Source organism: Streptomyces sp. NPDC029152 (genome assembly GCF_055564355.1).
In genome coordinates, this window is record NZ_JBVHWR010000003.1 from 431,512 (window position 1) to 486,840 (window position 55,329).

A 55,329-nucleotide genomic window follows, 5' to 3' on the forward strand; every position below is an offset into this window, starting at 1 on the left:
TGTGGTGAGCATCGGGAGCACAGGGGGGGTGTCTTTCTGGTAGGTGGTCCTGCTTCCAATATTCCCCAGACCCCCCCCCCGTGAAAAAAAAACCCCCCCCCCCCCCCCCCCCCCCGCTTCTGTCATGCGGGCACCGACGCCTTGAGCGTCTCCACCGCCCGGACCAGCGGAGCCAGGTCGGGGTTCTTGGACGCCTCGTCGAGGGCCTCGCGCAGGGCGGCGTCGTTGGTGGGCCGCGCCGCGTCCAGCAGCTTCAGGCCCTCGGCGGTGACGTTGGTGTAGATGCCGCGACGGTCGGTGGGGCACAGATAGCGCTCGAGCAGCCCGCGGTCCTCGAGTCGGGTGACCAGGCGGGTGGTGGCGCTCTGGCTGAGGACGACGGCGTCGGCGACCTGCTTCATCTGCAGATGGCCTCCGTCACCGTCGTGCTGCCGGCTGAGCACGTCCAGCAGGGAGTACTCGCGCACGCTCAGGTCGTGCCCGGCCTGCAGGGCGCGCTCGATGTGAGCCTCGATCCTCCCGTGCAGCAGGGAGAGGGCGCACCAGGCCTGGGAGAGGGCGGTGAGCGCGGGGTCCGTCGCTGTCATGTGGTTCCTCCGTCCCGGAGCGGCTGAGACAAGGGTAGACCAGAGCCGCAATTTAAGGCGTTTGCACTTAGCCCGCGCATGCAACTATTGTGAACGCACGCAAAGCGCTCCTGCAATCTCCTGGGAAGGTGTACCCCCATGCCTCTCGCGCTTCTGGCCCTGGCGATCGGGGCCTTCGGGATCGGAACGACCGAATTCGTGATCATGGGATTGCTGCCCGAGGTCGCGAGCGACTACGGAGTCTCCATCCCCACCGCCGGCTTCCTGGTGACCGGCTACGCGCTCGGCGTGATGTTCGGCGCCCCGCTGATGACCGTGCTCGGCACCAAGGTTCCGCGCAAGCGGATGCTGATGCTGCTGATGGGCCTGTTCATCATCGGCAACCTGCTCTCCGCCCTGGCCCCCGCGTTCTCCGTCATGCTGATCGGGCGCGTGGTCGCCTCCCTCGCCCACGGCGCCTTCTTCGGCATCGGCTCGGTCGTCGCGGCCGACCTGGTCGCTCCGCACAAGAGGGCCGGGGCGATCGCGATGATGTTCACCGGACTGACCGTCGCCAATGTCGTGGGAGTCCCCCTGGGCACGCTGGTCGGGCAGTCGGTCGGCTGGCGCGTCACCTTCGCCCTCGTCGCCGCGCTCGGTGTCGTCGGCCTGGCCGGCGTCGCCAAGCTGGTACCCGACATGCCCAAGCCGGAGGGCGTGCGGCTGCGGCACGAGCTCGCCGCCTTCAAGAACGCCCAGGTCCTCCTCGCGATGGCGATGACCGTCCTCGGTTTCGGCGGCGTCTTCGCGGCCATCACCTACATCGCGCCGATGATGACGCACGTCGCGGGCTTCGCCGACGGCTCGGTCACCTGGCTGCTGGTCCTCTTCGGACTGGGCATGGTCGGTGGCAACCTCGTCGGCGGCCGGTTCGCCGACCGCGCCCTGATGCCCATGCTGTACGTCTCGCTGGGTTCCCTGGCCGTCGTTCTCGCCCTCTTCACGCTCACCGCGCACAACAAGATCACGGCGGCGGCGACGATCGTCCTGATCGGCGCTCTGGGCTTCGCCACCGTTCCCCCGCTGCAGAAGCGCGTCCTCGACCATGCGCACGGTGCCCCGACGCTGGCCTCGGCCGTGAACATCGGCGCCTTCAATCTCGGCAACGCGCTGTCCGCCTGGCTCGGCGGTGTCGTCATCGCCGCGGGCTTCGGCTACACCGCGCCCAACTGGGTCGGCGCCGGCCTCGCCGCCGCGGCCCTGGTCCTCGCCTTCGTCTCGGCCGTGCTCGAACGGCGCGACGGCACGTCCGGCGCGGTCGTCGCGGGCTCCGTGCCCACCGAGCAGCGGACCGCCGTCACCCACTGAGCCGCCCGGGCGCGGGGACAGGGCCGTCCCCGTGGCCGAAGGGCCCGCCCCACCTCGTTCCGACCGAGTTTCAGCACCACTGGTGCACCGCCGGTGCACCAGCAACGATCAGGAGAACCCCATGAGCACCACCACCACCAGCACCGCCGTCGTCCCGCTGTCCATCCGGGACGCCGAAAGCCTCGTCGCAGCGGCCCACCGCGCCGCAGAGGCCGCCGGGGTCACCGTCAGCGTCACCGTCCTCGACGCCGGCGGTCATCTGCTCGCCTTCCGGCGGGACGACCGCGCCGTGCTGATCTCCGGTGAGACCAGCACCCGCAAGGCCTACACGGCGCTCCAGCTGGACGCCCCCACCGCCGAACTCGTCGACGCCGTACAGCCCGGAGGCCTCTTCCACACCCTGCCCACCGCGCTCGACCGGCCGCTGCTGTTCATCGCGGGCGGCGTGCCGGTGCGCCGGGACGGCCGGCTGATCGGAGCGATCGGGGTCGGCGGCGGAGCACCGGAGCAGGACCACGCCTTCGCCACGGCCGCAGTGGACGCCCTCGCCTGACGGCCCACGCCGCGGCCCGGCGCAGACGTCAGCCCGCCGCCACGGTCAGGGGAGCGAACCGCCGGGTCCGGTCCCCTGGCAGCTCCGTGATCCCGTACGTCATGACCGCGTTCATGGAGAACGGGGCGAGGCCGCGCTCCTTCACCCACGCCAGCAGCTCCTCGTGCCGTACGTCGATGTCGGTGCGCAGCGGCCGCTCGGTCCGGGCGGCGAGAGAGGCGACGAGCGCCTTGGCCGTCTCGGTGTCACGGGCGATCAGCGGGCCCACGACGTGGGTGTCCATGTTGGGCCAGGCGGCGGCGTATCCGATGAGCCGGCCCGCCTCCTCGGCCACGCGCAGCTGGTCGGCGAAGGCGGGCAGGCGCGTGATGACGTGGGTGCGGTCGGCGCCGAAGACCTCTTCGTCGAGCCGGAGGATGGCGGGCAGGTCCTCCGCGGTGGCCGCCCGTGTGGCGATCCGCGGCTCGGGCCCGCCCGGGGTGAACCGCCCGCGCACCGACTCCACCCGGCCCGTGCACGTGAACCCGAGTTCCTCGTAGAGCGGCCGGCCGTTCGGGGTCGCGTGCAGCGTCAGGGGGGTGGTGGTGCCCTGCGCCGAGACGATGTGGCGCATCAGCCTGCGTCCGACGCCCTGGCGGGCGTGTCGTCCGGCGACCAGCACCATGCCGATGGCCGCCAGGGACGGCCGCTCGACGGGCCCGTACGCGGTGACGGTGCAGGCACTGACGAGGCCGCCCCCGGGGTCGTCGATGCCGTAGCCCTTCCCGGCGGTGAGGAGGAAGCCCCACTTGTGTTCCTCACGCGGCCACCCCCGGTCCTCGGACAAGTCGGCGCAGGCGGCGAGGTCGCGGAGCGTCAGACGGCGGATCGGCAAAGAGGAGAGGGAAGGAGTCACCACGCAGGTCAGGCTGGCCGACAGGAGCCGTCCGCGTCCACCTCTTTGCGACGGGACGTGTGATCTTTTGGCCACGTCGTGGCAGTGCGTACGGTGATCCGGCGGCTGGTGGCCGTCCCGTCCCGGTGATCCGGTGCCGTCGGTGTCAGCCGAGGTCGGGGGCGTGCATCGCGCGCACGCCCTCGATGTTGCCGTCCAGGTAATGCCGCAGCGACAGCGGCACGAGGTGGACGGAGGCGATTCCCACCCGGGTGAACGGCACCCGGACGATCTCGTACTCGCCGGCGGGCTCGTCGATCTCGGGACCGTGCCGCAGCGCCGGGTCCATGGACTCCAGACGGCAGACGAAGAAGTGCTGCACCTTCACACCGGTCGCGCCACCGTCCTCGCCGATGTGCTCCACGGTGTCCACGAAGCAGGGAACCACATCGGTGATCTTGGCGCCCAGTTCCTCGTGCACCTCGCGGTGCAGGGCGTCGACGACAGTCGTGTCCTCCGGTTCGACCCCGCCTCCGGGAGTGACCCAGTAGGGATCGACGCCGGGCTTGGTGCGCTTGATCAGGACCAGATCGTCGCCGTCCAGGAGGACGGCGCGGGCGGTGCGCTTGACCACGGGTCGGACGGTCATGGGAGAAATGTGGCCCGGCTGGTTCCACGTGAAACATCGCCTCGCGCCCGCCTCAGCTCCAGTCCCCCGCCGCACGCAGCAGCCACTCGTGGGCCCGGGCGATGTGCGGCATCGCCAGTGTGCCGGTGCGCACCACCAGGAAGTACGTCCGCAGCGGCGGCACCGCGGGGTCGTGCAGGGCGACGACGTCCCCGCGTGCCAGAGCGTCGGCGCACAGGTAGCGGGGCAGCACGGCGAGCCCGGCGCCCGCGATCACGCAGGTGAGCACCGCGCGCAGGTCGGGGACGACGACGGCCCCCGGGGCGGCGGGGCAGGTGTCGAAGACGGATGCCCAGTACCGGGTGACGAAGGGCAGCGACTCGTGCACCTCGACCACGGGCACATGCGCCAGGTCCGCGGCCGAAGTGCTGCGGGGGTCCCCGGCGCCGGTCTGCGCGGCCCACCGGGGAGCGGCGACCAGGACGTGCTCCTCGTCGCAGAGCGGAGCCGCCGTGAGCAGGGCGCCGCGCGGCCGGGCGGTGCCGATGGCCAGATCATGATGTCCGGCGGCCAGCCCCTCCAGTGCCTCCTCGGCGTTCCCGAAGGTGGCGCGCAGCGCGAAGCCCTGCCCGTCCTTGCCGGTGAGCTCGGTGAGCGCGGGCAGCGCCCGCTCTGCGGTGAACTCGGGTGGCCCGGCGAGATGCAGGGTCCGTACCGGGGAGTCGTCGTCGGCCCCGGCCTCGGCGATCTCCACGAGGGCGTCGAGGTGCGGTGCGGCCTTGTGGGCGAGTTCGTCGCCGATGGTCGTCGGGGTCACGCCACGGGCCTGCCGCAGGAACAGGGGCCGGCCGAGCTGCCTCTCCAGGGTGCGGATCTGTGAGGTGACGGCAGGCTGGGAGAGGCCGAGCAGGGCGGCGGCGCGGGTGAAGGAACCGGCCCGGTGCACGGTCACGAACGTGCGCAGCAAGGCCAGATCCACGGAAGACCCCCCCTTATCCGCCGTTCCCGGTGCCGTTCCCGACCCGAGGCCGCGCTCAACTATAAATATGTCGATAGGTCGCTGTCGCTACCGTGATTGGACACTGACACAGAGTCAACTAGCCTTGGTCGCGCGGTTCTTCGCGCGCGGAACCGAAAGGACGGTCCGAGCCACGAGGGGGGAGGCTCGGACCGTTCGCCGTGTCCGGCCGGACACCGGTCGCCGACCGCGCGGAGGAGCTCAGTCCGCCGACCGCTCCAGCGCGCGCAGCAGGTCCGCCACCAGGTCCTCGGGGTCCTCCGCACCGACCGAGAGGCGGATGAAGCCCTCCGGGACCGCGTCGCCGCCCCAGCGCCCGCGCCGCTCGGCCGTGGACCGCACCCCGCCGAAGCTCGTCGCGTCGTCCACGAGTCGCAGGGCCTCGAGGAAACGGTCGGCACGCGTGCGCGAGGGCAGCGTGAAGGAGACGACGCTCCCGTAGCGCCGCATCTGCCGAGAGGCGACCTGGTGCGAGGGGTCGTCGCGCAGGCCCGGGTACCGCAGTCCCGTCACCTCGGGTCGCTCCCGAAGGGCTTCGGCCACCTTCAGCGCGGTGGCGTTCTGCCGGTCGACGCGCAGCTGGAGGGTGGCGATCGAACGGTGCGCGAGCCAGGCCTCCATGGGCCCGGGGACGGCGCCGACGATCTTGCGCCAGCGTCGTACGGCGGTCATGGCCTCGGCGTCGCGACCGGTGACGTATCCCAGCAGGATGTCGCCGTGGCCGGTCAGCTGCTTGGTCCCACTGGCCACGGAGAAGTCGGCGCCGAGCTCCAACGGGCGCTGCCCGAGCGGTGTGGCGAGTGTGTTGTCGACGGCGACCAGGGCACCGCGCGCGTGTGCCGCCTCGACGAGCCGCCTGACGTCGCACACGTCGAGGCCGGGGTTCGAGGGCGTCTCGATCCACAGCAGCTTCGCCCCGTCCAGGTGGCCGAGCTGGGCGTCCCCGCCGGTCGGCGCGGTGCGCACCTCGATGCCGTACGTCTCCAACTGGGCCCGGACCAGCGGCAGCGCCTGGTAGCCGTCGTCGGGCAGCACGGCCACGTCCCCGGCGCGCAGCTGGGAGAAGAGCACCGAGGAGATCGCGGCCATGCCCGAGGCGAACACGAGTGTCTCGGCGTCGTCCCGCCCGGGAGCCTCCAGCTCGCCGATGGCACGCTCGAGGTGGGTCCAGGTGGGGTTCTCGTCGCGGCCGTAGGTGTACGGGCCGGTGGGGTCGCCCGGCAGGTGGAAGTGCGCGGCGAACACGGGGCCGGGCAGGGTCGGCTCGTGCTTGACCGGTTCGGGCAGTCCGGCCCGCACCGCGCGCGTGCCGTCACCGGCGGAGCCGTCCGTGCCCGGCGCTCCCCCATTGTCAGCGGAATCGTTCATGCCGCCCGTCCCTCCATGTGTTCGCGTACCGCGGCGAGCAGTCCGTCGCTCGCCGCCTCCACCATCTCAAGGCATTCCTCGAAGCCGTCCACGCCCCCGTAGTAGGGGTCCGGTACGTCGAGGTCCCCGCTGTCGGCGGCGGGATCGTACGACCGCAGCAGCCGTACCTTGGCCGCGTCCTGCTCCGTGGGCGCGAGCCGCCGCAGTGTCCTGAGGTGGCCCGCGTCGAGGGCGACGACGAGGTCGAGGCGCGCGAACCAGGACGGCTGGAATCGGCGGGCCGTGTGGTCGAGGACGTATCCGTTCTCCTCCAGGACGGCGAGGGTGCGCGGGTCGGCGCCCTCGCCCTCGTGCCATCCGTCGGTGCCGGCGCTGTCGGCCTCGACGAGGCCCTCGAGGCCGGCCTCCGCCACGCGCGCGTGGAAGACGGACTCGGCCATCGGGGAGCGGCAGATGTTCCCCGTGCACACGAAACAGACGCGGTAGGTCATGGGGCTCAGTCCTTGTCGGGCAGGAAGGCGTTGAGGGCCCAGGACACGACCGAGACGATCAGGCCGCCCAGGACCGCGGTCCAGAAGCCTTCGACGTGGAAGCTCAGGTCGAGCTTGTCGGCCAGCCACGACGTGAGCAACAGCATGAGCGCGTTGACCACCAGCGTGAACAGGCCGAGCGTGAGGATGAACAGCGGAAAGGTCAGCACCTGCACGATCGGCTTCACCAGCATGTTCACCAGCCCGAACACCAGGGCGACCACGATCAGCGTGGCGGCCTTCTCGCCGGTGCTGCCACCGGTCAGGGTGATCTTGTCGAGCAGCCACACGGCGACCGCCAGGGCGCCCGCGTTGGCGACCGTCTTGACTAGGAAATTCTTCATGTGTCTGATCGTGGCAGACGTGATCGGAAACGAACGGCGAGGCAGAGGCGGACGAGGCGATGAAGGCATTCCGGCTGGACGAACTGGAGGCGGAGCGCGCCGCCAACGACGGTGCCTACCTGCAGTTCCTGCGCGAGCGGAACATGTCGGTCGGACTGTACGCGCTCGACGCGGGCACGGCCGATCCGCAGAAACCGCACGAGCAGGACGAGGTGTACTTCGTGGTCAGTGGCCGCGCCTCGATCACCGTGGGCCTGGAGACCACCCAGGTCGCCCGCGGCAGCGTGGTCTACGTGCCGGCCGGAGTCGCCCACAAGTTCCACCACATCAGCGAGGACCTGAGGGTGCTCGTGGTGTTCTCTCCGCCCGAGAGCTGAGCAGCGTCCCCCGGGTTCCCTAGGGGACCGGTCAGGGGGAGACAAGGGGTACGAGGGCCCTGCCGGGGCCCTCGCGGCCCTAGCATCGAGTGCAGGACATCAGGAGATTCCCAGCGGGGTTCCGGGCCACCCGAGGACCCGGCACTCGGACGGGCGGAGAGGTAAGGACGAGGGCGATGCGAGAGATCTTCACGGGACTGCCGTGGTGGGTGAAGTGGATCGCGGTGCCGGTCATCGCCCTGGTCGTGTTCGGCGGGCTGATCGCCAGTGTGGTCGGCTTCGTGATCGGACTGCTGTTCAAGCTGCTGGTCTTCGTGGCCCTCGTCGGCGGGCTGATCTACGTCGTCCGGAAGTTCATGTCGAGCTCCTCGTCACGCAGCGACTGGTGAGAGCCGCGGGACACCGGTGGCGGTAACAGGAACCACCGGTTCCCTCGCGCGAGGGAAGTTTTCCGGACGGGCCGTCGGTACGCGGTGACCGACGGTTAGAGTCCGGAACTCCACGCGGGGGCGACCCCGCGGGCGGCGTACGCCCCACCCGTGTTTCCCGCACGGGCTGCCCCCTCGCGTTCCGGGAGTGATCCTTGGCCACGGCCGACACCGCATTCGTACCGCCGCACGCACTGCCCGTGCAGCCCCGTCCGGCGTCCCGGACGCCCCCCACCCCCGCCGGGCCGCCGCCCGCGGGCCCGCCCGCGGTGACCCTCATCGGCTCGGTGCAGCGTGCGATGCGCCTTCTGGAGTGTGTCGCGCAGCACCGGTACGGAGCACCCGCCAAGCAGCTGGCCCGTGAGGCGCGGCTGGCGCTGCCCACGGCGTACCACCTGCTGCGCACCCTCGTGCACGAGGGATACCTGCGCCGCGACAAGGGCCTGTTCTTCCTCGGGGAGGCGGCCGAGCGGCTGAGCAGCAGCGGGGCCGAGCAGAAACGTCGCAGCACGGTCGTCGACGTGCTGGCGCGCTGGCGCGATGCGATCGGCGCTCCCGTCTACTACGCCATGTACCGCGACGGCGAGATCGAGATCATGTGCGTCTCCGACACCCCGGGCAACCCCGCGGTGGAGGAATGGGCGGACTTCCGCGAGACCGGGCACGCGCACGCCGTCGGACAGTGCCTGCTGTCGCAGCTGGACGCGGACGCCCGCCGTGATCACCTCGACCGGTATCCGGTGAGCCCCGTGACGCCGTACACGGTGCGTGACGAGAACAGCCTGACGAGGCGGTTGGAACGCACACGGCGGACGGCTCCGGTGACCGAGCGCCAGGAGTACGCCCTGGGAACGGTCTGTGCGGCGATCCCGATCACCGTCGGCACCACGGTCGCGACGGCGGCCCTCTCCCTGCCCGCCCACCAGGCCGACCGGCTGCTGCCCGCCGCGCAGCGACTGCAGCACGAAATGGGGCGGCTTCTAGGGTCACTCGCGATCTCTATCAGTATCTGAAAACTCACTCCTTGTGATCTGGTGTGTACGTTGAGCAAGATGCCACCAGTGTAAGAGGTTTGATTCCCGGCCAGTCGACGGCGAATGACGGGGTAGGCGATGGGTGAGTCCGTACAGGCAGAGGTCATGATGAGCTTTCTCGTGTCCGAGGAGCTCTCTTTCCGCATCCCGGTGGAACTGCGTTACCAGACGTGTGATCCCTATGCGGTGCGGCTGACCTTCCACCTGCCTGGCGATGCCCCGGTGACCTGGGCCTTCGGCCGGGAGTTGCTGGTCGACGGGGTGGGCACGCCGTGCGGTGACGGTGACGTGCGCATCGCGCCCGTCGATCCCGGGCCGCTGGCCGAGGTGCTGATCCGGCTTCAGGTCGGCAGCGACCAGGCGCTGTTCCGTTCCTCGGCGGCGCCGCTCGTGGCGTTCCTCGACCGGACCGACAAGCTGGTGCCGCTGGGGCAGGAGGGCGCCCTCGCGGACTTCGACGCACACCTCGACGAGGCACTGGACCGCATCCTGGCGGAGGAGCAGAGCGCGGGCTGAACCGCCGTTACGGCCAAGGGCGGTGGCGTGTCGCCGTCGCCGGGTTGCCCACTTTGCAGGAACGCTTCTTCAGAGGAGCGAGGTCCCGGGAGTGTTCCGTTCGCCGGTGATTCAGCGCTTGCGGCGGCGGCCCCGTCCGCCACGTGCCGGCGCCGGTCCGGAACCCGCCGCCGCGGCTCCCTGCGCGGCCGTGCGCACTGCCGGACGGTCGGCCGAGACGACCAGGGCCGCGAGGGCGGTGGTGACCGGCACGGACGCCACCAGGCCGATCGAGCCCACCAGCGTGCGCACGATCTCCTCCGCGACCAACTCGCTGTTGGCGACCGTCCCCACGCTGCTCTGCGCGATCGAGAACAACAGCAGCAGCGGCAGCGCGGCGCCCGCGTACGCGAGGACGAGCGTGTTGACGACGGAGGCGATGTGGTCGCGTCCGATGCGGATGCCCGCGCGGTACAGGCCGCGCCAGCCCATCGCCGGGTTGGCCTCGTGCAACTCCCACACCGCGGAGGTCTGGGTGACCGTCACGTCGTCGAGGACACCGAGCGAACCGATGATGACCCCGGCGAGCAGCAGGCCGCTCATGTCGATCGACGGGTACAGCCCGTGGATCAGGCCGGTGTTGTCGTCGGTGTTGCCGGTGAGCGCGGCCCAGCCGATGAACAGCGATCCCAGGACACCGATCAACAGCAGCGAGACCAGGGTGCCGAGCACCGCGACGGAGGTCCGCGCCGACAGCCCGTGGCACAGGTACAGCGCGATCAGCATGATGGCGCTGGAGCCGATCACCGCGACGAGCAGGGGATTCGAGCCCTGAAGGATGGCGGGCAGGATGAAGAAGTTCAGCAGCAGGAAGCTGATGGCCAGCGAGACCAGGGCCATGAGACCGCGCAGCCGGCCGACGACCACGACGGCCAGCGCGAAGATGCCGGCGAGCAGGGCCATCGGGAAACCGCGGTCGATGTCGGTCACCGAGTACTGCAGGTCCTTCGGCGCGGAGGGCTCGTAGGCGACCACCACCTTCTGGCCCTCGTGCAACTGGCGTGTCTGGTCCGGCTGCACGATCTCGTCGAAGGTGCGGCCCTTGTCCTTGCCGGTGTCGACGCGGATCGTCGCCCGCTTGCAGTCGCCGGTGTCCTGCTGCACCGCGGAGGAGCCCTCGGCGGTGGAGGTGTCACCGGTGGGCGGGACGCCGGAGGCGTTGACGGACTTGCAGCTCAGCCTCTCCACCTCGGTGACCGTGGCCTGCTGGGTCTGCCGGTCGAAGCCGACCCCGGTGCGCTCGTGCGGCGGCGCGCCGCCCGGCCAGAGCACGGCGAGCCCGACCACCACCGCCGCGGCGAACGGGATGAGGACCGCCGCGATGACCTTCCGAAGATGCCGCGACACCGGTGCCGCCGGCCCGTGGCCGTGCGAATGCCCGTGCCCACCGCCGCCCCCGTGCCCGCCGCTGCCGGTGTGCTCGCCACCGCCACCGTGTCCTGCCTCGTCACCGGGCCCGTGACCGAAGTGATGGCCGTCGGCAGGAGCGCCGTGCCCGTGACCCGCTTCGGGTCTCCCACCCGCACCGTACGAGCCGCCGGGGACGTGGCCTTCCGCAGGCCCGTCGCCGGCCGGGACGCCCGGACCGCGGCGAGGTTCGTGCGGTGGGTAGGGAGGGTGCTGGGTCGTGGTCACCGCCCGATCATCGCAAGAACGAGAGGGGCCCCCTGGTCACCGCGCCCGAATTGACGCTAGCGTGGGGGCACCTTTGTACACGCGGGAGCTCGGAGCACCGGGCTGAGAGGGCGCTGACCTCCGTCCCAGCGATGTTTCACGGGAAACATCACCGAAGTCGAGTGATGTTGCCCACGGGGCGTCGTTCGACGGAATCCGCTGCGTCGACCGCTGAACCTGTTACCGGGTAATGCCGGCGTAGGGAGTAGGTCTCATGACCATCAAGGACGCACGCACGCCTGCCTCCACCCACACCTCCGTCGAGGCGGAGACCGCGGAGGCCGGGAAGTCCATCGGCTGGCACAAGGCGTACGTCGAGGGCTCGCGCCCCGACCTGCGGGTGCCGGTCCGTCAGGTGCATCTCACCAACGGGCAGTCGGTCACGCTCTACGACACCTCGGGCCCGTACACCGATCCGCTCGTCGACACCGACGTCCGCAGGGGGCTGTCGCCACTGCGGGAGAACTGGATCATCGGCCGCGGCGACACGGAGGAGTACGCGGGCCGTCCCGTCCGTCCCGAGGACGACGGGATCAAGCACACCTCACCGCGCGGTGGTCTGCGCAATCTGGACGCGGTCTTCCCCGGACGTCCGCGTCAGCCGCGCCGGGGCCGGAACGGCACGGCGGTGACGCAGCTCGCGTACGCGCGCCGGGGCGAGATCACCCCCGAGATGGAGTACGTCGCCATCCGGGAGAACGTCTCGCCGGAGGTGGTCCGCGAGGAGATCGCCGCCGGCCGTGCCGTGCTGCCCGCCAACGTCAATCACCCGGAGATCGAGCCGATGATCATCGGCAAGCGGTTCCTGGTGAAGGTGAACGCCAACATCGGCAACTCGGCGGTGACCTCCTCCATCGAGGAGGAGGTCGAGAAGATGACCTGGGCGACCCGGTGGGGCGCCGACACGGTCATGGACCTGTCCACGGGCCGCAACATCCACACCACCCGCGAGTGGGTGCTCCGCAACTCCCCCGTCCCCATCGGCACCGTGCCGCTCTACCAGGCCCTGGAGAAGGTCGACGGCAAGGCGGAGGAGCTGACCTGGGAGATCTACAAGGACACGGTCATCGAGCAGGCCGAGCAGGGCGTGGACTACATGACCGTCCACGCGGGCGTGCGCCTGGCGTACGTGCCCCTCACCGCCAACCGCAAGACGGGCATCGTCTCGCGCGGCGGATCCATCATGGCCGCGTGGTGCCTGGCCCACCACAAGGAGTCGTTCCTGTACGAGAACTTCGAGGAGCTCTGCGAGATCCTCGCCGCCTACGACGTCACCTACTCCCTCGGTGACGGCCTGCGGCCCGGGTCGATCGCGGACGCCAACGACGAGGCGCAGTTCGCGGAGCTGCGCACGCTCGGGGAACTCAACACGATCGCCAAGCGTCACCACGTACAGACCATGATCGAGGGCCCGGGACACGTCCCGATGCACAAGATCAAGGAGAACATCGACCTTCAGCAGGAGATCTGCGATGAGGCTCCGTTCTATACGCTCGGCCCGCTGACCACCGACATCGCGCCCGCCTACGACCACATCACCTCCGGCATCGGCGCCGCGATGATCGCCTGGTGGGGCACGGCCATGCTCTGTTACGTCACGCCCAAGGAGCACCTGGGCCTGCCCAACCGCGACGACGTCAAGACGGGTGTCATCACCTACAAGATCGCCGCCCATGCCGCCGACCTCGCCAAGGGGCATCCGGGCGCACAGGAGTGGGACGACGCGCTGTCGGACGCACGGTTCGAGTTCCGGTGGGAGGACCAGTTCAACCTGGCTCTCGACCCGGACACGGCACGGGAGTTCCACGACGAGACGCTGCCGGCCGAGCCCGCCAAGACGGCCCACTTCTGCTCGATGTGCGGACCGAAGTTCTGCTCGATGAAGATCAGCCAGGACATCAACGAGCGGTTCGGCGGTGCGGTCGCCGAGGGGGCGTCTCCCGAGGAGGTCGCCGAGGGCATGCTGCAGAAGTCCAAGGAGTTCGCCGCCGGCGGAAACCGGGTCTACCTGCCGCTGGCCGACTGAGGCCCGCTCCCCGCTCGACGCCGGGCGATCCCTCCGCCTGGACCGCCCGGCGTCAGCCGGACGCCGGGGCCGTCCCGGGCGGAGCCGCCACTCCGAACGGGTTGTCGATCGCGTAGCGCCAGCATCCGTCCGGTCCTCGGCGGGCCACGTCCGTCGCGGTGCCCTCGATGCGCACACGGCCGCCGTGGGCGGCGACGCCGTCGATGACGAAGTCGACGATCAGCAGAGCCAGGTCGCCGACGACGTAGGTGTGCCGGGGCGTGACCCGGATCGGGACGCGCAGCCGGAGGAACTCGTCGTTGGCCCGTGTCCGGCCCGGCCCGGTCACCAGCCGGCCGGGCTCGGGAACGAAGCCGGCACCGGGCTCGTAGACCTGTTCCAGCACCTGCGGGTCGAAGGTGTTGAAGGCTCGCGCGAAGACGTACGGATGCTCGGCCGCGCTGGTGGCCAGCGGCACACTGGGGGGATGCGTCATGGGGCAAGCGAACCGTCCGCCGGTACAGGTCACCAAACGGAAAGCCACGACTGGGACGAGGAGTTGGTGCCCGATGCGCGGGGCCGCACCCGTCGTCCCGAAGCCGACTGTCCCGTGGAGGCCGCCCTCGCGGCGGTCTCCGGCCGGTGGACCACCCTGGTGCTCCGCGAACTGATGGGCGGGCCCCGCGGCTTCACGGAGCTGCGGACGCTGCTGCCCGGACTGTCGCCGAAGGTGCTCAGCGAGCGCCTCACGACGCTGCGGGAGAGGGGACTGGTGACAGCCGAACGGCTGCGGGGCTTTCCCGCACGGACCCGCTACGACCTGACGGAGGCGGGCCGGTCCCTGCGTCCGCTGCTGGTCGCGTTGTACGCGACCGGTGCCGAGCTGCAGCGCCTGACGTCCGGCGAAAGCCCGGGGGAACGGGAGGAGGGACGGAGCACCGGGTCCGCCCTCTCCCCCCGAGGTCCCCGCCTCGGCAGGCTGGGCCCATGACAGCCACATCCCTGAGCAAGGGCGCCAATCTCGCCGTCGACTCCCCCGCGGTGCGTGTCGCACTCAGCTGGTCCACCGGGCCGGGTGTGCCCGGGGTCGACGTCTCGGCGCTGCTGCTCACCTCGGCCGGACGCGTACGGGACGACGGCGACTTCGTCTTCTACAACCAGCCCCGGCACGCGTCCGGCGCGGTGCGGCACCTGGGGAAGGAGAACGGCCCGGGGTCCGCTCCCGGTGTCACGACCGACACCGTCGAGGTGGACCTGCACGCGCTGGAAGCCGCCGTCGAGCGCATCGTCCTGTGCGCCTCGTCCGACGGCGGGACGTTCGGGCAGGTGCCGGGACTGTCCCTGCGGTTGCTGGACGCGGCCACCCGGGCCGAGCTGGCCCGCTTCGACATGACGGCCGGCACCGAGACCGCGCTGGTCGGTGGCGAACTGTACCTGCGCCAGGGGAAGTGGAAGTTCCGGGCAGTGGGGCAGGGCTACGCCACCGGACTCGCCGGCCTGGCCACCGACTTCGGCATCACGGTCGACGACGCTCCGGCCGCCGCGGTCCCCTCCGCCCCGCCTCCCGCGCCGCACGCCCGGCCCGCGCAGCCGGTCGCCCCGGCGCCGCCGAGTCCTTCCGCACAACCCGTACCGCCCGCACCGACGGTCCCGTCGTCGGCGGCGTCCGGCCCCCGGCTCACCAAGGGAGAGGAGCGCCTCCCCGTCGACATGCGCAAGCGACTGTCCCTGCGCAAGGAGCAGGTCGCGGTCAGCCTGCGCAAGCACGGCGCCACCGGTGTCACCGCGCGCGTCGTCCTGGTCCTCGACGCCTCCGGGTCCATGTCCTTCCTCTACTCCAAGGGCGTGGTGGCCGACGTGGTGGAACGCATGGCCGCCGTCGCCGCGCAGCTCGACGACGACGGCGAGATGCAGGCCTGGACCTTCGCCTCCCATCCGGCGCGACTGCCCGACCTGCGGCTGGGCGAGCTGCCCGAGTGGCTGCGGCTGCACGTGCGGGTGGGGGAGGTGGGGCTCTTCCGCCGGGGAAGGAAGAAGGGACTGCACGCCGACCAGGTCGACATGAGGGCGGTCGGCATCCAGAACGAGGAGCAGAAGGTGATCGCCGAGGTCCGGTCCTTCGTCCGGGACAACCCGGCGCGGGTGCCGACCCTGGTGCTGTTCTTCTCCGACGGCGGCGTCTACCGCAACAACGAGATCGAGCGGGAGCTGCGGGAGGCGGTGGAAGAACCGGTCTTCTGGCAGTTCGTCGGTCTCGGCCGGTCCGACTACGGGGTACTCGAGCGGTTCGACACCCTGCCCGGCCGCCGTGTGGACAACGTCGGCTTCTTCGCCGTCGACGACATCGGAACCGTCCCCGACCAGGAGCTGTACGACCGCCTGCTGTCCGAGTTCCCGTCCTGGATCACCGCCGCCGGCCGGGCGGGCATTCTCTGACCTGCCCGCCCTGGCCGGTGGCTACTCGGACCGGTGCTCCGGGCCGCCGAAGTCCGGGCTGCTGTAGTCCGGGCTCGAGTAGCTCGGACGCGGACCCTCCCGGCCGTCGTCGGGACTCGTGAACCCCGGACGGTCGTAGCCGAGGTGGGGCATCCGGCTCGCAGGCGCCGCCGGTCCCGTCGGGTGCAGCGCGACCGCCGTGTCCGGATCGACGAGTGCCTCTCGCAGGAACGGCAGGATGCCGCGTTCGAGCAGGGCGTCGTGCCAGGCCTCCCTGGCCCGGGCCACCTCCCCGTCGAGTTCGCCGTAGCGGCCGGACTCGGCGGAGGGCCGGTTGCGCAGCGCGGTGAGCAGCAGCCCCGCCCCCGCGACGAGGACGGCGACGGCGGCCACACCACCGAACACCCATCCCGTGGTGATCATGGTCTGCGCGAACGCCTGTCCCGGGTCGATCACCCTCAGGACGTAGCCCACGAGCAGGAAGATCGCCGCGGCGGTGCCGGCCAGGACGGGCGCCAGGACGGCGACGACCGCGCCCGCGCCCGCACCGGTGGCCTCGGCGGCCTCCCCCACGGTGACGGCGAGACCCACCGCGCCCGTGTCCGGGTCGTCGGATCCGGAATCGCGCGCGGACCACGAGGGGGCCGGCGCCCGGTGACGCAGTTCCTCGCGGACCTTCACGTAGTGCTGGTACTCCGTGGTGGCCGCCGCCGTGATCAGGGCGGTGGCGTCGAGTGCCATGGTGCGCAGTTGTTCGGCGTTGAGCCGCTGTCCGACAGCGGTCAGTTCCGGTCGGTGTGGTGCGGAGCGCAGCGCCTCGTCGAGGATCCGCTCGTACTCCTGGCGGTCCTCGTTCGACAGATGCTGCGGAACGCTGTTCATGTGCATCCCCCGATGCTCCGTAGGGCTTGGGGCTCGCATGCCAACGAGCCGTCGGGCAGAAACGGAGGGGAGCCTGCTACGGATAAGCCGATGGTAGAGCGGTGACGGCGCGCGGTGACAGGGGGTTTCCAGAAATTGGGTGCCGGCCCGCGGGGCCGCCGCCGGGGTGAGGACGGCCCGGCGAACGGTCAGGAGTCCAGCGGGAGTTGCTGGACCAGCAGCTTTCCGGCCATCGTCACGCCGCCGTCCATCGCGATGGCCAGCCCGTCCGCGTAGACGTGGGGCCCCTCGACCGCGGTACGGGTGTCGTCCTCGCCGTCCTCGGAGCCGACCTCGCCCAGGAGGTAGGGGATGGGGCTGTGCCCGTGGACGATACGGGTGCCGCCGTACGTGTCCAGCAGTGAGCGCACCGCGTCGGCGCCGCCCTCGTCGCGGAAGGAGAACCGCTTGGTGAACTTGCGGAACAGGTCCCACACTTCTTCCGCGTCGTTGCGCGTGAGCGTCTCGCGGACGGTGTCGTTGACCTCCTCGATGGAACGGCCGTAGTCGAGGTAGGTGGTGGTGTCGGAGTGGACGAGGAGGTGCCCGTCCACCTCCTCGAGCGCGTCGAGGCGGGCCATCCACTGGAGGTGATGGTCCTGCAGGCGGTCCATGTCGGTCTTCTGGCCGCCGTTGAGCAGCCAGGCGGCATGGAAGGTGGCGGTGCCGGCGCCGGAGTTGACGGGGGTGTCGCCGAACCGCTTGGCGCCGAGCAGCAGCAGCTCGTGGTTGCCCATCAGCGCCTTGCAGTAGCCGCCGGCCGCGGCGGCCTCGGCGGACAGCCGCATCACCAGGTCGATGACGCCGATGCCGTCCGGGCCGCGATCGGTGAAGTCGCCGAGGAACCACAGGCGAGAGGTGCCCGCGCACCACTGGCCGGCGGAGTCGATGAGGCCCTTCTCCTGGAGGGCGGCCACCAGTTGGTCCAGGTAGCCGTGCACGTCGCCGACGACGAACAGCGGTCCCTGGCCCGTGGCGGGCTGCGCCGCCGGGGCCGGTTCGGGGTCGACGGACACCTGGACCGTGTCACCCCTACGGATGATGGGCAGATCGCGCTGAGTGGGTGTGTACCCCTCCGGATAGGCCTCCCCGTACCCCTCCTCGGAGGGGGGAGCGACCTCGCCCGGGTGCGTGCCGGAAGTGGCGTACGGAGCGGCTTCGTGGACGTACGCGGGTACCCGGAAGTCGCGCACCGTCGCCGTCCGCTCCACCTCGGGTCCCTGACCGGCCCCCTGAGTCATCGACCCCTCCACCATCGCGCCGCATCTGCACCGCTTCGGACTGCCTGGTCGCAGCGGCCCGCGGTGTGTGGGCCCATCATAGGAATGCGGATCGCTCTGTGTGATGACCCAGGGGTGGTGAATCGGAGCAGGACTCCGGCTCACCGCGGCTTTCGCCCCGATTGGGTCGGTCTTCGCCCGTCCGTGACGTCGGCGTGATCCTCACCGGTCGGGGCCTGTCCGGTGTGGTCTCCTCCGGTCGGGCGCGTTCCGGTCGACCCGGTCCTACTCGCGCTCGGGTGACCGCGGCGGGCTGACCGTCGTCCGGGGCGGGCGGCGCTGCGACGACGTCCGCACGATCAGTTCCGTCGGTATCACCTGCTCGACGGTCTGCTCCGAGTCGAGCCCTTCGATGGCGTCGATGAGGAGCTGGATCACCGCGGTGCCGATGCGGCGGGGCTTGAGCGACAGGGTGGTGATGGGCGGCTCGGTGCTGGCGTACACCGTGGACTCGCTGCAGCAGACCAGCAGCAGGTCCTCCGGGACGCGCAGGCCGTAACGGCGGGCGGCGGCGAGCAGGTCGGTGCCGTTCGGGTCGAAGAGGCCGTACACGGCGTCGGGCCGGTCGGGCCGGGCGAGCAGCCGGTCGGCGGCCACCGCCCCCGCGCACGGGTCGTGTGCCGGGTAGGCCTCGTAGACCGGGTCCTGTCCGACGCGCTCGCACCAGTGCAGGTAGGCGGTGGTCGACAGGCGGGTGTACGTATCGGTGGTGGTGCCGGTGAGCAGGCCGATCCGGCGGGCGCCGGCGGCGGCCAGGTGATCGAGGATGCCGAGTACGGCGGCCTCGTGGTCGTTGTCGACCCAGGCGGTGACGGGAAGCGCGCCGGCCGGGCGGCCGTCGGAGACGACCGGTAAGCCCTGCCGGACCAGTTCGCCGACGACCGGGTCCTGGTCGGAGGGGTCGATGACGACCGTGCCGTCCAGCGCGACGTTGGACCACACGTCGTGGCGGGAGGTCGCCGGGAGGATGACGAGCGCGTATCCGCGGGCGAGCGCGGCGGAGGTGGCGGCGCGCGCCATCTCGGCGAAGTACGCGAACTCGGTGAAGGTGAAAGGTTCATTCCCGTACGTCGTCACGGTCAGGCCGATGAGTCCCGACTTGCCGGTGCGGAGCGTACGGGCGGCGGCCGACGGCCGGTAGCCCAGCCGGTCGGCGACCTCGCGGACGTGGCGCCGGGTGGCATCCGGGAGTCGGCCCTTGCCGTTGAGGGCGTCGGAGACGGTCGTGATGGATACTCCGGCGGCGGCGGCCACGTCTCTGATGCCCGCCCGGCCCGGCCGACTGCCTCGACGTGAGGTTTCCGCGCGGCTCACCTGGTGCTTCCCTGCTGCTGTCATGGCGAGCCGATAGTAGGGCTCATGCGGTGGGGTAGGGCGGACGCATATGCACGCGTTGACAGGTACGTTTCTGCATGATCATGAGGCCGTAGCATCCTTGAAAGAAAAGGTAGTTGGCCACTTGAACTCTGGTATCTGCCGTGTCGGCGAGCGAGGACCTGCCGGCTGGCCGATGTTGCGAAGAGGTTGCAACTCACCTGCACGAGGGATGCGCGCCACGGCGCGAGCCACCGGCGCGTAGATATATGTGCGGCGCGCCCCCGAATCATGCGCTTTCGTATGCCGATGCCCCTGATGCCAGTGTGACGGAGGAGGTCTGGCCGTCCCTATACGCAGTGACGCCGAATCCTCATAGGGTGAGGAGTATTCGATGCCGGTGGTGGTCACGAGGAGGACTGCGGTGAGCGAGACGAGCCCCAAGCTGCGCGCCGAGCTGGAGGGTATTCCCACCTACAAGCCGGGCAGGCCCGCCGCGGCGGACGGGCCGGTGGCCTACAAGCTGTCCTCCAACGAGAACCCGTACCCGCCGCTGCCGGGCGTGATGGAGACGGTCACGGCCGCGGCCTCGTCCTTCAACCGGTACCCGGACATGGCCTGCACGGGCCTGATGGCCGAGCTGGCGGAACGGTTCGGCGTCCCCCTCTCCCACCTGGCCACCGGCACCGGGTCGGTCGGCGTGGCGCAGCAACTGCTCCAGGCGACCTCCGGCCCCGGCGACGAGGTGATCTACGCCTGGCGCTCCTTCGAGGCGTACCCGATCATCACGCAGATCAGCGGGGCGACGTCCGTGAAGGTGCCGCTGACGCCGGGCGACGTGCACGACCTGGACGCCATGGCCGCCGCGATCACCGACCGGACACGGCTGATCTTCGTCTGCAACCCCAACAACCCGACGGGCACGGTGGTGCGGCGGGCCGAGCTGGAACGCTTCCTCGACCGGGTGCCGAGCGACGTGCTCGTGGTCCTCGACGAGGCCTACCGCGAGTTCATCCGCGACCCCGAGGTGCCGGACGGCGTCGAGATCTACCGGGAGCGTCCCAACGTCTGTGTGCTGCGGACCTTCTCCAAGGCGTACGGCCTCGCCGGCCTCCGGGTCGGCTTCGCGATCGCCCATGAGCCGGTGGCGGCCGCGCTGCGCAAGACGGCCGTTCCCTTCGGCGTGAGCCAGATCGCCCAAGAGGCGGCGATCGCCTCGCTGCGGGCCGAGGACGAGCTGATCGGCAGGGTCGGCTCGCTGGTCTGCGAGCGCAACCGTGTGGTCGACGGCCTGCGCGCGCAGGGCTGGACGGTGCCGGAGACCCAGGCCAACTTCGTGTGGCTGCGGCTGGGGGAGCGCACGGTCGCTTTCGCGGAGGCGTGCGAGCGGGCCGGCGTGGTCGTACGGCCGTTCCCGGGTGAGGGTGTGCGGGTGACGGTCGGGGAGAGCGAGGCGAACGACATCTTCCTGAAGGTGTCGGAAGCGTTCCGCAAGGAGATCTGACGAGGCGGTGAGCGTCAGGCGTTCACCGGAGCGGTGGGCGTCAGGCGTTCACCGGAGCGGTGGGCGTCAGGCGTTCACCGCCTCCACGCGTACCGGGTCGCCGTCGCGCACCGTCGCCAGCCGACGGGGATCGCCGTCGAGGCGGCCGAGGACGTTGCACGGGCTCGCGAGGCGGCACTCGTCTCCTCGCGAGATCGGCGTGGGACCGTACGGAAGAGCCAGTGCGTCGCCGTCGGTCCAGAAGGCGACGGTGCCCGGCTCGACGACCTGACGGGCGTCCGTTTCACGTGAAACCGACACACCCGTGTCGAAGTACACCTCCTCGCCCCAGGTGTGGGCGGAGGCGGTGAGCGGCAGGGCCTTGAGGAGCGCCTGCGTGGTGGGGGTGTCCTCGAGGGTCGCGGTGAGGTGACCCGCGGGCCACGAGATGCGTATCCGTGCGTACTGCTCCTGCGTGTCCGTGGTGTCCATGCCGCGGATTCAACAAGATGTTGAAGTTCTTGCCAAGGGGTTGACGTCACAGGGGACCCCCCTTCCGGTGTCGAAAAGCTGTAGGTCATAATTGCTTGTGAATGTGAACGCGTTCACAAGCGTGTCTGGTTGCTCCCGAGATAGGTGGCGCATACACGCACAAACTGCCGGAACCACGGCGATGCAAGGAGGCCGACGACGTGGACATGGCTCTGGCGCCGGAGACACTGGCGCGATGGCAGTTCGGCATCACGACCGTCTACCACTTCCTCTTCGTGCCACTGACGATCTCGCTGGCCGCCCTCACGGCCGGGCTGCAGACCGCCTGGGTGCGCACGGAGAAGGAGAAGTACCTCAGGGCGACGAAGTTCTGGGGCAAGCTCTTCCTGATCAACATCGCCATGGGTGTCGTCACCGGCATCGTGCAGGAGTTCCAGTTCGGCATGAACTGGTCCGACTACTCCCGCTTCGTCGGTGACATCTTCGGTGCGCCGCTCGCGTTCGAGGCGCTGATCGCCTTCTTCTTCGAGTCGACCTTCATCGGCCTGTGGATCTTCGGCTGGGACAAGCTGCCGAAGAAGGTGCACCTGGCCTGCATATGGATGGTCTCGATCGGCACGCTGCTGTCGGCGTACTTCATCCTCGCCGCCAACTCCTGGATGCAGCACCCCGTCGGCTACCGGATCAACGAGGAGAAGGGCCGGGCGGAACTCACCGACTTCTGGCAGGTCCTCACCCAGAACACCGCCCTCAACCAGGTCTTCCACAGCTTCTCGGCGGCCTTCTTGACGGGTGGCGCCTTCATGGCGGGCATCGCCGCCTTCCACCTGTTGCGCAAGAAGCACATCCCCGTGATGCGCACCTCGCTGCGGCTCGGCCTGGTCACCCTGGCCGTCGGCGGTCTGCTCACCGCCATCAGCGGAGACACCCTCGGCAAGGTCATGTACGAGCAGCAGCCGATGAAGATGGCCGCCGCCGAGGCCCTGTGGGACGGCGAGCAGCCGGCTCCCTTCTCCGTCTTCGCCTACGGCGACGTCGACGAGGGGCACAACGAGGTCGCGCTCGAGATCCCCGGCCTGCTCTCCTTCCTGGCCCACAGCGACTTCGACTCGTACGTGCCCGGCATCAACGACACCAACAAGGCCGAGCAGCAGAAGTTCGGACCCGGTGACTACAAGCCCATCGTCCCCGTCTCCTACTGGGGCTTCCGCTGGATGATCGGCTTCGGCATGGCCTCCTTCTCGCTCGGCCTGCTGGGGCTCTGGCTGACCCGCAAGAAGTTCATGCTGCCGGCGGCCTGGCGGACCGGTGACGACGAGGTGCCCCACCTGGTGCTGCTGAAGAAGCCGCTCGGGTCGAAGCTCTCCCGGCTGTACTGGCTGCTGGCGGTCTGGACGATGGCCTTCCCGCTGATCGCCAACTCCTGGGGCTGGATCTTCACCGAGATGGGCCGCCAGCCCTGGGTCGTCTACGGCCTGTTCCAGACCCGCGACGCGGTCTCCCCCGGTGTCTCGACGGCCGAGGTCCTGACCTCGATGATCGCCTTCACCCTGCTCTACGCCGTCCTGGCCGTCATCGAGGTCAGGCTGCTGGTGAAGTACGTCAAGGCCGGCCCGCCCGAGCTCACCGAGGCCGACCTCAACCCGCCCACGAAGATCGGCGGCGACTCCCGTGACGCCGACAAGCCGATGGCCTTCTCGTACTAGGCCGAGGGAGCTGCACAGTCATGGAACTTCACGACGTCTGGTTCGTCCTGATCGCCGTCCTGTGGACCGGCTACTTCTTCCTGGAGGGCTTCGACTTCGGGGTCGGCGTGCTCACCAGGCTGCTCGCCCGCGACCGGGCCGAGAAGCGGGTGCTGATCAACACGATCGGTCCCGTCTGGGACGGCAACGAGGTGTGGCTGCTGACGGCCGGCGGTGCGACCTTCGCCGCCTTCCCCGAGTGGTACGCCACCCTCTTCTCCGGCTTCTACCTGCCCCTGCTGGTCATCCTGCTCTGCCTGATCGTCCGGGGCGTCGCCTTCGAGTACCGGGTGAAGCGGCCCGAGGAGCGCTGGCAGCGCAACTGGGAGACCGCGATCTTCTGGACCTCGCTGATCCCGGCGTTCCTGTGGGGCGTCGCCTTCGGCAACATCGTGCACGGGGTGAAGATCGACCGGGACCTGGAGTACGTCGGCACCGTCTGGGACCTGCTGAACCCGTACGCCCTCCTCGGCGGTCTGGTCACGCTGACCCTGTTCACCTTCCACGGGACGGTGTTCACCGCGCTCAAGACCGTCGGTGAGATCCGCGGGCGGGCGCGGGCACTGGCGCTGCGGGTGGGTCTCGTCGCCGCCGTGCTGGCCCTCGCCTTCCTGCTGTGGACGCAGGCCGACAGCGGCGACGGCACGAGCCTGGTCGCGCTGGTGGTGGCCGTCGCCGCCCTGGTCGTCGCGCTGGCGGCGAATCAGGCGGGACGCGAAGGATGGGCCTTCGCGCTGTCCGGGGTCACCATCGTGGCCGCCGTGGCGATGCTCTTCCTGACGCTCTTTCCGAACGTCATGCCGTCCACGCTCGACGCGGACTGGAGCCTGACCGTCACCAACGCCTCGTCCAGCCCGTACACCCTGAAGATCATGACCTGGCTGGCCGCGATCGCCACACCGGTCGTCCTGCTCTACCAGGGGTGGACGTACTGGGTGTTCCGCAAGCGGATCGGCACCCAGCACATCGCCGAAGCCGCGCACTGAGTCCGGCGGGGTGTGTTTCACGTGAAACCGATCGATCCACGGCTGCTGCGGTACGCCCGCGCCACCCGCTTCTTCCTGGTGGCGGTCGTCGCCCTGGGCGCCGTCGGTGCAGGGCTGGTCGTCGCCCAGGCGATGCTCATCGCCGAAACGGTGGTGGGCGCCTTCCAGCACGGCATGACGGCCGCCGAACTCCGCACCCCGCTGTTGCTGCTGGTGGCCGTCGCCTGCGGCCGGGCTCTGGTCGGCTGGCTCACCGAACTGGCCGCGCACCGGGCGAGCGCGGCCGTGAAGTCGGAGCTGCGGGGCCGGCTGCTGGAGCGGGCGACCGCCCTCGGCCCCGGCTGGCTGAGCGGACAGCGCACCGGTTCGCTCGTCACCCTGGCCACCCGGGGCGTCGACGCCCTCGACGACTACTTCTCGCGCTACCTGCCGCAGCTGGGGCTCGCGGTGGTCGTGCCGGTGGCGGTGCTGGCACGGATCGTCACCGAGGACTGGGTCTCGGCGGCCGTCATCGTCGCCACCCTGCCGCTCATCCCGGTCTTCATGATGCTGATCGGCTGGGCCACGCAGGCGCGGATGGACCGGCAGTGGCGGCTGCTGTCCCGGCTGTCCGGACACTTCCTGGACGTGGTCGCGGGGCTGCCGACGCTGAAGGTGTTCGGACGGGCCAAGGCACAGGCCGAGTCGATCAAGCGCATCACCGGCGAGTACCGGCAGGCGACCATGCGGACCCTGCGGATCGCCTTCCTGTCCTCCTTCGCCCTGGAACTGCTCGCCACGCTCTCGGTGGCGCTCGTCGCCGTGACCATCGGCATGCGGCTCGTCCACGGCGACATGGCCCTGTACGACGGCCTGGTCGTGCTCGTGCTCGCGCCCGAGGCCTATCTGCCGCTGCGGCAGGTGGGGGCGCAGTACCACGCGGCAGCCGAGGGACTCGCCGCCGCCGAGGAGATCTTCTCGGTGCTGGAGACGCCCGCGCCCGCCTTGGGGAACGGGCCGGTGCCGGCGGACGGCGCGCTGTCCTTCGAGGGCGTGACCGTGCGCCACCCCGGGCGCACCGCGGACGCCGTGTCGGACGTGGACCTCGTCGTCGAGCCCGGTGAGACGGTCGCGCTCGTCGGGCCGAGCGGGGCGGGCAAGTCGACGCTTCTCCACGCCCTCCTCGGCTTCGTCCGGCCACGCGAGGGGCGGATCAGGATCGGCGGTGCCGACCTCACCGGCCTCGACCCGGCGCAGTGGCACGCTCGCGTCGCCTGGGTGCCGCAGCGTCCGCACCTGTTCGCGGGCACGGTCGCCGAGAACGTACGGCTGGCCCGCCCCGAGGCGGACGACGCGGCCGTACGGCGGGCGCTGCGCGACGCCGGGGCACTGGAGTTCGTGGACGCGCTGCCGGAGGGGACGGGCACCGTGCTCGGCGAGGACGGCGCCGGTCTGTCCGCCGGGCAGCGGCAGCGGATCGCGCTGGCCCGGGCGTTCCTCGCGGACCGGCCGGTGCTGCTGCTCGACGAGCCGACTGCCGCCCTGGACGGGGCGACCGAGGCCGAGGTCGTGGCCGCCGTGCGCAGACTGGCGGCCGGACGGACCGTGCTGCTGGTGGTGCACCGGCCGGCCCTGCTGGAGGTGGCCGACCGCGTGGTGCGCCTGGACGAACCGGTCTCCGCTCCCGCGGCCGCCGCTGTCCCGAGGCCCACGGCCGACCGGCCGTCCGCGGAGGAATCCGGTGCCACCGTCACCGCTTCCACCGACGGTCGGAGCACGACGGAACCGGCGCCGGGCCCTTCGGCCGGCCTCCTCGCCAGGGTCCGCGCGATGTCGGCCGCCCGGCGCGGTCGGCTGGGCCTCGCACTGCTCCTCGGCAGCCTCGCCCTCGGCAGCGCCGTAGGGCTCATGGCCACCTCGGGGTGGCTCATCTCGCGGGCCTCGCAGCAGCCGCCGGTGCTGTACCTGATGGTGGCCGTGACGGCGACCCGCGCCTTCGGGATCGGGCGGGCCGTGTTCCGCTACGCCGAGCGGCTCGTCTCCCACGACGCCGTGCTGCGGATGCTGGCCGACACCCGGGTCGCCGTCTACCGGCGGCTGGAGCGGCTGGCGCCCGCCGGTCTGCGCCGCAGCAGGCGGGGCGACCTGCTGTCCCGGCTCGTCGCCGACGTCGACGCGCTGCAGGACTACTGGCTGCGCTGGCTGCTGCCCGCGGGTACGGCGGTGGCCGTCTGTGCCGCATCGGTCGGCTTCACGGCCTGGCTCCTTCCGGAGGCCGGTGCCGTACTCGCCGCCGGGCTGCTCGCCGCCGGAGTCGGTGTCCCGCTCATCACCGGGGCCGTGGCACGGCGGGCCGAGCACCGGCTGGCCCCCGCTCGCGGCGCACTGGCCACCCGGGTGACCGACCTGCTCACCGGCACCGCCGAACTGACCGTCGCCGGGGCCCTGCCCGGGCGGGCCGCCGAGGCGCGACGGGCCGACGGCACGCTCACCCGGATCGCCTCGCGCGCGGCCACGGCCACCGCGCTGGGGGACGGCCTCGTCGCGCTGGTCTCCGGCCTGACCGTCGCGGGCACCGCGCTCACCGGCGTCCGGGCGGTAGCCGACGGCCGGCTCGCCGGTGTGGCCGTGGCCGTCGTGCTCCTCACCCCGCTGGCCGCGTTCGAGGCGGTCCTCGGACTGCCGCTCGCCGTGCAGTACCGCCAGCGCGTGCGCAGGAGTGCCGAGCGGGTGTACGAGGTGCTGGACGCGCCCGAGCCCGTACGCGAACCCGAGCGGCCACGGCAGGCGCCCGCGGCACCGTTCCCGGTCGTCCTCCGCGGACTGGCCGCGCGCCATCCCGGGCAGGGCCGGGACGCCCTCGTGGGACTCGACCTGACGTTGACGGAGGGCCGCCGCGTCGCCGTGGTCGGACCGTCCGGCTCCGGCAAGACGACGTTGGCCCAGGTCCTGCTGCGGTTCCTGGACCCCGGCGCGGGCTCCTACACCCTGGCCGGCACGGACGCCGGCGCCCTGACCGGCGACGACGTACGGCGGCTGGTCGGGCTGTGCGCGCAGGACGCGCATCTCTTCGACAGCTCCGTGCGCGAGAACCTGCTCCTGGCCAGGAAGGACGCCACGGAGTCCGAGCTGCGCGCCGCGCTGGCGCGGGCCCGCCTGCTGGACTGGGCCGACAGCCTGCCCGACGGCCTGGACACGCTGGTCGGCGAGCACGGGGCGCGGTTGTCCGGCGGGCAGCGGCAACGACTGGCGCTGGCCCGGGCGCTGCTCGCCGACTTCCCCGTTCTCGTGCTCGACGAGCCGGCCGAGCACCTCGACCTGCCGACCGCCGACGCGCTCACCACCGACCTGCTGGCCGCGACCGAGGGCCGTACGACCCTGCTCATCACGCACCGGCTGGCGGGTCTGGACGCGGTGGACGAGGTGGTCGTGCTGGACGGGGGCCGGGTCGTGCAGCGGGGCACGTACGCGGAGCTGACGGCCGTGGAGGGACCGCTGCGGACGATGGCCGAGCGGGAGGCGGCGGCGGAGCTGCTGGTGGGAGCCCGGTGACCGCGAACGCGGCGGCGGCCGGGGCCCGGCTGACCGTCGCGGACGACGGCGCCGGCGTGCCCGAGGGCGGCCGGCGCAGTGGCCTGCGCGATCACGAACGCCGCGCGGAGACCCTCGGCGGTGGCAGCCGCGTCGGACCCGGCATCGGCACGGACGGCAACGGGACGACGGTGCTGTGGGAGGCACCGTACTGAGGCGGCGTCAGGGGGCGCGTCGCCCCGGGTGCAGCAACCGCGCTGGGCCGTGTGCAGCAACCGGTCACCCGCCCGAACGACGCGGACAGGACCGCGGGCCCGTCCGCGGGCCACGATCGCCAGCATGCGCTCACCTCGCCGTCGCTCGTTGCTCGTTCCGGTGGTGCTGTGCGCACTCGCCGTGCTCGCCGCCCGCCCCACCCGCGCCACGGACGGGGGCGACGGTTCCGCCACTGCCGCCGGCACGCGGGTGGCACGGCTGTACGAGGAGGCCGCCAGGGCCACCCAGCGGTACGAACAGGGCCGGCGCGAGGCCGAGGCGCAGCGGACGAAGGCCCAGCACTACGAGGACCTGCTCGACGAGCAGCGGCAGGAGATCGCCGCGGTCCACGATGACCTGGGCAGCATCGCCCGCGCCCAGTACCGCAGCGGCGGCGGCCTTCCGCTCACCGCGGGGATGATCCTCGCCGACGACCCGGACGGGCTGATGCGCGGCCAGCAGGAGCTGCGCCGGGCCGGTCGGGCCGTCGGCGGAGCCGTCGACCGGAGCCGGCGGGCCGAGGCCCGGCTCGCCGCCGACGGGGCCCGGGCGACCGCGGCCTGGCAGGCGCTGGAGGAACGGAACGGTGAGCTCGCACAGCTCAGGGCGGAGATCGAGGAAAAGCTGCTGGCGGCGCGAGCCCGGCTGGAAGGGGAGGCGGATGCCTCGGTGGCGGCCGGTTCCTGCCCCGGCGCGGTCCGCCTCGACCAGCCGGAGCCACGCCCCTCACAGGCGTGGGTCACCCCCGTGGAGAGGTACGAACTGTCGGCGTCCTTCGGCAGCGGCGGGACGCGGTGGGCGAACCGTCACACCGGGCAGGACTTCGCGGTGCCGGTCGGGACACCGGTGCGGTCGGTCGGCGCGGGCCGGGTGGTGAAGGTGTCGTGCGGTGGCGCCTTCGGCATCCAGGTCGTCCTCCGGCACCCGGACGGCTACTACACGCAGTACGCCCATCTCGCCGCCGTCGCCGTCGACCAGGGGGAGCGGGTCCGGCCGGGGCAGTGGATCGGACAGTCGGGCAGCACCGGCAATTCCACCGGGCCGCACCTGCACTTCGAGGTGCGGGTCACACCGGAGGCGGGCTCGGCCCTGGACCCGGTGCCCTGGCTGAAGCGGCGCGGGACGCCGCTCTGACCGGGGCCGGTACGTGCCCCGGCCCCGGTCGTCACGGGATCTCCGCCAGGATGCGCTCGATCACGACGGCCACCCCGTCGTCGTTGTTGGCGACCGTCCGCCCCGACGCGGCGGCGATCACGTCCGGGTGCGCGTTGCCCATGGCGTAGGACTGCCCCGCCCAGGTGAGCATCTCGACGTCGTTCGGCATGTCGCCGAAGGCGACGACCTCCTCGTGCGAGATGCCGCGTTCGGCGCAGCACAGGGCCAGCGTGCTGGCCTTGGAGACCTCCGGGCCGCTGATCTCCAGCAGGGCGCTGGGACTGGACCGGGTGACGTTGGCGCGGTCGCCGATGGCGATGCGGGCCAGCGCGAGGAAGGCGTCCGGCTCCAGGTCGGGGTGGAAGGCCAGGATCTTGAGGACCGGCTCGGCCGCGGCGCGTCCGTCCGGTGCCAGCAGTTCCTCGGCGGGCGCGAGGGTGTCGGGCACCTCGATGTGCATCCTCGGGTACGCAGGCTCCTGGTGGAAGCCGTACGTCTGCTCCACCGCGTACAACGTGCCGGGGGCCGCGTCGCGCAGCAGCCGTACGGTGTCCAGCGCGTTCTCGCGGGCCAGCTCGCGGACCTTCACGAAGCGGTGGGCACCGGGTCCGCCGTGCAGGTCGACGACGGCCGCGCCGTTGCCGCAGATGGCGAGGCCGTGGCCGTGGACGTGTTCGCTGACGACGTTCATCCAGCGGGCGGGGCGGCCGGTGACGAAGAAGACCTCGATCCCCGCCTTCTCGGCGGCCGCCAGCGCGGCGACCGTGCGCGGGGAGACCGACTTGTCGTCGCGCAGCAGCGTGCCGTCCAGGTCGGTGGCGATCAGTCGCGGGCGCACGGCGGCGGCCGGGGTCTCGGGCTGTCGGGTCGCTGAGGTCACCCGGCCATTGTCACGCATATGCCCGCACGCCCGTGCGGGAGTCCGCACATCTGTGAGCTACGGCTCTCATCGGCGCCGCTCCCTTCCGGCAAGCCCCCCTCCCGGAAGGCACACCCCTCCCGGCGGCCGCCTCCGGCACGTCCGCCCCGGCCGGACCGACCCGCCGGGGGTCATCCCAGCTGCGCCGGCGCCTCCAGGGCGATCTCCTCGAAGACCTTCTCGTCCGCCGCGAAGTCCGAACCGGGGATCGGCCAGTGCACGACGATCTCGGTGAAGCCCAGGTCCCGATGGCGCCCCGCGAAGTCCACGAACGCGTCCACGGACTCCAGCGGCCGGCCGCGGTCCGGTGTGAAGCCGGTGAGCAGCACCTTGTCGAGCTCGTCCACGTCGCGGCCGATCGCGTCGCAGGCGTCGGCCAGCTTCTCGGTCTGCCCCCGCAGGGCCTGGACCGACTGCTCCGGAGTGCCGCTCTCGTACAGCTTCGGATCACCGGTGGTCACCCACGCCTGCCCGTACCGCGCCGCGAGCCGCATTCCGCGCGGGCCGGTGGCGGCCACCGCGAACGGCAGCCGGGGCCGCTGCACACAGCCGGGGATGTTGCGCGCCTCGTGCGCCGAGTAGAAGTCGCCCCGGTACGACACCGCCTCCTCCGTGAGCAGCCGGTCGAGCAGCTGGAGGAACTCGGCGAACCGGTCGGCCCGCTCGCGCGGCGTCCACTGCTCCTGACCGAGCGCGGTGGCGTCGAAGCCGGTCCCGCCCGCTCCTATGCCCAGGGTGACCCGGCCGCCGGAGATGTCGTCGAGGGAGATCAGTTCCTTGGCGAGCGTCACCGGGTGCCGGAAGTTCGGCGAGGTCACCAGGGTGCCCAGGCGCATCCGCTCGGTGACGGCCGCGGCGGCGGTCAGCGTCGGCACGGCACCGAACCACGGGCCGTCCCGAAAGCTCCGCCAGGACAGGTGGTCGTAGGTGTACGCGCTGTGGAAACCGAGCTGCTCGGCGCGCGTCCAGGTCGAACGGCCGCCCTCGTGCCAGCGGCGGTACGGGAGGATCACGGTGCTCAGGCGCAGGCTCATGCCGCCGAGCCTATGCGGACGACCAGGTTTCACGTGAAACAGCCGCTGCCGTCATCGCACACGGCTGCTCAGCCATGGGGTGAGGAGAACCATCGGTACGAGTTCCTTGTGCGCGCGATCGCCGGGCAGCGGCACGACCAGGCGGTAGCCGGGCGGAAAGCGGCGGGCCCGGACATGGGCCAGGCCGCCGAAGACGGAGCGGAGGAATGCGGGCACGTCGTCGCGCGGGATGTCGGGACACTCCACGGTGTCGACGGTGATCAGCGCGTCGTCCTCGGGGAAGAGCCGCACGCTCACCCGGGGCACCCCGCCGAACTCGACGAAGGCCTCGTGGGGGAGGGAGCCGTCGGGGTCAGTGGTCACGCCCAGGCCCGCGGCGCTGCGGCGGGAGGTCTGGTCGGCGCCGATGTCATGGGTCACCTCGATCTCACGCGCGTACTCCGCGGCGACGGTGACGAGGGCGGCCACGGCGGATTCGGTGGTGGGCAGATGATCCATGCCTTCGATCATGCGGGGTCAGCGCGGGCCGGGGAAGCGGAGATAGCGCGGAGGCACGGCCTTGGTCAGCCAGACCCCGTTCGCGCTGACGTGGAAGACGTGGCCGTCACGGTGCATGGCGGCGGCGTCCACCGACAGCACGACCGGCCGGCCGCGGCGGGCGCCGACCCGGGTGGCGGTCTCCCGGTCCGGTGAGAGGTGAACGTCGTGCCGGTTCATGGGGCGCAGCCCCTCGGCGCGGATCGCGTCGAGGGAGCGGGCCACGGTCCCGTGGTAGAGGTACGGAGGCGGATCCGCCGCGGGCAGTCCGAGTTCCACGTCGATGCTGTGGCCCTGACTGGCCCGGATGCGGGTGCCCTCGACGGCGAAGCGCCGTTTGTCGTTGGTGGCGACCACGTGGTCCAGCTCTTGCCGGGTGAAGTGGAAGCCGTGCGCGGCGGCCGCGGCGATCAGTGTGCCGATCTCGACCCAGCCGGCCTCGTCGAGCGTGAGCCCTATGCGGCCCGGCTGGTGCCGCAGGTGCTTCGACAGGTACTTGGACACCTTCACGGCGCGTCTGTCGTCCCTCTGCTCTCTGTCCATACGACCAGGGTGCCGGGAGAGACGCGCATCACGCGATCGGTTTGCCGCCGGATGTTTGATCCACAGCTACATGAGGTTGTCCACAGGTCTCAGGGGCGTTCCTGTGGAAACTACAGCGGCGGCGACACCCGGGCGAGCCTGCGCAACGCCCCCGGAAGGAAGCGGGACATGAGGTGTGCGCCGCGCGCCTCGGGCGTGACCGGGACGACGGCCCGGTCGTGCACCACGGCCTCCAGGATCGCGTCGGCGACCTTCTCCGGCGGGTAGTTGCGCATCCCGTACAGCCGGGCGGCGCGCCGCTGCCGGCGTTTCTCCTCGTCCGCGTCCACCCCGGTGAAGCGTGCCGTCGAGGTGATGCCGGTGTTGACGAGACCGGGGCAGATCGCCGTGACGCCGATCCCCTGCCCGGCCAGCTCGGCGCGCAGGCACTCGCTCAGCATCAGCACGGCCGCCTTGGAGGTGCTGTAGGCGGGCAGCGCCTTGGAGGGCAGGTAGGCGGACGCCGAGGCGGTGTTCACGATGTGGCCGCCCTGTCCCCGCTCGGCCATCTGACGGCCGAAGAGGCGGCAACCGTGGATCACGCCCCACAGATTGACGTCGAGGACCTTTTTCCAGTCCTCCGGTGTGGTCTCGAGGAAGGAGCCCGACAGGCCGATCCCGGCATTGTTCACGAGGACGTCCACCACGCCGTACTCCGCGGCGACCCTGGCCGCGAGCTTCTCCATGGACTGCTCGTCGGAGACGTCGGCGGTCTCCGCCCATGCCTGCCGGGCACCGGCCGGCCGGGACAGCTCCGCGGTGCGGGCCGCGGACCCGGCGTCCCGGTCGACGGCCACCACGCGCGCGCCGGCCTTCGCGAACGCGAGCGCCGTCGCCCGCCCGATGCCGCTGCCCGCACCGGTGACGAGGACCAGCTGACCGCCGAAGCGGTCGGCGTGCCTGCCGCTCGCCGTCACCTCGGTCCGCCCGTCCTCGACGGTGGTGACGAACTCCGCGATCCAGTCCGCCAGCCGGTCGGGCCGGGTGCGCGGCACCCAGTGCTTGGCGGGAAGGGTGCGGCGGGTGAGTTGCGGCGCCCACTGCTCCAGCTCGTCGTAGAGCCGCTCCGACAGGAACGCGTCACCGAGGGGCGTGACGAGCTGGACGGGCACGTGGGCGTGGGCGTCGTCGCGCGGGTGCCGCAGCCGGGGCCGGACGTTGTCCCGGTACAGCCAGGCTCCGTGCGCGGCGTCCGCCGGCAGGGACGCGGTCGGGTAGTCGCCGCCGGGCACCTGCTCCACGCGCCGCAGGATCCCCGGCCAGCGCCTGCCGAGCGGGCCGCGCCAGGCCAGTTCGGGCAGCACCGGTGTATGCAGCAGGTAGACGTACCAGGACTTGGCGCCCTGGCCGAGGAGCTGGCCCACCCGGCGGGGCGTGGGCCGCTTGATCCGCCGGTTGATCCAGTGGCCGAAGTGGTCGAGGGACGGCCCCGACATCGAGGTGAAGGACGCGATGCGGCCCTCGGTGCGCCCGACCGTGGCGAACTCCCAGGACTGCACCGAGCCCCAGTCGTGGCCCACCAGGTGCACGGGCCGGTCCGGGCTGACCGCGTCCACGACGGCCAGGAAGTCGTCCGTCAGCTTCTCCAGCGTGAACCCGCCGCGCAGCGGGCTCGGCGCGCTGGACCTGCCGTGGCCCCGGACGTCGTAGAGCACCACGTGGAACCGGCCGGCGAGGCGGGCGGCCACCTCGGACCAGACCTCCTTGCTGTCCGGGTAGCCGTGGACCAGGACGACCGTCGGCTGCCGCGGGTCGCCCAGCTCGGCCACGCACAGCTCCACATCGCCCGAGCGCACCCAGCGCTCCCGCGCACCGTCCAGCACCGTCATCTCTCCTCCGCCCGGCTGCCGCACGCGCGGCAGCCCGTCGTCCAGCCAGAAGGCGCTCCCCGTGCCACCCGTCCCGGCGGCCCCCGCCGACCGCCCTGCTCGTCCGGCACGCGACACCGCCGAATCTCCCAGTTGTTAGACCCAGCGTCAATAGGGCGTCGCGACATGGCTCCCGGAGCCCGCACCATGACCCTCAGGTACGGCATCCCCTACGGGCCCGTACTACTCGAGTCTGACCCCAAGACGGCTCTTCGGTCTGACGACCGAAGTGGCGGACGTCACTACTGTCGTGGATGTGACTGTGATCGCGACCGAAAGCCTGAGCAAGCGGTTCCCCCGGGTGACCGCGCTCGACCGGCTCTCCGTGGACATCGGACCCGGTGTGACCGGACTCGTGGGCGCCAACGGCGCCGGCAAGTCCACTCTGATCAAGATCCTGCTGGGTCTGTCCCCCGCCACCGAGGGCCGGGCCGAAGTGCTCGGTCTCGACGTCGCCACCAAGGGCGCCGACATCCGCGAGCGGGTCGGCTACATGCCGGAACACGACTGCCTGCCGCCCGACGTCTCGGCCACCGAGTTCGTCGTCCACATGGCGCGCATGTCCGGCCTGCCGCCGACCGCCGCGCGGGAACGGACCGCCGACACACTGCGCCACGTAGGCCTGTACGAGGAGCGCTACCGCCCCATCGGGGGCTACTCGACCGGCATGAAGCAGCGCGTGAAGCTCGCGCAGGCCCTCGTCCACGATCCGCAGCTGGTCTTCCTGGACGAGCCGACCAACGGCCTCGACCCGGTCGGACGCGACGAGATGCTCGGCCTCATCCGCCGCGTCCACACCGACTTCGGCATCTCGGTCCTCGTCACCTCGCACCTGCTGGGCGAACTGGAACGCACCTGCGACCACGTCGTCGTCGTCGACGGCGGCAAGCTGCTGCGCTCCAGCTCCACCACCGACTTCACCCAGACCACGACGACCCTCGCGATCGAGGTCACCGACACCGACGAGCACCCCGACGGCACCCGCGCGGTCCGCGACGCGCTCCACGCGCGCGGGGTGACCACCGAGGACGGCAGCGGGCTGCCCGGCGCCGGCCACGTCCTGCTGCTGAGCGCGTTGGGCGACGAGACGTACGACCTCGTCCGCGACGTCATCGCGGACCTCGGTCTCGGCCTGGTGCGCATGGAGCAGCGCAGGCACCACATCTCCGAGGTCTTCAAGGACGGCGACGCAGCACGGAAGGAGGCGGTCGGCCATGGCGACTGAACAGCCCCTGCAGGCACCGGCCACGATGCCGGGCGACCAGACACGCATCCACAACATCGGCTACCGCAGCTACGACGGCCCCCGCCTCGGCCGCGCCTACGCCCGCCGCTCCCTGTACTCGCAGTCCCTGCGCGGCGCCTACGGCCTCGGCCGCTCGGCCAAGTCCAAGGTCCTGCCGATGCTCCTGTTCGTGGTGATGTGCCTGCCCGCCGGCATCATGGTCGCGGTGGCCGTCGCCACCAAGGCGAACGACCTGCCCCTGGACTACACGCGCTACGCGATCGTCCTCCAGGCCGTCATCAGCCTCTACGTCGCCGCCCAGGCACCCCAGTCCGTCTCGCGCGACCTGCGCTTCAAGACCGTGCCGCTCTACTTCTCGCGGCCCATCGAGACGTCCGACTACGTCCGCGCCAAGTACGCGGCACTGGCCTCGGCGCTCTTCATCCTCACCGCCGCCCCGCTGCTGGTGCTCTACGCGGGCGCCCTGCTCGCCGAACTCGACTTCGCGGACCAGACCAAGGGGTTCGCACAGGGACTCGTCTCCGTGGCACTTCTCTCGCTGCTCTTCGCCGGCCTCGGCCTGGTCATCGCCTCGGTCACCCCGCGCCGCGGCTTCGGCATCGCCGCCGTCATCGCCGTCCTGACCATCACCTACGGAGCGGTCTCCACCCTCCAGGCCATCGCGGACGTCCAGGACAGCTCCGGATCCATCGCCTGGATCGGCCTGTTCTCGCCGATCACCCTCATCGACGGCGTGCAGTCCGCCTTCCTGGGCGCCACGTCCTCCTTCCCCGGCGGAAGCGGACCGGGCACCGCGGAGGGCGCGGTGTACGTCCTCGTCACCCTGGGCCTGATCGCCGGCGCCTACGGGCTCCTGATGCGCCGCTACAAGAAGGTGGGACTGTGACCACGCTGAACATCGACCACGTCTCCCGCTGGTTCGGCAACGTGGTCGCCGTCAACGACATCACCATGACGATCGGCCCCGGCGTCACCGGCCTCCTCGGCCCCAACGGCGCGGGGAAGTCCACCCTCATCAACATGATGGGCGGCTTCCTCGCCCCCTCCACCGGCACCGTCACCCTCGACGGGCAGCAGGTCTGGCGCAACGAGACCATCTACAAGCACATCGGCGTCGTCCCCGAACGGGAGGCGATGTACGACTTCCTCACCGGCCGCGAGTTCGTCCTCGCCAACGCCGAACTGCACGGCCTGGGCGCCAAGGCGGCCCAGGAGGCGCTCGCCACCGTCGAGATGGAGTACGCGCAGGACCGGAAGATCGCCACGTACTCCAAGGGCATGCGGCAGCGCGTGAAGATGGCCTCCGCCCTCGTCCACCAGCCCTCGCTGCTCCTGCTCGACGAGCCGTTCAACGGCATGGACCCGCGCCAGCGCATGCAGCTGATGGACCTGCTGCGCCGCATGGGCGACGAGGGCCGCACGGTGCTGTTCTCCTCGCACATCCTCGAAGAGGTCGAGCAGCTCGCCTGGCACATCGAGGTCATCGTCGCCGGACGCCACGCGGCCAGCGGCGACTTCCGCAAGATCCGCCGCCTGATGACCGACCGACCGCACCGCTACCTGGTGCGTTCCAGCGACGACCGCGCCCTCGCGGCGGCGCTGATCGCCGATCCGTCGACGTCCGGCATCGAGGTGGACCTCGCCGAGGGAGCGCTGCGCATCCAGGCCGTCGACTTCGGCCGTTTCACGGCCCTGCTGCCCAAGGTCGCCCGCGACCACGGCATCCGGCTGCTCACGGTCTCGCCGTCCGACGAGTCCCTCGAGTCCGTCTTCTCGTATCTCGTCGCGGCGTAGGAGGCCGAAGAATGTACGACCCCACAGTCGCCCGGCTCACCTACCGGGCCCTGCTCGGCCGCCGCCGGGCCCTCATCCTCGGCGCGCTCCCCCTGCTGCTGCTCGTCATCGCCGTGGCGGTGCGGGCGCTCACCGGGGCCGACGACCAGACGGCGACCGACGTGCTCGGCGGCTTCGCGCTCGCCACCATGGTGCCGATCATCGGCGTCATCGCGGGCACCGGCGCCATCGGTCCCGAGATCGACGACGGCTCGGTGGTGTACCTGCTGTCCAAGCCCATCAAGCGGCCGACGATCATCTTCACCAAACTGATCGTCGCCATCGCCGTGACCATGGTCTTCTCCGCCGTGCCCACCCTGCTCGCCGGCCTGATCCTCAACGGCAACGGCCAGCAGGTCGCCGTCGCCTACACGATCGCCGCGCTGGTCGCCTCCATCGCCTACGCCGCGCTCTTCCTGCTGCTGGGCACGGTGTCGCGGCACGCGGTGGTCTTCGGACTCGTCTACGCCCTCGTCTGGGAGGCACTGTTCGGCTCCCTCGTGCCCGGCGCCCGCACCCTGAGCGTCCAGCAGTGGTCACTGGCCGTGGCCCAGAAGGTGGCCGACGGCAACCTGGTCACCTCCGACGTGGGCCTGCCGACCGCGACGGTGCTGCTGGTCGCCGTCACCGTGCTCGCGACCTGGTACGCCGGCCAGAAGCTGCGGTCGCTGACGCTCGCGGGAGAGGAGTGACCGGACCCGACGGTGACGGGCCCCGGCCCCGACGGTGACGGGCCCCGGACCCGACGGTGACGGGCCCCGGCCCCGACGGTGACGCAGGCGGCAAGGCGTCGTACGGCCGCCTTTAATCGGTGGCACCCGGCTTGCCGTACCGGCACTGTGGTGGATGCACGAGGCCGGACGGCGCCGGTGAATCGGCGGCCGCTTCGAGCACGCGAGACGCCTCGCGTGGGCCGACCGACGGGGACGCCGGCGCCGCCCGGACCGTTTCGGCCGCAGTCAGAGCGACAACCGCTCCAGCACCACGGCGATCCCGTCCTCGTCGTTCGAGGACGTCACCTCGTCGGCCACGGCCTTCAGCTCCTCGTGGGCGTTGGCCATCGCCACGCCCCGGGCGGCCCAGCCGAACATCGGGATGTCGTTGGGCATGTCGCCGAAGGCGATCGTGTCCGCCGCCTTCAGACCCAGACGGCGGGCCGCCAGGGACAGACCCGTCGCCTTCGACAGGCCCAGCGGAAGAAGCTCGACGACACCGGCACCGGACATGACGACCGTGACGAAACCGCCCGCGGCCTGCCGGGCGGCCTCCGCCAGCTCGTCGTCCGACAGCGTCGGATGCTGGATGTAGATCTTGTTCAGCGGAGCGGACCACAGGTCCGACGCGTCGGTGAACGGAACCGCCGGGAGGTGACCACCGACCGCGTAGCCCGGCCCGACCAGGACGTCGCCGTCCAGACCGTCGCGGCTCGCCGCCAGGTACAGCGGACCGGTCTCCGCCTCGATCTTGGCCAGTGCCACCCCGGCCAGCTGGCGGTCCAGCGTGACCGAGGTCAGCAGCCGGTGCTCCCCGGCGTGGTACACCTGCGCGCCCTGACCGCAGACGGCGAGGCCGTCGTACTCCAGTTCGTCCAGTATGTGCCGGGTCCACGGCACCGCGCGCCCGGTGACCACGATGTGGGCCGCGCCCGCCGCGGTGGCCGCGGCGAGCGCCTCACGGGTGCGCGACGAGATCGTGTCGTCACCGCGCAGCAGCGTGCCGTCGAGGTCGGTGGCGATCAGCCGGTACGGAAAACCCCCGGCGGAACCGGTGTCGCTCACTTCGCCACCGGCTCCAGGACCTCCCGGCCGCCCAGGTACGGGCGCAGCACCTCGGGCACGCGCACCGAGCCGTCGGCCTGCTGGTGGTTCTCCAGGATCGCCACGATCGTGCGCGGCACCGCGCACAGCGTGCCGTTGAGCGTCGCCAGCGGGCGCACCTTCTTGTCCTCGCGGACGCGGATGGACAGGCGGCGGGACTGGAACTCGGTGCAGTCCGAGGTCGAGGTCAGCTCGCGGTACTTGCCCTGGGTCGGGATCCACGCCTCGCAGTCGAACTTGCGCGACGCCGAGGCGCCCAGGTCGGCGGAGGCGACGTCGATGACCCGGAACGGCAGTTCCAGCGACGTCAGCCACTGCTTCTCCCACTCCAGCAGGCGCTGGTGCTCCGCCTGCGAGTCCTCGGGGAGGACGTAGGAGAACATCTCGACCTTGTCGAACTGGTGCACGCGGAAGATGCCCCGGGTGTCCTTGCCGTGCGAGCCCGCCTCACGGCGGAAGCAGGGCGAGAAGCCGGCGTAGCGCAGCGGCAGCCGGTCGGCGTCGAGGATCTCGTCCATGTGGTACGCGGCGAGCGGCACCTCGGACGTCCCGACCAGGTACAGGTCGTCCTTGTCGAGGTGGTAGACGTCTTGGGCGGCCTGCCCGAGGAAGCCGGTGCCGGCCATCGACTGCGGGCGCACCAGCGCCGGGGTCAGCATCGGCGTGAAGCCGGCCGCCGTCGCCTGGGCGATCGCCGCGTTGACGAGGGCGAGCTCCAGGAGGGCGCCGACGCCGGTCAGGAAGTAGAAGCGCGAGCCGGAGACCTTGGCGCCGCGCTCGACGTCGATGGCACCGAGCAGCTGGCCCAGCTCCAGGTGGTCGCGGGGCTCGAAGCCCTCGGCGGCGAAGTCGCGGTGCGTGCCGTGCGTCTCCAGCGTGACGAAGTCCTCCTCGCCGCCGACGGGAACGTCGGGGTGGACGAGGTTGCCGAGCCGCTGGAGCAGTTCCTGGGTCTCGGCGTCGGCGGCGTCACGCTCGGCGTCGGCGGCCTTGACGTCGGCGGCGAGCTGGCTCGCGCGCTTCAGCAGCTCGGCCTTCTCGTCACCGGTGGCCTTGCCGATGAGCTTGCCGAGGCCCTTCTGCTCGGCGCGCAGCTCGTCGAAGCGGACGCCGGACGACCTGCGCCGCTCGTCGGCAGACAGGAGGGAGTCGACGAGCGCGACGTCCTCTCCACGGGCACGCTGCGACGCGCGCACACGGTCGGGGTCCTCACGGAGCAGGCGAAGGTCAATCACGCGGTCAAGGCTACCGGTGCGCGGTGACGGCTCACGACTCACTATTGCCGGCCGCGTTCCCGCATGCTCCGCCGTGGGGGAAATGGCACTTTGTGTTCCCGCCTGCCGGACCTGTCAACAAAGGGCGCTCCCTTCCCCGGAAGGATGCAGGCGGCGGGCACCGGGTTGACCGGACTTCCTTGCGCGGAGCGGGACTTGGCCGGGCTGTAGGGGGCCGACTGTCCACAGGCCGTGTGGCTCGGGAAAAGTTATCCACAGGCTGTGAGAAAGATCTGTGGACTCCGGAAGTGATCCTTCCTAAACGGGCATGACGGGGCATGCCGGGTGGGGAATTCTTGCGCCAAACCCCCTGCATGCTCACTTTCGAGCGAAAACAGGCCACTCCGGAGGATGAAGGGCAGGGAAAGGGTGGACGAGGGGCAGCCTGGGCGCCTGTGGACGAAGTCGGTGCCCGTAGGAGGATTTGTCGACCGAAAGGGACTTCGTTATCGACTTGTCCTCACGTCGAGAAGCAGGCCTGTGGATAACTTCTGTGGATAACGGCGATCAGTGGATACGCCCGGTCAGAAGCGGCCGTCCTGGCACCGCGCCACCCAGTCGGCCGCCGCGGTGAACTCCTCGTCCGAGGTTCCCCGCCGCAGGGGCGCCACGTCCGACGGATCGACCTCCGCGCGCGGGTACGACCCCAGGAACCGCACCTGGAGACAGATCCGCTTCAGACCCATCAGGGCCTCGGCCACCCGCCGGTCGGAGATGTGACCCTCGGCGTCGATGCAGAAGCAGTAGTTGCCGATGCCGGCGCCGGTGGGCCGGGACTGGAGCAGCATCAGGTTGATGCCCCGGGTGGCGAACTCGCCCAGCAGGTCGCGCAGCCCGCCGGGGTGGTCGTCGCGCTGCCAGAGCACGACGGACGTCTTGTCCGCGCCCGTGGGCGCCGCGGGCCGGGCGGGACGGCCCACGAGCACGAACCGCGTCTGGGCGTTCTCCGCGTCGTGGATCTCGGACTCGAGGACCTCCAGGCCGTACCGCTCGGCGGCGAACTCGCCGGCGAAGGCGGCGTCGTACCGGCCCTCCTGCACGAGGCGGGCGCCGTCGGCGTTGGAGGCGGCCGATTCCCAGGCCACGTCGGGCAGGTGCGCCTTGAGCCAGTTGCGCACCTGGGGCTGGGCGGCGGGGTGGGCGGTGACCGTCTTGATGTCCGACAGCCTGGTGCCGGGGCGGACCAGCAGCGCGAAGGTGATGGACAGCAGCACTTCGCGGTAGATCATCAGGGGCTGGCCTGCGACCAGCTCGTCGAGGGTGGTGGTGATGCCGCCCTCGACGGAGTTCTCGATCGGCACGAACGCGGCCTCCGCCTCGCCGACGCGCACGGCGTCGAGCGCGGACTGGACGGACACGTAGGGGACCAGTTCCCGGGTCGCCGCCTCGGGAAGGGTGCGCAGGGCGACTTCGGTGAACGTGCCTTCGGGACCGAGATACGCGTAACTGGCGGGCATGAGCCTCACCTTAGTGGCCCTGCCGGACGGCGAGCACGCTTCCCCGGCGCGCCACCCCATGGGGCGACGCACCGGAGCGGCGGGTCATCCCTCCAGCAGCCGCTGCCCCACGTACTCGCCCTCCGCCGCCCCGCCCGGCACGGCGAACAGACCGCTGGCCTCGTGCCGGACGAACTGCGACAGCGCGTCCCCGCGGTCCAGCTTGCGCTGCACCGGTACGAAGCCGCGCAGCGGGTCGGCCTGCCAGCAGACGAAGAGGAGGCCCGCGTCGGGGACGCCGTCGGCGTCGAAGCCGTCGTGGTACGAGAACGGGCGGCGCAGCAGGGTGGCGCCGCCGTTCTGGTCGGGGCGGGTGATGCGGGCGTGCGCGTTGATCGGGACGACCAGCTTTCCGGACCCGTCCGTCTTCTCCAGGTCCATCTCGGTCGTCTCGGTACCCCCGGACAGGGGAGCGCCGTCGGACTTGCGCCGCCCGATGACCTGCTCCTGGGCCGTGACGGAGAGCTTCTCCCAGTCGTCGAGGAGCATGCGGATCCGGCGCACGACGACGTAGGAGCCGTTCGCCATCCATGCGGGCTCGCCCTTACCGGGCACGAAGATCCGCTCGTCGAAGCCGGGGTCGGCCGGCTTCGGGTTGCGGGTGCCGTCGATCTGGCCCATGAGGTTGCGGGTGGTCATGGGGCGGGCGGTGGCGCCCGGTGAGCGGTTGAAACCGTTCATCTGCCAGCGGACGCGGGCGGCCGAACCGGCGTCCCGCTGGATCGCGCGCAGTGCGTGGAAGGCGACCAGGGCGTCGTCGGCGCCGATCTGCACCCACAGGTCGCCGTTGCTGCGGGCCTTGTCGAGGTGGTCGGAGGAGAAGTCGGGCAGGGGGTCGAGGGCGGCCGGGCGCTGCCGTTCCAGACCGGTCCGGCCGAAGAAGCTGTGGCCGAAGCCGAAGGTGACGGTCAGGGAGGAGGGGCCCGCGTCCCGGGCGACGTCCGTGTCACCGGGTCCGGCCGGTTCGCCCGCCATCAGCCGCCGGGCGGTGTCGGACCAGCGGCGCAGCAGGGCGGCGGCCTCCTTGCGTCCGGCGCCCGGCCTCAGGTCGAAGGCGACGAGGTGCCCGCGGGCCTGCATCGGCGTGGTGATGCCGGGCTGGTGTTTCCCGTGGAACACCACCCGCTCGCTGCCCAGCGAGGTGAGCGGTGCGGCCGCGGAGGAGGGGGCGGCGGCGTATCCCGCGGCGCCGCCCGCCGCACCGAGCACGAGCCCGGTGGCACCGGCGGTGCCGAGGAGCCGGCGCCGTGAGATGCCCTCGCGCGGGGCGGCGTCGACGGCGTCGTGCGGGCCGGGCCCGGTGGGTGCCCCGGGCGTCGTTCCGTGGGGGCGGGCCTCCGGGAGGGACTGGTCAGCCATGGTGCGGTTCAGCCGATCTGCGCGTTCTTGGAGAGGGTCACCTGGTCGATGTCGGAGGTGCGCACGGTGACGGCGACCTTCCAGTCGCCGGCCATCGGGAGCTGCACTCCGCTCGCCGACCAGTGTCCGGTGGTGATGTGGTCGGGGACGACGGGCAGGGGCCCGAGGTCCTTGGCCTCCAGGGTGAAGGCGACCTTGATCTCGGGGATGTCGACGGCGCGTCCGTCCGGGTCCTCGACGTAGAGGTGCAGGTCGTTGTCGCCGGTCCGGGCGGGGGCGAGCTCGACCCGTACGACACCCTTGCCGTTCGCGCTTCCGGTGTCGAAGGGCATGTCCAGGGTCACGGTTGCGGACGCCGTGGAGGACGAGGAGGCGGCGGACCGGCCCGCGGCCCGGGCTTCCTGCTCGGTGCGTCCGGGTTCGGTCTGGGTCAGCACGGTGGTGACGGCGAGCAGGACGACGGCGACGCCCGCCTCGGCGAGGACGGAGCGGCGCAGTCCGAGGCGGTGGGGGTCGGCGTCCCGCAGGCGTTTCTGCCGGGCGGTATCCATGGCGGCCCGCTGCCGGGCGAGCTGGGCGGCGCGCTGGGAACCGCCGGAACCCTTCGACGCGCCCGTCGCCCGGGCGGCGGGGGAGTCCTCCGGAGTCCCGGAGCCGCCGGAGTCCTTCGACGCCCCCGGTGTCGCCGGGCCGCCGGTCACGGAGACCTGGTCCTTCTCCCGCCGCGGGACGACCGCGGACGTCGTCCGGGCCAGCCGTGCGGTCCACCGGCGCGAGAGGTGGGCGATGCCGGTCATCACCGCGACGAGGGCGATCTTGACGAGGAGCAGTTGCCCGTAGCGGGTGTCGGTGAAGGCGGACCAGGAGCCGAGCTGGCGCCAGGTCTGGTAGACGCCGGTCACCACGAGCGTGACCACGCTGCCGAAGGCGATGCGGGAGAAGCGGCGTACGGCGGTGGCGGGGACGGGGGTGCCGGCGGGGGCCCGGTACAGGGCGGTGATCAGGGCGGTGAGCCCGCCGAGCCAGCCGGCGACGGCCAGCAGGTGGACGACGTCGACCGGCATGGCGAGGCCGGCCTGGAGGCCGACGGAGGCGTGCTCGGACAGCGCCCAGGTCGCCGCGAGCCCGGCGGCCACGACGGTCCCGCCGACCGCGAGCCCGAAGGTGAGGTCCTTCTTCTCCTCGTCCTCGCGCTTGTCGTAGGCGCCGAAGAGCACGGCGACGAACAGGGCCGCCGCGGCGAGCAGCAGCAGCCGGGAGACCAGCGAGGCGCCGCTCTTGGTCTGCAGGACCTGTCCGAGCAGGCTCAGGTCGAAGACGTCGCTGAGCTTCCCGGAGCCGGTGTAGGAGCCGCGCAGCAGGAGCAGCAGCAGGGTGGCGGCGGTGAGCGCGAGCCACCCGGAGACGACGAGCCGTTGCAGGGGCCGTACCCCGGAGCCGCGCGGCCAGCAGACGAGGACGAAGGCGGCGCCGCCGGCCAGGACGACGAACCCGGCGTAGGACACGTACCGGCCGAGGCCGTACAGCCCGCCGACGACGCCGCCGCCCGCTTCCTGGCCGTCGACGGAGACGGAGGTCTTGGAGGGGGCGCCGACGGAGAAGGTGTAGGCGCCGGAGACCGGGTGGCTGTCGGCGGAGACGACCTGGTAGGCCACGGTGTAGGTGCCGTCCGGCAGGCCGGCGTGCAGCTTGACGGCGTACGTCGTGCCGCCCGTGCCGGCGGGCCGGCCGTCGTCGACGCGCCGGCCCTCGGGGTCCAGGACGCGCAGCGAGTCGTCGTCCAGGAAGACCGTCTCGGAGAAGGTGAGCGACACCCGGGCCGGGGCCTTGTCGACCACCGCCCCCTGCCGGGGGTCGCTGCCGGTCAGCGCGGCGTGCGCGGAGGCCGGGCCGGCGGCGGCGAGCAGCGCGCAGGCCGCGGCCAGGAGCAGCAGCACCAGGGTCCGCACGCGGGGGGCGGTGGTCCGGGTCAAGGTGGTCCCTCCCTCAGTGTCCGGTGTGTCCGGCGGCGGGCCGGTACGTGGCCGGCTTCACCGGCATCTCGACCGTGACGGGGTCGGAGTGGGCGAAGTGGAGTTCGACGGAGACCGTCTCACCCTGTTCGGGCCGGCGCGTCAGCTTTTCGAACATCAGGTGGTTGCCGCCGCTCTCGAGCACGAGTTCGCCGTGCGCGGGGACGGGCAGGCGGTCGACCCGCTTCATCGTGCCGCCGACGGTCTCGTGGACGGTGACCTCGCCGGCCGCGCTGGTGACGGACGTCAGCTCGTCCTCGGCGTCGCCCTCGTTGGCGATGGTGAGGAAACCGGCGGCCATCGTGTCGGAGACCGGCTGCGGTATGTAGGCGGCTTCGACGGAGAGTTCGGCGGCCGCGTCGGAGCCGGAGTGGCCGCAGCCCGCGAGGAGCAGGGCGCCGATCACCGCCGCGGCGGCCAGGGCGGGGCGGCGGGTCACGGGTTCTCCCCCTCGGCCAGCTTGGGGAGGTCCTCGGTGTAGTCGTCGACGGTGGCGTCCTTGCCGTAGAGGACGTAGCCGGCGTCGGTCTTCGGGGAGAAGGCGATGACCTGGGTGCCGTGGGTCGACACGACGTTGCCGTCCTTGTCCTTGGTCGGCGGGTCGATGGAGATGCCGAGGGTGCGGGCGCCGGCCTGGACGGTGTCGAAGTCGCCGGTCAGGCCGATGATCTGGGGGTCGATGCCCTTGAGCCACGTGCCGAGCGCGGCGGGGGTGTCCCGCTCGGGGTCGGTGGTGACGAACACGATGCGCAGCTTGTCCTGCTCGGCCCGGGGCAGCTGCTTCTTGGCCACCGCGATGTTGTTCATGGTCAGCGGGCACACGTCGGGGCAGTGGGTGTAGCCGAAGTAGATCAGGGTGGGCTTGCCGGCGGTCTGCTCGCGGAGGTCGTACGGCTTGCCCTGGGTGTCGGTGAGGACCAGGTCAGGCTTCTCGAACGGCTTGTCGAGGACCGTGGCCGCCTGCTGGGTGGTGTCCTCGGAGACCATGGTGACGGGCTTGTCGCTGTCTCCGCCGCTGCCGCAGGCGGAGAGGGTCAGGGAGGCGGCGGCGAGCAGCGCGGCCGCGGCGAAAGTCTTCTTGCGCATGGAGAAATGTCCCAGATGTGATGTGCCCCGGTGTGCGCCGGGGTCCGCGAACGGGACCCCGGCGCACACCGGCGGGGGGTGCGGTTACGCCGAGGCGCCGGTGTTCCGGCGGCGGCCGGCGAGGACGCCGTACGCGACGCCCGCCGCGCCGACGACGATGCCGGCGATGCCGAGGACGCGGGCGGTGGTGTCGCTGCCGTCGCCGGAGTCGGCGGAGGTGTCGGCAGCGGTGTTCTGGGCGGCGGACCCGGCGCCGGTGCCGGTCTTCGCGCCCGCGGCGCCGTGGGCGTCGCCCTCGGCGGCGGTCAGTGTGAGCACGGGCGCCGGGTTGTCGGGCTCCTCCTGGCCCTCCTGCGGCACCTCGATCCAGCGCACGACCTCCTTGTCGGAGTACGTCTGGATCGCCTTGAAGACCAGTTCGTCGGTGTCCTCGGGCAGCGCGCCGATGGAGAGGGGGAACTTCTGGAAGTAGCCGGGCTCGACGCCCTTGCCGTCGGCGGTCCAGGTCACCTTGGTGACGACCTCGGTGATCTGCTCGCCGTGCGCCTCCAGCGGCTTGGCGGGCTTGGCCTTGGTGACCTCGGCCTTCCAGCCGGGGATCGGCTGCGGCATGACGGACGCCAGCGGGTGGTCGGCGGGGAAGCTGACCTCCAGCTTGGTGGTGGAGGAGTCGTCCCGCTCGTTGGGGACCTTGAAGTCGACGACCGCGTAGCCGCCCTTGGCGGCCGCGCCCTCCGGCTGCACGCTGACGTGCGCGAAGGCGGGGACGGACAGGGCGAGGACGGCGATGCCGGCCGCGGAGCCGGCGGCGGCGATACGGGAGACCTTCATGGACGGAGTACTCCGCTTCGTGTGGTGACCCGGCGAGGAGCCGGTGTCGGAAGTGGTGGGAGGGGTGCGCGCACGCGCGCGTGCCGCACGACGGCGGCCCCTCCTCCGTCACTCCGGCCCGAAGGTGGAAGCGGGTCGGCGGTCGGTGGTCGCGTCGTGTCAGGCGGCGAGGGCGAGGGTGCTCGGCGGCCCGCGCCTGATCACCGTGTGCTGGAGAGCGGTGGTGTGCGGCCGGGCCGGCGCGAGCAGGGCGGTGCGCGGTGGACGCGGCCCCGTGCGGGGTGCTCCCGCGAGCCCGCGGTGCAGGGCGCGTACCAGGGCGAGCGCGGCGCGCAGGGCGCGGACGAGCGCTCCCTCGGCCATCGACTGGGCGGAGTGCGCCGACAGTGCGACGAGCCGTGCCACGGCCAGGTCCCCGCGCCGCAGCAGCCAGCCGGCGGCGAGCGCCGCGAGGACGTGGCCGAGCAGCATCGGCAGGGACGGCAGCAGGGATGCGGAGGAGCCGGCGGCGGACAGGGCGTCCGCCGGGTGGTGTGCCGCGCCGGTGCGGGCACCGGAACCCGGTGCGAGCCGCGCGTCGGTGAGGATCCGCTGGGCCTGGACGGGGCTGATCGCCGCGGCGGTGGTCCCGCAGACCAGGCGTGCGGCCTGCTGGACCAGCGAGGCGTCGGACAGCGGACCCGCCCCGCCGGGGGACGTCCCCGCCGTGACCGCCGTGACCGCCGCGGCCCCGTGCTGTCCGAGCCCGAACACCGTGTGCAGAGCGGTCTGGCCGACCGCGAGCAGCACCGCGATCCCGGGCAGCGAACGCTCGCGCCCGGCGAGGGGCACGGCGACCACGACCGCCCCGAGGAATCCCGCGCCCAGCGTCCACAGGGGGACGGCGGCGCAGGAGGCGAACGTGTGCCCCGCCGCGGCCAGCACGACGCAGACCGCGGCGAACACCGCGGCCCGCAGGATCCGGAGGTCGTTCCCGGAGCGCGCCGAAGGCGGGTGGGGGGCAGTCATGGCGGGCTCATCATCGCACTGGCGGTCCCCGCGCCGTACGGCAGGTCCGCAAGATGCCGTACGACCGGATGGTCGCCCTTGCCACGAGCCGTCCCACATACACCGGTCACCGGGGCGGTCGCATCCGCCGTCCGGGCGGTTCGACGCGGACAGCGCGCTTACGGCCGTGCACGAAGGGCAATACGTAACGGTATGTCGAGGCGCGGCCGGGAGGCTGGAGCATGAGCATCTGGTGGTCACTCCATCTGCGGCGCGAGGCTGCGAGCGTGCCCCTGGCCCGCCGCCTGCTGCTCGGCACGATGGAGACCGCGGGTGTCGACCCCGACATCTCCTTCGACCTCTCCGTCGCCCTCAGCGAGGCCTGCGCCAACGCCGTGGAGCACGGCGGGGACGACGAGCCCGGCGGCCCCTCGGACGCGTACCGCGTCACGGCCTACCTCGACGGCGAGCGGTGCCGCATCGAGGTCGCCGACACGGGCCCCGGCTTCGACGCGGGTGTCTGCGGCCGGCCAAGCGGCCCGGCCCGTCCGGTGCCCGCCGACGCCGAGCACGGGCGCGGCCTGTGTCTCATCCGGGAGCTCGCCGACCACGTCCACATCGGCGGCACACCGGGCCGGACGGGGGCCGTGGTGAGCTTCGACAAGATCCTCAAGTGGCGGGAGGACGCCCCCCTGGTGGCGGTGTGACGGACACGGCCGTGGTGCCGTCCGGCACGCGGGCGAGGAGCGCGAGCCCTCCCGCACACGGCCGGAGGCGACGACGGTCCGCACCGGCGGTGCGATCGCCCCGCGCGCCCGCCCCGGGCGGTCCGGCAGTGCCGTACGCGGCCCGGTCCGCCCGCGCGGGTCCCTCGTGGTCGTACGCCGCCTCGCCGTGCTCCGCGGCACGCCGGGCCCGGCCGCCGGCGGCCGGGCCCCGACGCCCTTCCCCGGCGGCCGTCCCCGGACGCGGGTCCACGCCGACGGCGGACCGGAAGGCGCCGCGTGAACCCCCGGGCACGACGACGGCCGGGTACCCGGTGCGGTACCCGGCCGTCCGTCCGGAGGTCAGCCCTTCAGCGAGGCCATCCACGCCTCGACCTCGTCCGACCGGCGCGGCAGCCCGGCGGACAGGTTCCGGTTGCCGTCCTCGGTGACGAGGATGTCGTCCTCGATGCGGACGCCGATGCCCCGGTACTCCTCGGGCACGGTCAGGTCGTCGGCCTGGAAGTACAGGCCGGGCTCGACGGTGAGGACCATGCCGGGCTCCAGGGTGCCGTCGACGTAGGACTCCACGCGCGCGGCGGCGCAGTCGTGGACGTCCAGGCCGAGCATGTGGCCGGTGCCGTGCAGCGTCCAGCGGCGCTGCAGGCCCAGCTCCAGCACCCGCTCGACCGGGCCCTCGACCAGGCCCCACTCGACGAGCCGCTCGGCCAGCACGCGCTGGGCGGCGTCGTGGAAGTCGCGGTACTTGGCGCCCGGCTTCACGGCCGCGATGCCGGCCTCCTGGGCGTCGTACACGGCGTCGTAGATCTTCTTCTGCAGCTCGCTGTAGCGGCCGTTGACCGGCAGGGTGCGCGTGACGTCCGCCGTGTAGTACGTGTGCGTCTCCACACCCGCGTCGAGCAGCAGCAGGTCGCCGGAGCGGACCGGGCCGTCGTTGCGGACCCAGTGCAGGGTGCAGGCGTGCGGGCCGGCGGCGGCGATGGTGCCGTAGCCGACGTCGTTGCCCTCCACGCGCGCGCGGAGGAAGAAGGTGCCCTCGATGTAGCGCTCGCTGGTCGCCTCGGCCTTGTCGAGGACCTTCACGACGTCCTCGAAGCCGCGGACGGTGGAGTCGACGGCCTTCTGCAGCTCGCCGATCTCGAACTCGTCCTTGACGAGGCGGGCCTCGGAGAGGAAGACGCGCAGCTCCTCGTCGCGCTCGGCGGTGACCTTGTCGGTCAGCGCCGCCTCGATGCCGGCGTCGTGGCCGCGCACGACGCGCACCGGTCCGGTGGCCCCGCGCAGCCTGTCGGCCAGCTCGCGCACGTCGGAGGCGGGGATGCCGTACAGCTTCTCCGCCTCGGTGAGGGAGTGACGGCGGCCGACCCACAGCTCGCCCTGACCGCTCAGCCAGAACTCGCCGTTCTCGCGGTCGGAGCGGGGCAGCAGGTAGATCGTGGCCTTGTGGCCCTCGCCCTCGGGCTCCAGCACCAGGACGCCGTCCTCGGTCTGGTTGCCGGTGAGGTAGGCGTACTCGACGGAGGCGCGGAAGGCGTACTCCGTGTCGTTCGAGCGGGTCTTCAGGTTGCCCGCGGGGATCACCAGGCGCTCGCCGGGGAAGCGCGCGGACAGCGCGGCCCGGCGGGCGGCGGTCTCGGCGGCCTGGGGGATCGGCTCCAGGTCGCGCAGCTCCGTGTCGGCCCAGCCGGACTTCATGTTCTCGGCCAGCTCGTCGGACACGCCCGGGTACAGGCCGTTCTTGCGCTGCTTGACCGGTTCGTCGCCCGTCGCGTCAACGGCGTCCTCAAGCACGGCTTCCGGGGTCTCCGGGGTGAGCTCCTCCGCCACGGTCATCCTCCTTGATACGGCACTGGACCACCCCCATCGTACGGTCGTACGGAAGGGGGCCCAGGGCCGAAGGACCCGTTACACCGGGCGGCGGCGCGTCACTGGTCGAAGCGGACCGCCAGCAGCACCACGTCCTCCTCGGAGTCCGCCTCGTCCGCGCCGTCCGGCAGCACCGTGCGCAGCACGTGGTCGGCGACGGCGTCCGGGTCGTGGCGCTTGGTGCGCGGCACGCCGGCCGCCGCGGCGTGCAGCCGTGCGAAGGCGCGGTCCATCGGGTCGCCGGTGCGGCGCAGCAGCCCGTCGGTGTACAGCAGAACCGTCTCTCCGGGTTCGGCCCGGACCTCCACGCTCGGCGCCTCCCAGCAGGCGAGCATGCCCAGCGGCGCGGAGACGGAGGTCTCGACGAACTCGGTGCGCCGCTCGCCGATCAGCAGGGGCGGGCTGTGTCCGGCACCGGCCAGGGTGATCCGGCGCAGCGCGGGCTCGCAGTAGCCGAACAGGGCGGTGGCCGAGCGGGCGGGCTCGGTGAGCCGCAGCAGCAGTTCCAGGTCGGACAGGACCGCGACCGGGTCCTCCCCCTCCATCACGGCGTACGCCCGCAGGGACGCGCGCAGCCGCCCGGTGGCGGCCAGGGCGCTGGGGCCGGATCCGGTGACGGAGCCGACGGCCAGGCCGAGCGCGGCGTCCGGCAGCGGCAGGGCGTCGTACCAGTCGCCGCCGCCGCGCGGGCCGGTGCGGCGGCGGGCGGCGAGCCGCACGCCGGGCACCCGGGGCAGGCGCGAGGGGAGCAGCTCCTCCGCCATGGTCGCCATGCACACGCGCGTGCGTTCGGTCTCCAGGAGCCGGGCCAGGTGCTCGGCGGCGTACCGGGCGTACAGCCCGGCGAGGTGCCGCTGCCGCTCGCGCGGTTCGGCGGGTTCGTCGTAGAGCCAGACGGCGGCCCCGAGGCGCCCGGCGCGCTCGGTGGACAGGGGAAGGGCGTAGCTGGCGGCGTAACCGAGGCGGGCGGCGACCTCGCGGTGGCGCGGGTCGAGGCCCTCCTCGGCGAACAGGTCGGGTTCGGCGATGCCCCCCTCGGCGACGGGCAGCCCCTCCAGGATCCGTCCGTACGACAGCGAGCTGCGCGGCACCGTCTCGATGTGGCCGAGGTCGGCGCGGGCCAGCCCGAGGCCGATGGTGGTGTCGGGGCCGAGGCCGTCGGCCGGTTCCAGGACGACGAGTCCGCGCCGGGCGCCCACCAGGGCGGCGCCGGCGCGCAGCAGTTCCTGGAGCGCTTCGGCGAGGGAGTCCGTGCGGGCGAGGCGCTCGGTGAGTTCGTGCAGGGTCGTCAGGTCCGACACCCAGCCGGCGAGCCGGTCCTGGAGCAGGGCGCCCGGCGCACCCGAAGTACCCGGGCCGCTCGACGGGAGGGCCGGGGGAGCACCCGCGGCGGCGGACGCGACAGTGTGTGCGGGGGACGGCACGGTCGAATCGATTCCAGCCACTTTCGCAGGGTGCGGGGCGTTCATGGTGTCCGGCTTTCCGACCGGTGCTTACTGCTCAAAAGCATCGCAAACCCCCATGTCCTTCTGCGCCGCAGCAGTGTCTCCACATGTACACGCACTCGTAAGGAGATGTCCAGCATTGTCCTGCGGGGATTACTGGTGTCCGTGGGATGTGAGGGGCCTCCTTTCCTCGCCCCTTGCGGAAAAGCGAAGTTGGCTCGAAACTGCCTCAGAGGATGTCTTGTTGCGGTCTTCTGGGGGCGCTCCACGGAGCGTCACAGCGGTCGTGATGGGTACGTACCCGGTGAAGGCCAGGGGTGGCCGTGGGCCACCCGGAACCTGGCGGCGGACCCGGGCGTCCTATCCACCGACGACCGTGCCCCATCCTCCCGTGGCGGAAGCGGAGAGAAACACGCGGGACGGCGAACGCCAGACTTCGCCACCCCCGCGCCAGCCCCATGCTCGTGATGGACGCAGTATGGACGCAGCCGCCGCGGACGCAGTCAGAGCTCGGCCCACAGGGGTCCCCTTGCCCGCGGCAGGGGTGTGATGCGCCACCAGCTACGCACAGCGAAGTGATCGACACATGGTGTGAGACGACCACGGTGTTGCCAGGCGTGCAACGGAAAGGAACGAGCGCTCATGCGCGAGATCCTCGGAAGGCGACGCAGGCTCCTGTCCCGGCGGGGCGGCGGGCGGCCTGAGCTGATCGGCACGGCCCTGACCTACGCGACGCAGTGGCGGTGGCCCGTGGTCCCGGGCGCGGCGCCCGACCCGCAGGCGCGCTCGCGCTGCGCCTGCCCCGATCCCGAGTGCGCGGTGCCCGGCGCCCATCCCTTCGACCCCGGTCTCCTCGCCGCCACCACCGACGAGCGGATGGTGCGCTGGTGGTGGACCAACCGTCCGGCGGCGCCGATCGTCCTGGCCACCGGAGGCGGCGCCCCGTGCGCCGTCTCCCTGCCCGCCCTGCCGGCCGCCCGCGCCCTGGCCGCGCTCGACCGCGCCGGCATGCGGCTCGGCCCGGTCGTCGCCTCGCCCACCCGCTGGTCGCTGCTGGTCCGGCCGTACTCCATGGAGCAACTGGGCGAACTGCTCTACGCCAAGGACTTCGTCCCCGGCTCGCTGCGCTTCCACGGCGAGGGCGGCTACCTCGCCCTGCCCCCGTCCGGGACCGGCCGGGGCGGCGTCCGCTGGGAGCGGGCGCCGCTGCCCGGCTCCGCCTCGCCCTGGGTGCCCGACGTGGAGGCCGTGGTGGACGCGGCGGTCGACGCCCTCACCCGTACGGGTGTGAGCGCGCCCGAGTTGTAGGGGTGTCGGGCGCGCGCGGAAGCCGGCGTCCGACCGGGGTCGTTATCGTCCGCTCCATGCCGCTTCGAGCCGGGGTGCACCGCGCCGCGAGACCGCACCGCCGCCGCCCGGCCGGCCGCGGGTTCCGTCCGTACGGCCTCGCCGGCGTCGTGGCGTGCGCGGTCGTGCTGCCCTTCGCCGTGGCGTCGGCAGGACCCGTGCGCAGCGGGGAGGAGGACGGCCGGTCCCTCGGCGCGCGCCCGCTGCCGCGCGGCGACGAGGGCAAGGCGTCCGGGCGGACCGACGGCACCGCGCCGTCCGCCGCCGGTCCCGCCCGCACCACGCTGCCGCCCGGCCTGGCCACCGCCGTGCGCTGCGGCCCCGAACTCACCTCGCCCGAGGGCGTCGAGGCGCAGGCCTGTGTGCTGACGCAGGGCACCGGGACCTGGGCGCGGACCTACTACCGCAACGCGACCGGCGGGCCGCTGGAAACCGTGCTGAGCCTGCTGGGGCCCGACGGCCTCCGTGTGCGGATGCGCTGCGTGGTGGGCGCCGAGGACGCGCCGGGCATGTGCGAGACACCCCGTGCGCGGGTGCGGGGCGAACCGGTCGGCTACACCGCGGTCGCGGAGTTCGCGGGCCGGGCCGGCTACGGACCGCTGCTGCTGCGCGCCGGCAGCAACTCGTCCGAGGAGAAAGGCCGTTGAAGGACCGGTCGTGAGCGCGTGGGCATCGGGGCGCATGGAAAGACCCGGTTGCTGGCGACGGGGGATGCACCAGCAACCGGGCTACTCGAACGGTAACAAGAGATCGGCGGTTAGCAAATTCGATCTCCTGTTTTCCGGTCACCGACTGGCGTGACCCTGCCGGGAGTTGTGACTGGAGTCACCCGTTCCGTGTCCGGTGGTCCGGCTGACCGGTCGGTCAGCCGGACCGGACGCCGGGGCCGTGCGCCGGCCGCCGCTCAGCTGAGGGTGACCTGCCGGTTGGTCAGGCCGCCGCGCGCCCGGCGCTCGTCGGGAGTGAGCGGCGCGTCCGCGGCCAGCGCCTCGGCGAGGCGCTCGGCGAACTCGGCCGCCGGCTTCTCCACGTCCTCGGCGGTGGTCCCGCTCGGCAGGTCCCAGACCGGGACGGTGAGCCCGTGGGCGCGGAAGGAGCCCACGAGGCGGGTGCCCTCGCCGAGGCTCGACCGGCCCGCCGCGTGCAGCCGGGCCAATGCGTCCAGAAGCCGCTCCTCCTCGTGCGGCATGACCCACCGCAGGTGGTTCTTCTCCGGCGTCTCGCACCAGTAGGCGGCGTCCACGCCCTGGAGCCGGACGGTCGGGATGGCCGCGGCGTTGGCCCGCTCCAGGGAGGCGGCCACCTCCGGCGTGGCGTTCTCCGCGTCCGGGACCCAGAACTCGAAGCCCTCGCGCACCACCGGCTCGAAAGCCCCCTCGGGCGCGAGCAGGTCCTGCAGACGCGGACCGTCGGCCGGAGCGCGACGCCCCTGCACGGGCGTGCCCGGCGCGGCGGTCAGAGCCCGCCGGAGGGTGTCCGCCAGGTCGCGGCTGATGTCGCCCGACGCCGTGTCGTTCTGCAGGCCGAGCAGTACCGAGCCGTCGTCGCGGCGCAGGGCCGGCCAGGCCATCGGCAGCACCGTGGCCAGCGTGACCGACGGAACGTCCTCGGGCAGACCGTCCTTCAGCGTCAGCTCGACCGTGGCCGCCGGCACCAGCTCGCGCAGCGCCACCCAGTCGCACTCGCCGGGCAGTCCTTCGAACGGACGCTGCACCAGCGCGGTCGTGGCCTGGGCGGCGGCCCGGCCGTGGCAGGCCTTGTAGCGGCGGCCGCTGCCGCAGGGGCAGGGCTCGCGGGCGCCGACGACCGGGACCTCGCCGTCGGTGAGCTGGGGCCGCTTGGCCTTCGTCTGGGGTCGCTTCTTGGCCATCGTGGGTGTCTCCCGGTTACGGCTCTACTCGTACGGGCGCGAGCCTAGCCGTTCGCGTCCCGGCCGACGGGACCCTGTGGACGACGAGCCGCGTGTGGGCGACTCCCCCGGCGCCGGGCGGTGGGCGTTTCCCGCGGGAGCGGGCCGCACGCACCGCACGGGCCGTGCGCCGCCCGGCCGGACCGGTGCTCAGCCGAGGTCGTCGAACGCGTCCGCGAAGTCCAGGCCGGGCATCTCCGACACGGCCGGGGCCGCGACCCGCGTGGCGAAGTCGTCGCGCCGGTGCCCCGCGTCCG

General features: G+C 72.0%; 53 protein-coding genes (1 of these 53 only partly in view). 22 read left to right on the top strand and 31 right to left on the bottom strand.

Annotated elements, in window-relative coordinates:
* Window positions 1-122: 122 nt before the first annotated feature.
* Window positions 123-587 carry a MarR family winged helix-turn-helix transcriptional regulator gene (locus tag ACZ4V6_RS08630; protein ID WP_467824006.1) on the bottom strand — a complete coding sequence of 155 codons (465 nt, stop codon included), beginning with the start codon at window positions 585-587 and terminating at the stop codon, window positions 123-125.
* Between the two features lie 138 nt (window positions 588-725).
* Between ACZ4V6_RS08630 and ACZ4V6_RS08635 the strand changes: the two genes are divergently transcribed.
* Both ACZ4V6_RS08635 and ACZ4V6_RS08640 read left to right on the top strand, forming a co-directional pair.
* Window positions 726-1,934, top strand: a complete 1,209-nt coding sequence (locus ACZ4V6_RS08635) for an MFS transporter (RefSeq protein WP_467824008.1) — start codon at window positions 726-728, stop codon at window positions 1,932-1,934.
* 121 nt (window positions 1,935-2,055) lie between these two features.
* Entirely contained in the window at window positions 2,056-2,487 is a 432-nt protein-coding gene (locus ACZ4V6_RS08640) for a GlcG/HbpS family heme-binding protein (RefSeq protein WP_467824010.1), read from the top strand.
* A gap of 28 nt (window positions 2,488-2,515) precedes the next feature.
* Here ACZ4V6_RS08640 and ACZ4V6_RS08645 read toward each other — a convergent pair whose 3' ends face one another.
* The 6 genes from ACZ4V6_RS08645 to ACZ4V6_RS08670 form a co-directional block, all read right to left on the bottom strand.
* Window positions 2,516-3,385 carry a GNAT family N-acetyltransferase gene (locus tag ACZ4V6_RS08645; protein WP_467824013.1) on the bottom strand — a complete coding sequence of 290 codons (870 nt, stop codon included), beginning with the start codon at window positions 3,383-3,385 and terminating at the stop codon, window positions 2,516-2,518.
* 142 nt (window positions 3,386-3,527) lie between these two features.
* A complete protein-coding gene (locus ACZ4V6_RS08650; RefSeq protein ID WP_467824016.1) occupies window positions 3,528-4,010 on the bottom strand; it encodes an NUDIX domain-containing protein in 483 nt (160 codons plus the stop codon).
* Between the two features lie 52 nt (window positions 4,011-4,062).
* Window positions 4,063-4,968, bottom strand: a complete 906-nt coding sequence (locus ACZ4V6_RS08655) for a LysR family transcriptional regulator (RefSeq protein ID WP_467824019.1) — start codon at window positions 4,966-4,968, stop codon at window positions 4,063-4,065.
* A 240-nt stretch (window positions 4,969-5,208) separates the two neighbouring features.
* Window positions 5,209-6,375, bottom strand: a complete 1,167-nt coding sequence (locus ACZ4V6_RS08660; RefSeq protein ID WP_467824021.1) for a cystathionine gamma-lyase — start codon at window positions 6,373-6,375, stop codon at window positions 5,209-5,211.
* A complete protein-coding gene (locus ACZ4V6_RS08665; protein WP_467824023.1) occupies window positions 6,372-6,866 on the bottom strand; it encodes a low molecular weight protein-tyrosine-phosphatase in 495 nt (164 codons plus the stop codon). Before ACZ4V6_RS08665 ends, ACZ4V6_RS08660 begins: the two co-directional genes overlap by 4 nt.
* A gap of 5 nt (window positions 6,867-6,871) precedes the next feature.
* Complete coding sequence (locus ACZ4V6_RS08670) at window positions 6,872-7,249, bottom strand: phage holin family protein (protein WP_077798143.1); 378 nt, start codon at window positions 7,247-7,249, stop codon at window positions 6,872-6,874.
* A gap of 59 nt (window positions 7,250-7,308) precedes the next feature.
* On the opposite strand from ACZ4V6_RS08670, the gene ACZ4V6_RS08675 reads away from it, so the two are divergent.
* The 4 genes from ACZ4V6_RS08675 to ACZ4V6_RS08690 all read left to right on the top strand — a co-directional run bounded on the left by ACZ4V6_RS08675 (window position 7,309) and on the right by ACZ4V6_RS08690 (window position 9,604).
* Window positions 7,309-7,626, top strand: coding sequence for a cupin domain-containing protein (locus ACZ4V6_RS08675; RefSeq protein ID WP_077798142.1), 318 nt, complete (start codon window positions 7,309-7,311; stop codon window positions 7,624-7,626).
* Between the two features lie 176 nt (window positions 7,627-7,802).
* Window positions 7,803-8,015 (top strand): DUF5326 family protein, encoded by a 213-nt coding sequence (locus ACZ4V6_RS08680; RefSeq protein WP_007388908.1) that lies wholly within the window; start codon window positions 7,803-7,805, stop codon window positions 8,013-8,015.
* Window positions 8,016-8,341: 326 nt separating this feature from the next.
* Window positions 8,342-9,067: an IclR family transcriptional regulator gene (locus ACZ4V6_RS08685; protein WP_467824350.1), complete on the top strand. Its 726-nt coding sequence runs from the start codon at window positions 8,342-8,344 to the stop codon at window positions 9,065-9,067.
* Window positions 9,068-9,166: 99 nt separating this feature from the next.
* Window positions 9,167-9,604: an SsgA family sporulation/cell division regulator gene (locus tag ACZ4V6_RS08690; protein ID WP_189230211.1), complete on the top strand. Its 438-nt coding sequence runs from the start codon at window positions 9,167-9,169 to the stop codon at window positions 9,602-9,604.
* A 111-nt stretch (window positions 9,605-9,715) separates the two neighbouring features.
* On the opposite strand, the gene ACZ4V6_RS08695 is transcribed toward ACZ4V6_RS08690, so the two are convergent.
* Entirely contained in the window at window positions 9,716-11,278 is a 1,563-nt protein-coding gene (locus ACZ4V6_RS08695; RefSeq protein ID WP_467824028.1) for a YibE/F family protein, read from the bottom strand.
* 253 nt (window positions 11,279-11,531) lie between these two features.
* Here ACZ4V6_RS08695 and thiC point away from each other — a divergent pair, with 253 nt between their 5' ends.
* On the top strand, window positions 11,532-13,343 hold the full coding sequence (gene thiC / locus ACZ4V6_RS08700; protein WP_467824030.1) for a phosphomethylpyrimidine synthase ThiC: 1,812 nt from the start codon (window positions 11,532-11,534) through the stop codon (window positions 13,341-13,343).
* Between the two features lie 52 nt (window positions 13,344-13,395).
* On the opposite strand, the gene ACZ4V6_RS08705 is transcribed toward thiC, so the two are convergent.
* Window positions 13,396-13,818, bottom strand: a complete 423-nt coding sequence (locus ACZ4V6_RS08705) for a YybH family protein (protein ID WP_467824033.1) — start codon at window positions 13,816-13,818, stop codon at window positions 13,396-13,398.
* 66 nt (window positions 13,819-13,884) lie between these two features.
* Here ACZ4V6_RS08705 and ACZ4V6_RS08710 point away from each other — a divergent pair, with 66 nt between their 5' ends.
* Both ACZ4V6_RS08710 and ACZ4V6_RS08715 read left to right on the top strand, forming a co-directional pair.
* The gene (locus tag ACZ4V6_RS08710; protein WP_467824036.1) at window positions 13,885-14,313 is read left to right on the top strand and encodes a winged helix-turn-helix transcriptional regulator; all 429 of its coding nucleotides are present in this window, start codon (window positions 13,885-13,887) and stop codon (window positions 14,311-14,313) included.
* The gene (locus ACZ4V6_RS08715; RefSeq protein ID WP_467824039.1) at window positions 14,310-15,758 is read left to right on the top strand and encodes a VWA domain-containing protein; all 1,449 of its coding nucleotides are present in this window, start codon (window positions 14,310-14,312) and stop codon (window positions 15,756-15,758) included. Before ACZ4V6_RS08710 ends, ACZ4V6_RS08715 begins: the two co-directional genes overlap by 4 nt.
* Before the next feature lie 21 nt (window positions 15,759-15,779).
* Here the strand turns inward: ACZ4V6_RS08715 and ACZ4V6_RS08720 are convergent, their stop codons facing one another.
* From ACZ4V6_RS08720 to ACZ4V6_RS08730, 3 genes are all read right to left on the bottom strand, one after another.
* A complete protein-coding gene (locus tag ACZ4V6_RS08720; RefSeq protein ID WP_467824042.1) occupies window positions 15,780-16,646 on the bottom strand; it encodes a hypothetical protein in 867 nt (288 codons plus the stop codon).
* A 182-nt stretch (window positions 16,647-16,828) separates the two neighbouring features.
* On the bottom strand, window positions 16,829-17,935 hold the full coding sequence (locus ACZ4V6_RS08725) for a metallophosphoesterase (protein WP_467824044.1): 1,107 nt from the start codon (window positions 17,933-17,935) through the stop codon (window positions 16,829-16,831).
* 249 nt (window positions 17,936-18,184) lie between these two features.
* Window positions 18,185-19,297, bottom strand: coding sequence for a LacI family DNA-binding transcriptional regulator (locus ACZ4V6_RS08730; RefSeq protein ID WP_467824047.1), 1,113 nt, complete (start codon window positions 19,295-19,297; stop codon window positions 18,185-18,187).
* Window positions 19,298-19,697: 400 nt separating this feature from the next.
* Here ACZ4V6_RS08730 and hisC point away from each other — a divergent pair, with 400 nt between their 5' ends.
* A complete protein-coding gene (hisC, locus tag ACZ4V6_RS08735; protein WP_467824050.1) occupies window positions 19,698-20,777 on the top strand; it encodes a histidinol-phosphate transaminase in 1,080 nt (359 codons plus the stop codon).
* Window positions 20,778-20,843: 66 nt separating this feature from the next.
* Here the strand turns inward: hisC and ACZ4V6_RS08740 are convergent, their stop codons facing one another.
* Window positions 20,844-21,248: a cyclophilin-like fold protein gene (locus tag ACZ4V6_RS08740; protein ID WP_467824052.1), complete on the bottom strand. Its 405-nt coding sequence runs from the start codon at window positions 21,246-21,248 to the stop codon at window positions 20,844-20,846.
* Between the two features lie 200 nt (window positions 21,249-21,448).
* On the opposite strand from ACZ4V6_RS08740, the gene ACZ4V6_RS08745 reads away from it, so the two are divergent.
* The 5 genes from ACZ4V6_RS08745 (at window position 21,449) to ACZ4V6_RS08765 (ending at window position 28,878) form a co-directional block, all read left to right on the top strand.
* A complete protein-coding gene (locus tag ACZ4V6_RS08745) occupies window positions 21,449-22,954 on the top strand; it encodes a cytochrome ubiquinol oxidase subunit I (RefSeq protein WP_467824054.1) in 1,506 nt (501 codons plus the stop codon).
* Between the two features lie 20 nt (window positions 22,955-22,974).
* Window positions 22,975-23,979 (top strand): cytochrome d ubiquinol oxidase subunit II, encoded by a 1,005-nt coding sequence (cydB, locus tag ACZ4V6_RS08750; RefSeq protein ID WP_467824057.1) that lies wholly within the window; start codon window positions 22,975-22,977, stop codon window positions 23,977-23,979.
* A gap of 21 nt (window positions 23,980-24,000) precedes the next feature.
* Window positions 24,001-27,510 carry a thiol reductant ABC exporter subunit CydD gene (cydD, locus tag ACZ4V6_RS08755; protein WP_467824060.1) on the top strand — a complete coding sequence of 1,170 codons (3,510 nt, stop codon included), beginning with the start codon at window positions 24,001-24,003 and terminating at the stop codon, window positions 27,508-27,510.
* Entirely contained in the window at window positions 27,507-27,704 is a 198-nt protein-coding gene (locus ACZ4V6_RS08760) for a hypothetical protein (protein ID WP_467824063.1), read from the top strand. The genes cydD and ACZ4V6_RS08760 overlap by 4 nt, the downstream gene beginning before the upstream one ends.
* Before the next feature lie 124 nt (window positions 27,705-27,828).
* Window positions 27,829-28,878: a peptidoglycan DD-metalloendopeptidase family protein gene (locus tag ACZ4V6_RS08765; protein WP_467824065.1), complete on the top strand. Its 1,050-nt coding sequence runs from the start codon at window positions 27,829-27,831 to the stop codon at window positions 28,876-28,878.
* A gap of 31 nt (window positions 28,879-28,909) precedes the next feature.
* Here the strand turns inward: ACZ4V6_RS08765 and ACZ4V6_RS08770 are convergent, their stop codons facing one another.
* The 5 genes from ACZ4V6_RS08770 to ACZ4V6_RS08790 form a co-directional block, all read right to left on the bottom strand.
* A complete protein-coding gene (locus tag ACZ4V6_RS08770) occupies window positions 28,910-29,797 on the bottom strand; it encodes a Cof-type HAD-IIB family hydrolase (protein WP_467824067.1) in 888 nt (295 codons plus the stop codon).
* A gap of 152 nt (window positions 29,798-29,949) precedes the next feature.
* Entirely contained in the window at window positions 29,950-30,852 is a 903-nt protein-coding gene (locus ACZ4V6_RS08775) for an LLM class flavin-dependent oxidoreductase (protein ID WP_467824069.1), read from the bottom strand.
* Between the two features lie 51 nt (window positions 30,853-30,903).
* A complete protein-coding gene (locus tag ACZ4V6_RS08780) occupies window positions 30,904-31,362 on the bottom strand; it encodes a hypothetical protein (protein WP_467824071.1) in 459 nt (152 codons plus the stop codon).
* Window positions 31,363-31,368: 6 nt separating this feature from the next.
* Window positions 31,369-31,932, bottom strand: coding sequence for an RNA 2'-phosphotransferase (locus ACZ4V6_RS08785; protein ID WP_467824074.1), 564 nt, complete (start codon window positions 31,930-31,932; stop codon window positions 31,369-31,371).
* Between the two features lie 110 nt (window positions 31,933-32,042).
* Window positions 32,043-33,800 carry an SDR family oxidoreductase gene (locus ACZ4V6_RS08790; RefSeq protein ID WP_467824077.1) on the bottom strand — a complete coding sequence of 586 codons (1,758 nt, stop codon included), beginning with the start codon at window positions 33,798-33,800 and terminating at the stop codon, window positions 32,043-32,045.
* A gap of 301 nt (window positions 33,801-34,101) precedes the next feature.
* On the opposite strand from ACZ4V6_RS08790, the gene ACZ4V6_RS08795 reads away from it, so the two are divergent.
* From ACZ4V6_RS08795 to ACZ4V6_RS08810, 4 genes are read left to right on the top strand one after another with little or no spacing between them, the layout of a single operon-like run.
* Complete coding sequence (locus tag ACZ4V6_RS08795) at window positions 34,102-35,064, top strand: ABC transporter ATP-binding protein (protein ID WP_467824079.1); 963 nt, start codon at window positions 34,102-34,104, stop codon at window positions 35,062-35,064.
* Window positions 35,054-35,971, top strand: a complete 918-nt coding sequence (locus ACZ4V6_RS08800) for an ABC transporter permease (protein WP_467824082.1) — start codon at window positions 35,054-35,056, stop codon at window positions 35,969-35,971. Before ACZ4V6_RS08795 ends, ACZ4V6_RS08800 begins: the two co-directional genes overlap by 11 nt.
* Window positions 35,968-36,879, top strand: coding sequence for an ABC transporter ATP-binding protein (locus tag ACZ4V6_RS08805; protein WP_467824085.1), 912 nt, complete (start codon window positions 35,968-35,970; stop codon window positions 36,877-36,879). Before ACZ4V6_RS08800 ends, ACZ4V6_RS08805 begins: the two co-directional genes overlap by 4 nt.
* A gap of 11 nt (window positions 36,880-36,890) precedes the next feature.
* Window positions 36,891-37,610 carry an ABC transporter permease subunit gene (locus ACZ4V6_RS08810; RefSeq protein WP_467824086.1) on the top strand — a complete coding sequence of 240 codons (720 nt, stop codon included), beginning with the start codon at window positions 36,891-36,893 and terminating at the stop codon, window positions 37,608-37,610.
* A gap of 267 nt (window positions 37,611-37,877) precedes the next feature.
* Here ACZ4V6_RS08810 and ACZ4V6_RS08815 read toward each other — a convergent pair whose 3' ends face one another.
* The 9 genes from ACZ4V6_RS08815 to ACZ4V6_RS08855 all read right to left on the bottom strand — a co-directional run bounded on the left by ACZ4V6_RS08815 (window position 37,878) and on the right by ACZ4V6_RS08855 (window position 47,801).
* On the bottom strand, window positions 37,878-38,696 hold the full coding sequence (locus tag ACZ4V6_RS08815; protein WP_467824089.1) for an HAD family hydrolase: 819 nt from the start codon (window positions 38,694-38,696) through the stop codon (window positions 37,878-37,880).
* Window positions 38,693-39,970, bottom strand: coding sequence for a serine--tRNA ligase (gene serS, locus ACZ4V6_RS08820; RefSeq protein ID WP_077798118.1), 1,278 nt, complete (start codon window positions 39,968-39,970; stop codon window positions 38,693-38,695). Before serS ends, ACZ4V6_RS08815 begins: the two co-directional genes overlap by 4 nt.
* Window positions 39,971-40,533: 563 nt before the next feature.
* Entirely contained in the window at window positions 40,534-41,466 is a 933-nt protein-coding gene (gene pheA / locus ACZ4V6_RS08825) for a prephenate dehydratase (RefSeq protein ID WP_467824091.1), read from the bottom strand.
* Window positions 41,467-41,550: 84 nt separating this feature from the next.
* A complete protein-coding gene (efeB, locus tag ACZ4V6_RS08830; RefSeq protein WP_467824093.1) occupies window positions 41,551-42,864 on the bottom strand; it encodes an iron uptake transporter deferrochelatase/peroxidase subunit in 1,314 nt (437 codons plus the stop codon).
* Between the two features lie 8 nt (window positions 42,865-42,872).
* Window positions 42,873-44,837 carry a copper resistance CopC/CopD family protein gene (locus ACZ4V6_RS08835; RefSeq protein WP_467824095.1) on the bottom strand — a complete coding sequence of 655 codons (1,965 nt, stop codon included), beginning with the start codon at window positions 44,835-44,837 and terminating at the stop codon, window positions 42,873-42,875.
* A 13-nt stretch (window positions 44,838-44,850) separates the two neighbouring features.
* The gene (locus tag ACZ4V6_RS08840) at window positions 44,851-45,315 is read right to left on the bottom strand and encodes a copper chaperone PCu(A)C (protein WP_467824097.1); all 465 of its coding nucleotides are present in this window, start codon (window positions 45,313-45,315) and stop codon (window positions 44,851-44,853) included.
* Window positions 45,312-45,962 (bottom strand): SCO family protein, encoded by a 651-nt coding sequence (locus ACZ4V6_RS08845; protein WP_467824099.1) that lies wholly within the window; start codon window positions 45,960-45,962, stop codon window positions 45,312-45,314. Before ACZ4V6_RS08845 ends, ACZ4V6_RS08840 begins: the two co-directional genes overlap by 4 nt.
* 84 nt (window positions 45,963-46,046) lie before the next feature.
* Window positions 46,047-46,793 carry a YcnI family copper-binding membrane protein gene (locus ACZ4V6_RS08850; RefSeq protein ID WP_467824102.1) on the bottom strand — a complete coding sequence of 249 codons (747 nt, stop codon included), beginning with the start codon at window positions 46,791-46,793 and terminating at the stop codon, window positions 46,047-46,049.
* A 159-nt stretch (window positions 46,794-46,952) separates the two neighbouring features.
* The gene (locus tag ACZ4V6_RS08855) at window positions 46,953-47,801 is read right to left on the bottom strand and encodes a hypothetical protein (RefSeq protein WP_467824104.1); all 849 of its coding nucleotides are present in this window, start codon (window positions 47,799-47,801) and stop codon (window positions 46,953-46,955) included.
* Window positions 47,802-48,022: 221 nt separating this feature from the next.
* On the opposite strand from ACZ4V6_RS08855, the gene ACZ4V6_RS08860 reads away from it, so the two are divergent.
* On the top strand, window positions 48,023-48,487 hold the full coding sequence (locus ACZ4V6_RS08860; RefSeq protein ID WP_467824106.1) for an ATP-binding protein: 465 nt from the start codon (window positions 48,023-48,025) through the stop codon (window positions 48,485-48,487).
* Between the two features lie 360 nt (window positions 48,488-48,847).
* Here ACZ4V6_RS08860 and ACZ4V6_RS08865 read toward each other — a convergent pair whose 3' ends face one another.
* Together ACZ4V6_RS08865 and ACZ4V6_RS08870 are read right to left on the bottom strand one after the other, a co-directional pair.
* Complete coding sequence (locus ACZ4V6_RS08865) at window positions 48,848-50,338, bottom strand: aminopeptidase P family protein (RefSeq protein WP_467824108.1); 1,491 nt, start codon at window positions 50,336-50,338, stop codon at window positions 48,848-48,850.
* Between the two features lie 92 nt (window positions 50,339-50,430).
* On the bottom strand, window positions 50,431-51,840 hold the full coding sequence (locus ACZ4V6_RS08870; protein WP_467824110.1) for a PP2C family protein-serine/threonine phosphatase: 1,410 nt from the start codon (window positions 51,838-51,840) through the stop codon (window positions 50,431-50,433).
* A 618-nt stretch (window positions 51,841-52,458) separates the two neighbouring features.
* Here ACZ4V6_RS08870 and ACZ4V6_RS08875 point away from each other — a divergent pair.
* Together ACZ4V6_RS08875 and ACZ4V6_RS08880 are read left to right on the top strand one after the other, a co-directional pair.
* Window positions 52,459-53,124 carry a bifunctional DNA primase/polymerase gene (locus ACZ4V6_RS08875; RefSeq protein WP_467824113.1) on the top strand — a complete coding sequence of 222 codons (666 nt, stop codon included), beginning with the start codon at window positions 52,459-52,461 and terminating at the stop codon, window positions 53,122-53,124.
* A 56-nt stretch (window positions 53,125-53,180) separates the two neighbouring features.
* Complete coding sequence (locus ACZ4V6_RS08880) at window positions 53,181-53,810, top strand: hypothetical protein (protein WP_467824115.1); 630 nt, start codon at window positions 53,181-53,183, stop codon at window positions 53,808-53,810.
* Window positions 53,811-54,067: 257 nt separating this feature from the next.
* On the opposite strand, the gene ACZ4V6_RS08885 is transcribed toward ACZ4V6_RS08880, so the two are convergent.
* A complete protein-coding gene (locus ACZ4V6_RS08885) occupies window positions 54,068-55,033 on the bottom strand; it encodes a DUF5926 family protein (protein ID WP_467824117.1) in 966 nt (321 codons plus the stop codon).
* A 189-nt stretch (window positions 55,034-55,222) separates the two neighbouring features.
* A protein-coding gene (locus tag ACZ4V6_RS08890; protein ID WP_467824119.1) for an ATP-binding protein crosses the window boundary here: on the bottom strand, window positions 55,223-55,329 show its final stretch. The gene runs 445 nt beyond the window's last position; 107 of the gene's 552 nt are visible here — the last part of the coding sequence; the start codon falls outside the window, past its right edge — the gene reads right to left on this strand; it ends in the stop codon at window positions 55,223-55,225.

Coding starts and splice junctions, on each gene's coding strand:
- ACZ4V6_RS08870 (WP_467824110.1), bottom strand. CDS start 51,840: ATGAACGCCCCGCACCCTGCGAAAGTGGCTGGAATCGATTCGACCGTG.
- ACZ4V6_RS08650 (WP_467824016.1), bottom strand. CDS start 4,010: ATGACCGTCCGACCCGTGGTCAAGCGCACCGCCCGCGCCGTCCTCCTG.
- ACZ4V6_RS08725 (WP_467824044.1), bottom strand. CDS start 17,935: ATGGTGGAGGGGTCGATGACTCAGGGGGCCGGTCAGGGACCCGAGGTG.
- ACZ4V6_RS08660 (WP_467824021.1), bottom strand. CDS start 6,375: ATGAACGATTCCGCTGACAATGGGGGAGCGCCGGGCACGGACGGCTCC.
- ACZ4V6_RS08675 (WP_077798142.1), top strand. CDS start 7,309: ATGAAGGCATTCCGGCTGGACGAACTGGAGGCGGAGCGCGCCGCCAAC.
- ACZ4V6_RS08635 (WP_467824008.1), top strand. CDS start 726: ATGCCTCTCGCGCTTCTGGCCCTGGCGATCGGGGCCTTCGGGATCGGA.
- ACZ4V6_RS08780 (WP_467824071.1), bottom strand. CDS start 31,362: ATGATCGAAGGCATGGATCATCTGCCCACCACCGAATCCGCCGTGGCC.
- ACZ4V6_RS08640 (WP_467824010.1), top strand. CDS start 2,056: ATGAGCACCACCACCACCAGCACCGCCGTCGTCCCGCTGTCCATCCGG.
- ACZ4V6_RS08785 (WP_467824074.1), bottom strand. CDS start 31,932: ATGGACAGAGAGCAGAGGGACGACAGACGCGCCGTGAAGGTGTCCAAG.
- ACZ4V6_RS08705 (WP_467824033.1), bottom strand. CDS start 13,818: ATGACGCATCCCCCCAGTGTGCCGCTGGCCACCAGCGCGGCCGAGCAT.
- efeB (WP_467824093.1), bottom strand. CDS start 42,864: ATGGCTGACCAGTCCCTCCCGGAGGCCCGCCCCCACGGAACGACGCCC.
- pheA (WP_467824091.1), bottom strand. CDS start 41,466: ATGCCCGCCAGTTACGCGTATCTCGGTCCCGAAGGCACGTTCACCGAA.
- thiC (WP_467824030.1), top strand. CDS start 11,532: ATGACCATCAAGGACGCACGCACGCCTGCCTCCACCCACACCTCCGTC.
- ACZ4V6_RS08855 (WP_467824104.1), bottom strand. CDS start 47,801: ATGACTGCCCCCCACCCGCCTTCGGCGCGCTCCGGGAACGACCTCCGG.
- ACZ4V6_RS08860 (WP_467824106.1), top strand. CDS start 48,023: ATGAGCATCTGGTGGTCACTCCATCTGCGGCGCGAGGCTGCGAGCGTG.
- ACZ4V6_RS08680 (WP_007388908.1), top strand. CDS start 7,803: ATGCGAGAGATCTTCACGGGACTGCCGTGGTGGGTGAAGTGGATCGCG.
- ACZ4V6_RS08865 (WP_467824108.1), bottom strand. CDS start 50,338: ATGACCGTGGCGGAGGAGCTCACCCCGGAGACCCCGGAAGCCGTGCTT.
- ACZ4V6_RS08875 (WP_467824113.1), top strand. CDS start 52,459: ATGCGCGAGATCCTCGGAAGGCGACGCAGGCTCCTGTCCCGGCGGGGC.
- ACZ4V6_RS08740 (WP_467824052.1), bottom strand. CDS start 21,248: ATGGACACCACGGACACGCAGGAGCAGTACGCACGGATACGCATCTCG.
- ACZ4V6_RS08850 (WP_467824102.1), bottom strand. CDS start 46,793: ATGAAGGTCTCCCGTATCGCCGCCGCCGGCTCCGCGGCCGGCATCGCC.
- ACZ4V6_RS08630 (WP_467824006.1), bottom strand. CDS start 587: ATGACAGCGACGGACCCCGCGCTCACCGCCCTCTCCCAGGCCTGGTGC.
- ACZ4V6_RS08810 (WP_467824086.1), top strand. CDS start 36,891: ATGTACGACCCCACAGTCGCCCGGCTCACCTACCGGGCCCTGCTCGGC.
- cydB (WP_467824057.1), top strand. CDS start 22,975: ATGGAACTTCACGACGTCTGGTTCGTCCTGATCGCCGTCCTGTGGACC.
- ACZ4V6_RS08790 (WP_467824077.1), bottom strand. CDS start 33,800: ATGACGGTGCTGGACGGTGCGCGGGAGCGCTGGGTGCGCTCGGGCGAT.
- ACZ4V6_RS08690 (WP_189230211.1), top strand. CDS start 9,167: ATGGGTGAGTCCGTACAGGCAGAGGTCATGATGAGCTTTCTCGTGTCC.
- ACZ4V6_RS08730 (WP_467824047.1), bottom strand. CDS start 19,297: ATGACAGCAGCAGGGAAGCACCAGGTGAGCCGCGCGGAAACCTCACGT.
- ACZ4V6_RS08845 (WP_467824099.1), bottom strand. CDS start 45,962: ATGCGCAAGAAGACTTTCGCCGCGGCCGCGCTGCTCGCCGCCGCCTCC.
- ACZ4V6_RS08670 (WP_077798143.1), bottom strand. CDS start 7,249: ATGAAGAATTTCCTAGTCAAGACGGTCGCCAACGCGGGCGCCCTGGCG.
- ACZ4V6_RS08775 (WP_467824069.1), bottom strand. CDS start 30,852: ATGAGCCTGCGCCTGAGCACCGTGATCCTCCCGTACCGCCGCTGGCAC.
- ACZ4V6_RS08880 (WP_467824115.1), top strand. CDS start 53,181: ATGCCGCTTCGAGCCGGGGTGCACCGCGCCGCGAGACCGCACCGCCGC.
- ACZ4V6_RS08665 (WP_467824023.1), bottom strand. CDS start 6,866: ATGACCTACCGCGTCTGTTTCGTGTGCACGGGGAACATCTGCCGCTCC.
- ACZ4V6_RS08715 (WP_467824039.1), top strand. CDS start 14,310: ATGACAGCCACATCCCTGAGCAAGGGCGCCAATCTCGCCGTCGACTCC.
- ACZ4V6_RS08765 (WP_467824065.1), top strand. CDS start 27,829: ATGCGCTCACCTCGCCGTCGCTCGTTGCTCGTTCCGGTGGTGCTGTGC.
- ACZ4V6_RS08885 (WP_467824117.1), bottom strand. CDS start 55,033: ATGGCCAAGAAGCGACCCCAGACGAAGGCCAAGCGGCCCCAGCTCACC.
- ACZ4V6_RS08720 (WP_467824042.1), bottom strand. CDS start 16,646: ATGCACATGAACAGCGTTCCGCAGCATCTGTCGAACGAGGACCGCCAG.
- ACZ4V6_RS08770 (WP_467824067.1), bottom strand. CDS start 29,797: ATGCGTGACAATGGCCGGGTGACCTCAGCGACCCGACAGCCCGAGACC.
- ACZ4V6_RS08800 (WP_467824082.1), top strand. CDS start 35,054: ATGGCGACTGAACAGCCCCTGCAGGCACCGGCCACGATGCCGGGCGAC.